The sequence below is a fragment of the Streptomyces sp. Tek67B01 genome, assembly GCF_055231995.1.
The window spans coordinates 1,410,408-1,466,955 of record NZ_JBUYUY010000001.1; the positions used below are offsets into that span (position 1 = coordinate 1,410,408).

Annotated in this window: 47 protein-coding genes, 1 tRNA gene, 2 pseudogenes and 1 riboswitch (1 of these 51 running past the window's edge); of the genes and pseudogenes, 26 read left to right on the forward strand and 24 right to left on the reverse strand. The window is 73.4% G+C overall.

Going from position 1 to position 56,548, the window contains the following annotated elements; genetic code table 11:
• Positions 1-117 precede the first annotated feature (117 nt).
• Positions 118-837, forward strand: a pseudogene (locus tag ACV7NM_RS06530) (IclR family transcriptional regulator domain-containing protein); the annotation flags it as partial.
• Between the two features lie 376 nt (positions 838-1,213).
• On the opposite strand, the gene ACV7NM_RS06535 reads toward ACV7NM_RS06530, so the two are convergent.
• The 3 genes from ACV7NM_RS06535 to ACV7NM_RS06545 form a co-directional block, all read right to left on the reverse strand.
• Positions 1,214-2,938, reverse strand: coding sequence for a serine/threonine-protein kinase (locus ACV7NM_RS06535; protein ID WP_463409378.1), 1,725 nt, complete (start codon positions 2,936-2,938; stop codon positions 1,214-1,216).
• A 111-nt stretch (positions 2,939-3,049) separates the two neighbouring features.
• Positions 3,050-3,137 (reverse strand) — tRNA-Leu (locus ACV7NM_RS06540).
• A gap of 134 nt (positions 3,138-3,271) precedes the next feature.
• Positions 3,272-4,213, reverse strand: coding sequence for a beta-ketoacyl-ACP synthase III (locus tag ACV7NM_RS06545; protein ID WP_463409379.1), 942 nt, complete (start codon positions 4,211-4,213; stop codon positions 3,272-3,274).
• 224 nt (positions 4,214-4,437) lie between these two features.
• Between ACV7NM_RS06545 and fdhD the strand changes: the two genes are divergently transcribed.
• Positions 4,438-5,265, forward strand: a complete 828-nt coding sequence (gene fdhD / locus ACV7NM_RS06550) for a formate dehydrogenase accessory sulfurtransferase FdhD (protein WP_463409380.1) — start codon at positions 4,438-4,440, stop codon at positions 5,263-5,265.
• A gap of 13 nt (positions 5,266-5,278) precedes the next feature.
• Here fdhD and ACV7NM_RS06555 read toward each other — a convergent pair whose 3' ends face one another.
• Together ACV7NM_RS06555 and ACV7NM_RS06560 are read right to left on the reverse strand one after the other, a co-directional pair.
• Complete coding sequence (locus tag ACV7NM_RS06555) at positions 5,279-5,716, reverse strand: (2Fe-2S) ferredoxin domain-containing protein (protein ID WP_463409381.1); 438 nt, start codon at positions 5,714-5,716, stop codon at positions 5,279-5,281.
• A 9-nt stretch (positions 5,717-5,725) separates the two neighbouring features.
• Positions 5,726-6,778, reverse strand: coding sequence for a bile acid:sodium symporter family protein (locus ACV7NM_RS06560; RefSeq protein ID WP_463409382.1), 1,053 nt, complete (start codon positions 6,776-6,778; stop codon positions 5,726-5,728).
• Between the two features lie 147 nt (positions 6,779-6,925).
• Here ACV7NM_RS06560 and ACV7NM_RS06565 point away from each other — a divergent pair, with 147 nt between their 5' ends.
• From ACV7NM_RS06565 to ACV7NM_RS06580, 4 genes are all read left to right on the forward strand, one after another.
• Positions 6,926-7,777 (forward strand): LysR substrate-binding domain-containing protein, encoded by an 852-nt coding sequence (locus ACV7NM_RS06565; protein ID WP_463413854.1) that lies wholly within the window; start codon positions 6,926-6,928, stop codon positions 7,775-7,777.
• 220 nt (positions 7,778-7,997) lie between these two features.
• The gene (locus ACV7NM_RS06570) at positions 7,998-9,821 is read left to right on the forward strand and encodes an AMP-dependent synthetase/ligase (protein WP_463409383.1); all 1,824 of its coding nucleotides are present in this window, start codon (positions 7,998-8,000) and stop codon (positions 9,819-9,821) included.
• A 218-nt stretch (positions 9,822-10,039) separates the two neighbouring features.
• Entirely contained in the window at positions 10,040-10,888 is an 849-nt protein-coding gene (locus ACV7NM_RS06575) for an aldo/keto reductase (RefSeq protein WP_463413855.1), read from the forward strand.
• An 11-nt stretch (positions 10,889-10,899) separates the two neighbouring features.
• Positions 10,900-11,325: an RICIN domain-containing protein gene (locus ACV7NM_RS06580; protein WP_463409384.1), complete on the forward strand. Its 426-nt coding sequence runs from the start codon at positions 10,900-10,902 to the stop codon at positions 11,323-11,325.
• A gap of 48 nt (positions 11,326-11,373) precedes the next feature.
• On the opposite strand, the gene ACV7NM_RS06585 is transcribed toward ACV7NM_RS06580, so the two are convergent.
• Both ACV7NM_RS06585 and ACV7NM_RS06590 read right to left on the reverse strand, forming a co-directional pair.
• Positions 11,374-12,120, reverse strand: a complete 747-nt coding sequence (locus tag ACV7NM_RS06585) for a class I SAM-dependent methyltransferase (protein ID WP_463413856.1) — start codon at positions 12,118-12,120, stop codon at positions 11,374-11,376.
• Positions 12,121-12,143: 23 nt separating this feature from the next.
• A complete protein-coding gene (locus ACV7NM_RS06590; RefSeq protein WP_463409385.1) occupies positions 12,144-12,449 on the reverse strand; it encodes a 4a-hydroxytetrahydrobiopterin dehydratase in 306 nt (101 codons plus the stop codon).
• Between the two features lie 130 nt (positions 12,450-12,579).
• Between ACV7NM_RS06590 and ACV7NM_RS06595 the strand changes: the two genes are divergently transcribed.
• Positions 12,580-13,371, forward strand: coding sequence for a helix-turn-helix domain-containing protein (locus tag ACV7NM_RS06595; protein ID WP_463409386.1), 792 nt, complete (start codon positions 12,580-12,582; stop codon positions 13,369-13,371).
• 1,418 nt (positions 13,372-14,789) lie between these two features.
• On the opposite strand, the gene ACV7NM_RS06600 is transcribed toward ACV7NM_RS06595, so the two are convergent.
• The gene (locus tag ACV7NM_RS06600; RefSeq protein ID WP_463409387.1) at positions 14,790-15,680 is read right to left on the reverse strand and encodes a bifunctional 5,10-methylenetetrahydrofolate dehydrogenase/5,10-methenyltetrahydrofolate cyclohydrolase; all 891 of its coding nucleotides are present in this window, start codon (positions 15,678-15,680) and stop codon (positions 14,790-14,792) included.
• A gap of 26 nt (positions 15,681-15,706) precedes the next feature.
• Positions 15,707-15,800: riboswitch (ZMP/ZTP riboswitch) on the reverse strand.
• A 114-nt stretch (positions 15,801-15,914) separates the two neighbouring features.
• Here ACV7NM_RS06600 and ACV7NM_RS06605 point away from each other — a divergent pair.
• Together ACV7NM_RS06605 and ACV7NM_RS06610 are read left to right on the forward strand one after the other, a co-directional pair.
• A pseudogene (locus ACV7NM_RS06605) lies at positions 15,915-16,675 on the forward strand (methyltransferase domain-containing protein).
• Positions 16,676-16,900: 225 nt separating this feature from the next.
• Entirely contained in the window at positions 16,901-18,490 is a 1,590-nt protein-coding gene (locus ACV7NM_RS06610; RefSeq protein ID WP_463409388.1) for an RNA polymerase sigma factor, read from the forward strand.
• A 69-nt stretch (positions 18,491-18,559) separates the two neighbouring features.
• Here the strand turns inward: ACV7NM_RS06610 and ACV7NM_RS06615 are convergent, their stop codons facing one another.
• From ACV7NM_RS06615 to ACV7NM_RS06625, 3 genes are all read right to left on the reverse strand, one after another.
• Positions 18,560-19,978: an amino acid permease gene (locus ACV7NM_RS06615; RefSeq protein ID WP_463409389.1), complete on the reverse strand. Its 1,419-nt coding sequence runs from the start codon at positions 19,976-19,978 to the stop codon at positions 18,560-18,562.
• A 74-nt stretch (positions 19,979-20,052) separates the two neighbouring features.
• A complete protein-coding gene (locus ACV7NM_RS06620) occupies positions 20,053-22,110 on the reverse strand; it encodes an alkaline phosphatase family protein (RefSeq protein ID WP_463413857.1) in 2,058 nt (685 codons plus the stop codon).
• A gap of 172 nt (positions 22,111-22,282) precedes the next feature.
• Entirely contained in the window at positions 22,283-22,687 is a 405-nt protein-coding gene (locus ACV7NM_RS06625; RefSeq protein WP_463409390.1) for a recombinase family protein, read from the reverse strand.
• A 102-nt stretch (positions 22,688-22,789) separates the two neighbouring features.
• On the opposite strand from ACV7NM_RS06625, the gene ACV7NM_RS06630 reads away from it, so the two are divergent.
• Together ACV7NM_RS06630 and ACV7NM_RS06635 are read left to right on the forward strand one after the other, a co-directional pair.
• A complete protein-coding gene (locus ACV7NM_RS06630) occupies positions 22,790-23,566 on the forward strand; it encodes an MBL fold metallo-hydrolase (protein WP_463409391.1) in 777 nt (258 codons plus the stop codon).
• Complete coding sequence (locus ACV7NM_RS06635) at positions 23,563-24,171, forward strand: DedA family protein (RefSeq protein ID WP_463409392.1); 609 nt, start codon at positions 23,563-23,565, stop codon at positions 24,169-24,171. The genes ACV7NM_RS06630 and ACV7NM_RS06635 overlap by 4 nt, the downstream gene beginning before the upstream one ends.
• Before the next feature lie 111 nt (positions 24,172-24,282).
• On the opposite strand, the gene ACV7NM_RS06640 is transcribed toward ACV7NM_RS06635, so the two are convergent.
• The 3 genes from ACV7NM_RS06640 to ACV7NM_RS06650 form a co-directional block, all read right to left on the reverse strand.
• Positions 24,283-25,323: an MBL fold metallo-hydrolase gene (locus tag ACV7NM_RS06640; RefSeq protein WP_463413858.1), complete on the reverse strand. Its 1,041-nt coding sequence runs from the start codon at positions 25,321-25,323 to the stop codon at positions 24,283-24,285.
• A 133-nt stretch (positions 25,324-25,456) separates the two neighbouring features.
• Positions 25,457-26,695: a pyridoxal phosphate-dependent aminotransferase gene (locus ACV7NM_RS06645; RefSeq protein ID WP_463413859.1), complete on the reverse strand. Its 1,239-nt coding sequence runs from the start codon at positions 26,693-26,695 to the stop codon at positions 25,457-25,459.
• 97 nt (positions 26,696-26,792) lie between these two features.
• Positions 26,793-27,365 (reverse strand): TIGR03086 family metal-binding protein, encoded by a 573-nt coding sequence (locus ACV7NM_RS06650; RefSeq protein ID WP_463409393.1) that lies wholly within the window; start codon positions 27,363-27,365, stop codon positions 26,793-26,795.
• Between the two features lie 190 nt (positions 27,366-27,555).
• On the opposite strand from ACV7NM_RS06650, the gene ACV7NM_RS06655 reads away from it, so the two are divergent.
• Positions 27,556-28,368 (forward strand): methyltransferase domain-containing protein, encoded by an 813-nt coding sequence (locus tag ACV7NM_RS06655; protein WP_463409394.1) that lies wholly within the window; start codon positions 27,556-27,558, stop codon positions 28,366-28,368.
• A 23-nt stretch (positions 28,369-28,391) separates the two neighbouring features.
• Here the strand turns inward: ACV7NM_RS06655 and ACV7NM_RS06660 are convergent, their stop codons facing one another.
• From ACV7NM_RS06660 to ACV7NM_RS06685, 6 genes are all read right to left on the reverse strand, one after another.
• Positions 28,392-30,362: a DUF5107 domain-containing protein gene (locus ACV7NM_RS06660; RefSeq protein ID WP_463409395.1), complete on the reverse strand. Its 1,971-nt coding sequence runs from the start codon at positions 30,360-30,362 to the stop codon at positions 28,392-28,394.
• A gap of 81 nt (positions 30,363-30,443) precedes the next feature.
• Positions 30,444-30,986, reverse strand: coding sequence for a GNAT family N-acetyltransferase (locus ACV7NM_RS06665; protein WP_463409396.1), 543 nt, complete (start codon positions 30,984-30,986; stop codon positions 30,444-30,446).
• A 53-nt stretch (positions 30,987-31,039) separates the two neighbouring features.
• Positions 31,040-33,082 carry a S9 family peptidase gene (locus tag ACV7NM_RS06670; protein ID WP_463409397.1) on the reverse strand — a complete coding sequence of 681 codons (2,043 nt, stop codon included), beginning with the start codon at positions 33,080-33,082 and terminating at the stop codon, positions 31,040-31,042.
• A gap of 13 nt (positions 33,083-33,095) precedes the next feature.
• Complete coding sequence (locus tag ACV7NM_RS06675) at positions 33,096-34,451, reverse strand: M20/M25/M40 family metallo-hydrolase (protein WP_463409398.1); 1,356 nt, start codon at positions 34,449-34,451, stop codon at positions 33,096-33,098.
• A gap of 1 nt (position 34,452) precedes the next feature.
• Complete coding sequence (locus tag ACV7NM_RS06680) at positions 34,453-35,286, reverse strand: M55 family metallopeptidase (RefSeq protein ID WP_463409399.1); 834 nt, start codon at positions 35,284-35,286, stop codon at positions 34,453-34,455.
• Positions 35,287-35,453: 167 nt separating this feature from the next.
• The gene (locus ACV7NM_RS06685) at positions 35,454-35,897 is read right to left on the reverse strand and encodes an SRPBCC family protein (protein WP_136212891.1); all 444 of its coding nucleotides are present in this window, start codon (positions 35,895-35,897) and stop codon (positions 35,454-35,456) included.
• Between the two features lie 203 nt (positions 35,898-36,100).
• On the opposite strand from ACV7NM_RS06685, the gene ACV7NM_RS06690 reads away from it, so the two are divergent.
• Positions 36,101-37,699, forward strand: a complete 1,599-nt coding sequence (locus tag ACV7NM_RS06690; RefSeq protein WP_463409400.1) for an alpha/beta hydrolase — start codon at positions 36,101-36,103, stop codon at positions 37,697-37,699.
• A 464-nt stretch (positions 37,700-38,163) separates the two neighbouring features.
• On the opposite strand, the gene ACV7NM_RS06695 is transcribed toward ACV7NM_RS06690, so the two are convergent.
• Positions 38,164-38,736, reverse strand: a complete 573-nt coding sequence (locus ACV7NM_RS06695; protein ID WP_463409401.1) for a HEAT repeat domain-containing protein — start codon at positions 38,734-38,736, stop codon at positions 38,164-38,166.
• Positions 38,737-39,078: 342 nt separating this feature from the next.
• On the opposite strand from ACV7NM_RS06695, the gene ACV7NM_RS06700 reads away from it, so the two are divergent.
• The 11 genes from ACV7NM_RS06700 to ACV7NM_RS06750 all read left to right on the forward strand — a co-directional run bounded on the left by ACV7NM_RS06700 (position 39,079) and on the right by ACV7NM_RS06750 (position 53,234).
• On the forward strand, positions 39,079-40,881 hold the full coding sequence (locus ACV7NM_RS06700; RefSeq protein WP_463409402.1) for a 3-hydroxyacyl-CoA dehydrogenase family protein: 1,803 nt from the start codon (positions 39,079-39,081) through the stop codon (positions 40,879-40,881).
• A 199-nt stretch (positions 40,882-41,080) separates the two neighbouring features.
• Positions 41,081-41,893 carry a TetR family transcriptional regulator gene (locus ACV7NM_RS06705; RefSeq protein ID WP_206308694.1) on the forward strand — a complete coding sequence of 271 codons (813 nt, stop codon included), beginning with the start codon at positions 41,081-41,083 and terminating at the stop codon, positions 41,891-41,893.
• 382 nt (positions 41,894-42,275) lie between these two features.
• Complete coding sequence (ccrA, locus tag ACV7NM_RS06710; protein ID WP_463409403.1) at positions 42,276-43,613, forward strand: crotonyl-CoA carboxylase/reductase; 1,338 nt, start codon at positions 42,276-42,278, stop codon at positions 43,611-43,613.
• A gap of 43 nt (positions 43,614-43,656) precedes the next feature.
• The gene (locus tag ACV7NM_RS06715) at positions 43,657-45,708 is read left to right on the forward strand and encodes a protein meaA (RefSeq protein ID WP_463409404.1); all 2,052 of its coding nucleotides are present in this window, start codon (positions 43,657-43,659) and stop codon (positions 45,706-45,708) included.
• The gene (locus ACV7NM_RS06720; protein WP_463409405.1) at positions 45,705-46,679 is read left to right on the forward strand and encodes an HpcH/HpaI aldolase/citrate lyase family protein; all 975 of its coding nucleotides are present in this window, start codon (positions 45,705-45,707) and stop codon (positions 46,677-46,679) included. Before ACV7NM_RS06715 ends, ACV7NM_RS06720 begins: the two co-directional genes overlap by 4 nt.
• 4 nt (positions 46,680-46,683) lie before the next feature.
• On the forward strand, positions 46,684-47,196 hold the full coding sequence (locus ACV7NM_RS06725) for a MaoC family dehydratase (RefSeq protein ID WP_362299656.1): 513 nt from the start codon (positions 46,684-46,686) through the stop codon (positions 47,194-47,196).
• Positions 47,197-47,201: 5 nt separating this feature from the next.
• Positions 47,202-48,407, forward strand: coding sequence for an acyl-CoA dehydrogenase family protein (locus tag ACV7NM_RS06730; RefSeq protein ID WP_136212901.1), 1,206 nt, complete (start codon positions 47,202-47,204; stop codon positions 48,405-48,407).
• A gap of 185 nt (positions 48,408-48,592) precedes the next feature.
• The gene (locus ACV7NM_RS06735; protein WP_136212902.1) at positions 48,593-49,249 is read left to right on the forward strand and encodes a phosphatidylserine decarboxylase; all 657 of its coding nucleotides are present in this window, start codon (positions 48,593-48,595) and stop codon (positions 49,247-49,249) included.
• A 25-nt stretch (positions 49,250-49,274) separates the two neighbouring features.
• Entirely contained in the window at positions 49,275-50,096 is an 822-nt protein-coding gene (pssA, locus tag ACV7NM_RS06740; RefSeq protein WP_463413860.1) for a CDP-diacylglycerol--serine O-phosphatidyltransferase, read from the forward strand.
• Positions 50,097-51,209: 1,113 nt separating this feature from the next.
• Entirely contained in the window at positions 51,210-52,691 is a 1,482-nt protein-coding gene (locus ACV7NM_RS06745; RefSeq protein WP_463409406.1) for an AlkA N-terminal domain-containing protein, read from the forward strand.
• 33 nt (positions 52,692-52,724) lie between these two features.
• Positions 52,725-53,234, forward strand: a complete 510-nt coding sequence (locus ACV7NM_RS06750; RefSeq protein WP_463409407.1) for a methylated-DNA--[protein]-cysteine S-methyltransferase — start codon at positions 52,725-52,727, stop codon at positions 53,232-53,234.
• Positions 53,235-53,309: 75 nt separating this feature from the next.
• Here the strand turns inward: ACV7NM_RS06750 and ACV7NM_RS06755 are convergent, their stop codons facing one another.
• Together ACV7NM_RS06755 and ACV7NM_RS06760 are read right to left on the reverse strand one after the other, a co-directional pair.
• Positions 53,310-53,738, reverse strand: a complete 429-nt coding sequence (locus ACV7NM_RS06755) for a hypothetical protein (protein ID WP_136212906.1) — start codon at positions 53,736-53,738, stop codon at positions 53,310-53,312.
• 45 nt (positions 53,739-53,783) lie between these two features.
• The gene (locus tag ACV7NM_RS06760) at positions 53,784-54,284 is read right to left on the reverse strand and encodes an NUDIX domain-containing protein (protein ID WP_463409408.1); all 501 of its coding nucleotides are present in this window, start codon (positions 54,282-54,284) and stop codon (positions 53,784-53,786) included.
• 351 nt (positions 54,285-54,635) lie between these two features.
• Here ACV7NM_RS06760 and ACV7NM_RS06765 point away from each other — a divergent pair, with 351 nt between their 5' ends.
• Together ACV7NM_RS06765 and ACV7NM_RS06770 are read left to right on the forward strand one after the other, a co-directional pair.
• A complete protein-coding gene (locus ACV7NM_RS06765; RefSeq protein WP_463409409.1) occupies positions 54,636-55,784 on the forward strand; it encodes a glycerate kinase in 1,149 nt (382 codons plus the stop codon).
• A gap of 111 nt (positions 55,785-55,895) precedes the next feature.
• Positions 55,896-56,408 (forward strand): GNAT family N-acetyltransferase, encoded by a 513-nt coding sequence (locus tag ACV7NM_RS06770; RefSeq protein WP_463409410.1) that lies wholly within the window; start codon positions 55,896-55,898, stop codon positions 56,406-56,408.
• 6 nt (positions 56,409-56,414) lie between these two features.
• Here the strand turns inward: ACV7NM_RS06770 and ACV7NM_RS06775 are convergent, their stop codons facing one another.
• A protein-coding gene (locus ACV7NM_RS06775; RefSeq protein WP_463409411.1) for a cysteine hydrolase family protein crosses the window boundary here: on the reverse strand, positions 56,415-56,548 show its 3' portion. 469 nt of this gene lie beyond the right edge of the window; the window shows 134 of its 603 coding nt (coding positions 470-603); its start codon lies off the right edge, out of view — the gene reads right to left on this strand; its stop codon occupies positions 56,415-56,417.

Sequence of the window (56,548 nt, forward strand, 5' to 3'; positions counted from 1 at the left end):
TTCCGTCCCCCGGCGGTGCCCGCGGCGCCCACCCGGCTGGGCTCCGGCCCGCTGCGCCACCCGTCCCTGACGGCGGCGGCCCAGGTCAGCGGCTCCGCCGCGGGCCCGGGGGAAGCCCTGGCGGAGGCCCGCCGCGCCCTGGCAGTCGTACGGGTCCTCGAACGGCACCCGCTGGGCGTCCGGGCCGGCCGGCTCGCGCGGGAGGCGGGGCTGGCGGAGGCGGAGCTGCGTCCGCTCCTGACGATGCTGTGCGAGGAGGAGTACGCGTACCGCCCGGGCGCCGGGGTCTACGGCAGGGGGCCGGCCCTGGACCGGCTGGCCGTACCGGGCCGCACCGGCCTGGCGGAACAGTTGCAGCGGACGCTCGCGCTGGCGCGGGACAGCGCGGGCGCCGCGGTCTACCTCAGCCGGTACGCCGAGGGCGAGGTCCGGATCACGCAGATGGCGGACGGGCCCGGGACCCCGCCGGTGCGGGAGTGGGTGGACTTCCGGGCCGCCGCGCACGCCAGCGCCGTCGGCAAGTGCCTGCTGACCCAGCTCGACCACGACCGGCGGGCCGATCACGTGGCCCGGCACCGCCCGGCCCGGCTCACCCGGCAGACCATCACCGACAGCCGGGTCCTGTTCAACGCCCTGGACGCGGTGGCCCCAGGCGCACCCGTCTTCGACCTGCGCGAGTACTCCCCCGGGGTCGTCTGCGCGGCCGTCCCGATCGCGGCCGGCGACGCCGCCGGAAGCCTCGCCCTCTCGCTCCCGGCCACCCACGCGCACCGGCTGAGGCAGGCCACCGGGGCACTGCGCCGCAAGGCCGTCCCGGTGCTCCTCGCGCTGCTCCTGACGGGGGCGATCCCCCCGGACGCCCCGGACGCCCCGGACGTCCCGGACTTCCCCGACTTCCCTGACGGCGGGGCCCCGGCAGTGCCGGTGGGCGGGCGGGTGCCACAGCCGGCGGGTGCGGCGGGGGTCACCCCGGAGGTCTTGCGCCACCTGCGGAACATGTTCCGTACCCCGCTCACCGGTGCGGCGACCGTCGCCGCGCCGGAGGGCCCGCACCTGGTCAGTGACTCGGCCTCGGCTGCCGCGTACCTCTTCGACGCCGCCTCCGGCGGCGGGCAACCGCGCTTGGCCCTGCCGCGCACCTTCGGCCCCCTCAGCCCGGGCAGCCTGTCGACGCCCGGGGGGCTGGTGGTGCTGCGGGCGTGGCAGTGAGGCGTCAGCCGCCCGGGGTGAAGGAGTCCAGCGCGGCGTCGAAGTGACTGCGCGCCTCGGCCCCCCGGCCGACGGGCGCGGAGACCCAGACGTCGTACATGCGGTCGTTCTCGTCCCAGCACAGGTCGAAGGTGTGCCGGGCGCCCTCGGCCGTGGTGAAGCCGTTCCAGGTGAACTCCCAGAGGGCGGCGGGCAGTCCGTTGTGGGTGGTGGCGACGACCGAGGCGTCGCGGTAGCCCGGGTTGGTGTCGGATCCGGCCGCGTCGGAGGCCCGCATGACGGCGAGCGGACCGCCCGGGGACGCCGGCTTCAACTTGACGCCGATGCGGAAGGCGCCGTCCGGGGAGACGTAGAAGACGCGCTCGGAGTCGGTACTGCGCTGGTAGCCCTTGGGCACGGCGATGCTGAAACCCTGCGGGTCGGCCGTGATGCCGTAGCCGGCGGGGGCCCGCTTGGCGGTCGCGGCGGCGGGCCGGGAGGACGGCGACGGGGGCGGTGTCGACACCGCGGGCGCCGAGGGGGTGGAGGTGGGAGCCTGGGCTCGGGGAGAGCCCGGAGCGGCGGTCGCGGGCACCTCGGGGACCACCCTGCCGGCGGTCGGGCCGGGCGCCGCCCGCCCGGCCGGGTCCCCGGTACGGTCCCTGAGCAGCGAGGTCACGGCCAAGGTGGCCACCACCGCCACGACGACCAGAGCGGCCGTCAGCCCGGCCCGCAGCCCCGGCCCCATCGGCCGCGGCGTCACCACGGCTGCGGTCGCGGGCGAGGGCGCGGAAGACGGGGCGGGGGCCGGGGCGGAGGCGGGGGCGGCCACGGGGGCGGGGACGGACGGTGTCGCGGCCGGTACGGCGTCGACGGGCTCGGGGCCCCGGGCCGCCGCAGCCGCCGGCGACGAGGCGGGGCCGGGCAGCGGAACGCGTCCCGTGGTTACGTACGCCGACAGCAGCCGCTCCGCCTCGTCCGCCCCCAACCGGCGTTCGGGATCACGCTCCAGGAGCCCCCGGATGACCGGCCGCAGCGGACCCGCCTGCGCCGGCGGTTCGATCTCGTCGTAGACGACGGCGTGCAGGACCCCGCCGAGCGAATCGCGGTGGAAGGGCGACTCCCCGGTCAGCGCGGCGCACAGCAGGACGCCGAGCGACCACAGGTCGGAGGCCGGCCCGGCAGCCGCGCCCCGCATCCGCTCCGGGGAGGTGTACTCGGGCGAGCCGACGAACGCGCCGGTCTCGCTGATCGTGGTGACCCCGGCGAGGTGGGCGATACCGAAGTCCGTGAGCACCACTCGGCCCGTCCCGGCCTCCATCAGGACGTTCGCCGGTTTGACGTCGCGGTGCAGCACCCCGCGCGCGTGCGCCGCGCCGAGCGCGCCGAGCAGCGCGAGGCCGGTCCGCGCCGTCTCCTCGACGCTCAGGGGATCTCCACCGGAGAGCCGGTCGGCGAGCGAACCGCCGTCGACGAGTTCCATCACGATGTGGGCACTGCCCTCGTGGTCCACGACGTCATGGACCACGACGACGTGCGGATGCCTGACCTGTGCGACGGTCCGGGCCTCGCGCAGTGCGCCGCTGGTCTCGCGGCCGCCGTCGAGGTGGAGCTCCTTGACGGCGACGGAGCGCCCGAGCAGCTCGTCCTCGGCCCGCCATACGGTGCCCATCCCACCCCGGCCCAGCCGCTTGTCCAGGCGGTAACGACCGCCGATCACAACACTGTTGCGTGGCTCGCCCTGCGACACGTTCTCCCCCTAGACCCGTTGATGGCCATGATGCCGCACCAGCGGTCGACCGGGGGGAGCGGACGCGGGGGGCGCAAACGCAAAAGAACCCCACCGAAGTGGGGTTCCTGCTGGTGTCCGAGGGGGGACTTGAACCCCCACGCCCGATAAAGGGCACTAGCACCTCAAGCTAGCGCGTCTGCCATTCCGCCACCCGGACCAGGTGGTCGGCCCCGGTTTCCCGCGGCGACATGGACAACAATAGCAGGGGATGGAGGTGGTTCCGACCAGGTATTCGGTCCGGGGCGCTCCCGGCGCACCGCGCTGACCTGCGAGCATGGCTCGGCCGGCGACTCAAGGACAGTGGATGACCTGTCCCGCGTAGGAGAGGTTGCCGCCGAAGCCGAACAGCAGCACGGGGGCGCCGGAGGGGATCTCGCGGCGCTCGACCAGTTTCGACAGGGCCATCGGGATGCTCGCGGCGGAGGTGTTGCCGGAGTCCACGACGTCCCGGGCGACGATCGCGTTGACGGCGCCGATCTTCGCTGCGAGCGGCTCGATGATGCGCAGGTTGGCCTGGTGCAGGACGACTCCCGCCAGTTCCTCCGGGGTGATCCCGGCCTTCTCGCAGACCTTGCGGGCCAGCGCCGGGAGCCGGCTGGTGGTCCAGCGGTAGACGGCCTGGCCCTCTTGGGCGAAGACCGGGGGCGTGCCCTCGATCCTCACGGCGTGGCCCATCTCCGGCACCGAACCCCACAGCACGGGGCCGATGCCGGGCTCCGCGCAGGCCTCGACGACGGCGGCGCCCGCGCCGTCGCCCGTCAGCACACAGGTGGTGCGGTCCGTCCAGTCGGTGATCTCGGTCATCTTGTCGGCGCCGATGACCAGGGCCCGGGTGGCGGAACCCGCCCGGATCGCGTGGTCGGCGGTGGCCAGGGCGTGCGTGAAGCCCGAGCAGACGACGTTGAGGTCCATGACGGCGGGCCCCGCGCTCATGCCCAGCTTGGCCGCGACCCGGGCGGCCATGTTGGGCGAGCGGTCGATCGCGGTGGAGGTGGCCACCAGGACGAGGTCGATGTCGCCGGGGAGCAGCCCGGCGTTCGCGAGGGCCTTGCCGGCGGCCTGGAAGGCCAACTCGTCGACCGGCTCCTCGGGCCCTGCGATGTGGCGGGTCCTGATGCCGACCCGCGAGCGGATCCACGCGTCGTTGGTGTCGACCATCGCCTCGAGGTCCTCGTTGGTGAGCACTCTCGCGGGCTGGTAGTGCCCTAGCGCCACCACGCGTGAACCGGTCATGGGCGGGATTCCCTCTCGTACGACTGTCAGGTTCACCCAGCTTTGCGTGCTACCGGCGGGTACGAGTGCGTGTGACCCGACAGGATTAAGGGCCCGTAATTTGGAGAATTCAGAGGATCTTCCTGCCGGGGGCACCCGAAACGGCACATCCGCGAGAATGGGCGCGGCAGGTGTGCGACGGACAGGGCGCACGTCAGAGCGACAGAGAACGGTGGACTGATCACATGGGACGGGTCACCGAACGCCGTCGCGTCGTCCGGATCCGCGGCGGTGTGGCCGGGACCCGACCGGACACGCTGGTGGCCGAGGAGCCACTGGAGATCCGACTGAACGGCAAGCCGCTCGCGATCACGATGCGCACGCCGGGCGACGACTTCGCGCTGGCGGTGGGCTTCCTGGTGAGCGAGGGCGTACTCGCGCACGCCTCGGACGTCCAGGCCGTGACCTACTGCGAGGGGGCGACGGAGGAAGGGACGAACACCTACAACGTGGTGAACGTGCACCTAGCGGCCGGGGTTCCGCTGCCGGACATCTCGCTGGAGCGGAACGTCTACACCACCTCCTCCTGCGGCCTGTGCGGCAAGGCCAGCCTGGACGCGGTCCGCACCGCGACCCGCTTCCCCGGGCTCGCCGCCGATCCGGTGCGGGTGAGCGCGGCGGTCCTCGGCGCGCTGCCGGACCGGCTGCGCGCGGCGCAGAAGGTCTTCGACCGCACCGGCGGCCTGCACGCGGCGGCGTTGTTCTCGGCGGAGGGCGAGCTGCTGGACGTACGGGAGGACGTGGGCCGGCACAACGCCGTGGACAAGATCGTCGGCCGGGCGCTGCGGGCCGGGCGGCTCCCGCTGGGCGGCGCGGTGCTGTTGGTGTCGGGCCGTGCGTCCTTCGAGCTGGCGCAGAAGGCGGTGATGGCGGGGATACCGGTGCTGGCCGCCGTGTCGGCCCCGTCCTCCCTGGCCGTGGACCTCGCGCTGGAGTCGGGGCTGACCCTGGTGGGCTTCCTTCGCGGGCAGGACATGAACATCTACGCGGGCGAGGAGCGCGTGACGCTCTGAGGCCCGGCGCGCGTCATCTCTTGGCGCGCCCCCGCCGGCCCTCGCGGCGCTCCGGCCGGGGCGCGGGGGCCGGCGGGTCGATGCGGTGCAGATCCAAGGTCGCGGGGAGGGGACTCGCGCCCGGGCCGCCCGCTTCGGCCCAGGCGATGATCTCGTCGGTCGCGGTGTCGTCCAGGGCCCAACCGAACCAGGCCGCCTTGGCCCCCCGGCGCCGGGCCTCGCCGGCGGGCTGGACGACGATGACGTTGGCCTGTGCGCACGGGCCGAGGCAGTCGCTCGTACGGACCGCCAGGCGCCCGCCGGAAGCGGCGGCGGCCTCGCGCAGCCGGGCCAGTTGGCCGGCGTGGTCGGTGCCGGGGTTCTTGCGGGGGTCCCCGCAACAACAGCCCCGACAGACCACCAGGGTGCACGGGCGTTCGGCGTGGGCGGAGAGCGGGCGTATCCAGGTCACCGACGCACGTTACCGGGCCCGCGCGGTGGGGTGTTGGAGCGCGCGGGAGACCTCCGCCACACGGTGGGCGGGCAGTTCGGCGCGCGCGGCGGGGTCGGGGTCCTGGGCACCGCGGCGGGCCAGCACCGCGCAGACCATCAGCTGCATCTGGTGGAACAGCATCAACGGCAGCGCCGCCAACGCGGCCTGCGGGCCGAACAGCACGCCGGCCATGGGCAGTCCGGCGGCAAGGCTCTTCTTCGACCCCGCGAACTGGATGGCGACGCGGTCCTCGCGGCCGAACCCGAGGCGTCCCGCCCCGTACCAGGTGAGCGACAGCATCACGGCGAGGAGTACGGCCTCCACACCCAGCAGCGCCCCGAGGCGCGGGAGGCTGACCTGGTGCCAGATCCCGGCGGCCATGCCCGCGCTGAACGCCGCGTAGACCACGAGCAGTATGGAGCCCCGGTCCACGTGACCGAGCACCTTCTTGCGGCCGACCAGGAAGCCGCCGACCCACGGACGCAGGGCCTGGCCCAGGAGGAACGGCACCAGCAGGTGGAGCACGATGGCCGCCAGGGAGTCGGTCGAGAAGCCACCGGTCGTCCCGCCCAGCAGCCCGGCGGCGAGCAGGGGCGTGAGGAGGACCCCGACGAGGCTGGAGAACGAGCCGGCGCAGACGGCGGCGGGCACGTTGCCGCGGGCCATCGAGGTGAAGGCGATGGATGACTGGACGGTCGAGGGCACCAGGCACAGGAACAGCAGGCCGTGGTAGAGCTGCGGCGTCAGCACGCCCGGGACGAGCACGCGGGCGGCCAGGCCCAGCAGCGGGAAGACGGCGAAGGTGGCGGTGAGCACGGTGAGGTGGAGCCGCCAGTGGCGCAGGCCGTCCAGGGTCTCGCGGGTGGAGAGCCGGGCCCCATAGAGGAAGAAGAGGAGGGCGACGGCGCAGCTCTGGGCCGCGTCGGCGGCGGTCGCGGCGGCGCCCCGGGCGGGGAGCAGGGCGGCGAGGGCGACCATGGCGAGGAGGGCGATGACGTACGGGTCCAGCGGGAACCGGGCGGGGAGGCGGGGGCGGCGCATACGGGTGCTCTCTTGCGACGGGTGGCGGGTTTCGGTGGCGGGCGGCCGGTTTCCCATGCTCACCCGGTGACGTTCATCGGGAAACCCGTACACCGCACTGACTGTCATCATGTTTCACAATAGGCTGGGGAGGTGAACGGACCCGGCATGTACGACCCCGCCCAGCTCCGCACCTTCCTCACCGTCGCCCAGACGCTCAGCTTCACCCAGGCCGCTGGGCGGCTCGGGGTGCGCCAGTCCACCGTCAGCCAGCACGTGCGGCGACTGGAGGAGGCGACCGGTCGGCCCTTGTTCGCCCGTGACACCCACAGCGTCGAGTTGACCGAGGACGGCGAGGCCCTGCTCGGCTTCGCCCGGACCATCCTGGAGGCGCACGAGCGGGCCGCGGCCTTCTTCACCGGCACCCGGCTGCGCGGCCGGCTGCGCTTCGGGGCGTCGGAGGACTTCGTACTGACCCGACTGCCCGAGATCCTCAAGACCTTCCGCCAGGAACACCCGGAGGTCGATCTGGAGCTGTCCGTCGAGCTGTCGGGCACCTTGCACGAGCGGCTGGACGCGGGACGTCTGGACCTGGTGCTGGCCAAGCGGCGCGGACCGCAGGACGAGCGCGGCCGGCTCGTGTGGCGGGACCGGATGGTGTGGATCGGGGCGCCGGAGCTGCGGGTCGACCCGGAGCGGCCCGTACCGCTGATCGTCTTCCCGCCGCCGGGCATCACCCGGGCGCGGGCCTTGGAGGTGCTGGAGCGGGACGGGAGGGCCTGGCGGATCGCTTGTACGAGCGGCAGCCTGAGCGGGCTGATCGCGGCGGCCCGCGCGGGGCTTGGCGTGATGGCGCACACCCGGGGCCTGGTCCCGCCGGGCCTGGTCCGGGTCGGCGGGCTGCCGGAATTGGGGCCGGTGGAGTTCGCGCTGCTCCAGGGGCGGCGTCCGACCCCGGCCTCGGACGCCCTGGCGGCCGCCGTCCTCACCGGCGGCGACCGGCTGAGCCGACCGGCCTGAGCCGGGCGACCGCGACCGGGGGGCGTGGACCGGGGGGCGTGGACCGGGCAGCCGGACCGGGCGGTCCCGAGCGTCCCGCAGGCGGCCCGCCCGGTCGCCCCCGCGCAGGTCACACGCGCCCCGAACGCTGCGGGGGGATCTTGTGGAGGTTTCCCGGGGGGTGCCGGTCCGCCGGGTACGTGGGATAACGTCGCGGCGCCACACGGAGAGGAGCGGGTCGTTGCGCGAGTTCACCGTCCCACCCGTGGTCGCGGGCACGCCGTCCGGCGGCCTGGCCGACATCGTGTTCCAGCATGCCCGGGAGGACCCGGACCGGGTGGTGCTCGGCCGCAAGACGGACGGGGTCTGGGGCGACGTGACCTCCGGCGAGCTGGCCGGGGAGGTGCTGGCGCTCGCGAAGGGGCTGCTGGCCCAGGGCATCGGCTTCGGCGACCGGGTCGCGGTGATGTCGCGGACCCGGTACGAGTGGACCCTGTTCGACTTCGCGCTGTGGGCCATCGGCGCCCAGCCGGTGCCCGTGTACCCGACGTCCTCCGCCGAGCAGGTGCACTGGATCCTCTACGACTCCGCCTGCACGGGCTGCGTCGTCGAGAACGAGGACCAGGCCATGACGGTCGGCTCGGTCATCGAGCGGCTCCCCGCCCTGCGCACGCTGTGGCAGCTCGACGCGGGGGCCGTGGCGGAGATCGTCGCGGACGGGGACGCCGTGGCTCCCGACGTGGTGCACCGGCACCGCAGGGCCGTCACGCCGGACGCGGTCGCCACCGTGATCTACACCTCCGGCACCACCGGCCGCCCCAAGGGCTGTGTCCTCACGCACGCGAACTTCATGTTCGAGGCCGACACGATGGTGACGCGCTGGGAGTCGGTCTTCCAGGCCGGCACCGGCGAACAACCGTCCACCCTGCTCTTCCTGCCGCTGGCGCACGTCTTCGGGCGGATGGTGGAAGTGGCGGCCGTCCGCGCCCGGGTCAAGCTCGGCCACCAGCCGGTGCTGGCGGCGGCCGAGCTGCTGCCCGACCTCGTCGCGTTCCGGCCCACCTTCGTGCTGGGCGTCCCGTACGTCTTCGAGAAGGTGTTCGCCGCGGCCCGCCGCAAGGCGGAGGCCGAGGGGCGCACCGGCGCATTCGACCGGGCGGTGGAAACGGCCGTGCGGTACGCGCAGGCGCGCGAGCAAAAAGCCTTCGGCACCGGCCCGGGCCCGTCCGCGGGGCTGCGCATGGAGCACCAGCTCTTCGAGAAGCTGGTGTACGGGAAGGTCCGCGAGGCGATGGGCGGCCGGGTGCGCCACGCGATGTCGGGCGGCTCGGCGATGTCGCGCCGGTTGGGGCTGTTCTTCGACGGGGCGGGCATCACGGTGTACGAGGGCTACGGCCTGACGGAGTCGTCCGCGGCGGCCACGGCGAACCCGCCGGGGGCCACGAAGTACGGGACGGTGGGCCCTCCCATCCCGGGCGGGACGGTGCACATCGCGGACGACGGGGAGGTCTGGCTGCACGGCGCCCATGTCTTCTCCGGGTACCTGAACGACCCGCGCGGCACGGAGGAGGTGCTGCGCGGCGGCTGGCTGGCCACCGGGGACCTGGGCCGGCTGGACGAGGACGGCTACCTGACGATCACCGGGCGCAAGAAGGAGATCCTGGTGACCTCCAACGGCAAGAGCGTCTCGCCGACGGCCCTGGAGGAACGGGTGCGTTCGCACCCCCTGGTGTCGCAGTGCGTCCTGGTCGGCAACGACCGGCCGTACATCGCGGCGCTGCTGACCCTGGACGTGGAGGGCGTCGCCCACTGGTTGTCGATGCGCGGCCTGCCGCAGCGGGCGGCGGCGGAGCTGGTGCACGACAAGGAGCTGACGGCGGAGGTGCGGCGGGCCGTGGTCGCCGCGAACACCCTGGTCTCGCAGGCGGAGGCGATCCGCACGTTCCGGGTGCTGGCCGGGCAGTTCACCGAGGAGGGCGGCCTGCTGACCCCCTCGTTGAAGCTGAAGCGGAGGGCGATCGAGAAGGCCTACGCGGCGGAGGTCGCCGCCATGTACGAACGCTGACGGCGGCTGCGGGAGGCGTTCGTGGCGCGCCGGACACGCCGCGGCGGTCTCGCAGAAGGAGCCGTGGTCGGCGGATGACCACCCGGATGGCGGGAATACGCCGCTGGTACGGCCGGTTGTGGCCCGACGACGCGCGCCGCGGGCGCACGGTCACGACTGTCGTCGGACCCGCCGCCGGCGCGACCCCCACCCGTCCCGATCGCGAGGTACGACCCGACGTGAACCAGGTCCCCGGCATCAAGCTCAACAACGGCGCCCTCATGCCCCAACTCGGCTACGGCGTCTGGCAGGTCCCGGACCACGAGGCGGAGCGGGCGGTGGGCACGGCGCTGGAGGCGGGCTACCGCAGCGTCGACACGGCCGCGATCTACGGCAACGAGAAGGGCACCGGCAAGGCGCTCGCCGCGTCCGGCCTGCCGCGCGAGGAACTGTTCGTCACCACGAAGCTGTGGAACGGCCCGTCGCGGCGCTGGGGGCGGGACGAGGTGCTGCGCGCGTTCGACGACTCGCTGGCCAAGCTGGCGCTCGATCACGTCGACCTCTACCTGATCCACTGGCCGCGTCCGATGCGCGACGACTTCCTCACCATCTGGAAGACCTTCGAGGAGATCACCGCGAGCGGCCGCGCGAAGGCGGTCGGTGTGTCGAACTTCCGCCCGGCGGACCTGGAGCGGCTCGGCGAGTCCTGCGACCTGGTCCCGGCGGTGAACCAGATCGAGTTGCACCCGCTCTTCCCGCAGACGGAACTGCGCGCCCTGCACTCCCGGCTGGGCATCACCACCGAGGCGTGGTCGCCGCTGGGGCAGGGCAAGGAACTGCTGACGCTGCCGGCGGTCGCCTCGGTCGCCGCCAAGCACGGACGCAGCGCCGCGCAGGTGGTGCTGCGCTGGCACCTCCAGTCGGGGCACGTGGTGATCCCCAAGTCCGTCACCCCGGCGCGCATCCGGGAGAACCTGGACGTCTTCGGGTTCGAGCTCGACGCCGAGGACACGGCCGCGCTGGACGCGCTGGGCTCGGGCCCCGCCGCCCGCAGGATCGGCCCCGACCCGGCCGTCTTCGACGTCTGAGGGGCGCGGCCATGAGCGTTCCTCGGGGGGTCTACCGCATCCGCAACGTGGGCGGTGGTCTGCTGCTGCGGGTGGAGAGCGGGAACCGGGTCGCGGTGGCCCCGGAGGGAGCGGAGGGTCCCGCCGCCGCGTGGGAGTGGGAGATCGCGCCGGTCCACAGCGGTGGCGGGATCGTGTACATCGTGAGCGTTCGGGCCGAGCGCCGCCTCGACGTGGCGAACGCGTCGACGGAGAGCGGCGCCCGGGTGCAGGTGTGGAAGCCGAACGCGTTCGGCGCGCAGGAGTGGGTCGTCGAGGAGCACCTCGACGATCCGGGCGTGGTCTCGCTGATCGCCTGTGTCAGCGGGCTGTCGCTGGAGGTGGACGAGCAGGGCCGGGCCCGCCAGGGCGAGGACGCGGACTCGCCGGCGCAGTGGTGGCGGCTGGAGCCCGTCTGAGCTCAGCGGGACCCGGACGGGAGGCGGTCGGGCGCTCGCGGCCTGCCGTCAGCCGCCGGAAAAGCCGCTGACGAAGCCCTGGAGGCGGTACGTCGGCTCCGCGCGCGGGGTGTCCTGGCCGGGCAGCAGCCCCAGCCGGTCCGCCAGTTCCCGCGCGGTGGCGCCGCGGGGGCTGATCCGGGAGGCGTAGCGCCCGGCCAACAGGGCTCCGGCCGCGCCGCGCGGGGTGCGGCCCTGCCCGTGGCCGGCGAAGAGGGCGTCCCCGTAAGGCCGCAGTCCCACCTCGGCCGCGTGGGCGGTGACCCGCTCCGCGGCGTCCGCGGGCGCGTGCGTCAGGTGAGGGGCGAACACCTCGTCGATGTCGCTGCCCACGTCGTGCGCGGCGTCCTTGTCGACGGTGGTCAGGAAGACCCCGCCGGGGCGCAGCACTCGCGCGACCTCGGCGACCACGGCCGCCACGGCGCCCGGTTCCCGCAGCAGGTGCAGCAGCCACACCGCGCTGACCGCGTCCAGTGAGGCCGCCGGGAAGGGGAGCCGGGCCGCGCCGGCCAGTACGACCGGGACCCCGCGCCGCGCGGCCGTCGCGGCCATCCCGGCAGAGGCGTCGGCGCCCAGGACCCGCAGGCCGGGGCGGGTCAGCCGGGCCGTGACGATGCCGGTGCCGCAGCCCAGGTCCAGGAGGGTGCCCGCGGTGGGCGGGAGGAGGCCGAGGACCGCGGCGGCGGCCGCCTCGGCGCGCGGGGCGCCGCCGCGGGTGGCGTCGTAGAGCTCGGCCTCGGCGTCGTAGTCGAGCAGCGGCGCCGACCCCGGGCCGGGCATCAACGGGCGCCGTGGGCGGGGGCCAGCGCCTCCACGCGTTCGGCGAGGGCGAAGTCGGTCTCGGTGACCGCGTCGCCCGCGCTGTGGGTGTTCACCGACATCCGGACCGAGTCATAGCCGAGCGTGAGGTCCGAGTGGTGGTTCAACTCGTCCTGCACGACGGCGATGTGGGCGACGAGCGCGCTCGCCGCGAGGTGGCTGCCCAGCCGGTACGTGCGCCGGATGCGGTCGTCTTCGAAGGCCCAGCCCGGAAGTTCCCGCAGCCGGTCCTCGATCTCCTTCTGGGAAAGCGGTTCGCCCGACATCCTCACGCTCCTTCACGACCGGTCGGCCCGACTGCCTGACGTGGTGTCAAGGTTCCCACACCACGCGCCATGAGGGAGGCCCCGCGCACGGCCACGATCCCCGGCGGCCCGGGTGGGCTAACGTCGGGCCATGACCTCTGCGAGTGTGGGCGCGCTGCTGCGTACGTGGCGGGAGCGGCGCGGGATCAGTCAGCTGGAACTGGCGGGGCGCGCCGATTCCTCGTCCCGGCACATCAGCTTCGTGGAGAACGGCCGGTCCCGGCCGAGCGAGGAGATGGTGCTGCGGCTCGCGGAGCACCTCGACGTACCGATGCGGGAACGCAACGTCCTGCTGGTGGCGGCCGGTTTCGCGCCCCGGTACGCGTGCACCCCGCTGGACGCGCCGGAGCTGGAGGTCCTGCGCGAGGGGCTGGAGCGCCTGCTGACCGGGTACGAGCCCTATCCGGCGCTGGTGGTGGACGCGACGTACCGGGTGGTGGCGGCGAACAGGGGCATCACGATGCTGCTGGAGGGAGTGCCGGAGCACCTGCTGGCGCCGCCGCTGAACGCGATGAGGCTCACCCTGCACCCGGAGGGGCTCGCCCCGCGCATCCGCAACCTGCGCGAGTGGCGGGGGCACCTGCTGGCGCAGATGGAACGGCAGATCGCGCTCGCCCGCTCGGAGCCGCTGCGCGCGCTGTACGAGGAGGTGTCGGCGTACCCGGTGGCGGAGCGGCGGCCCGGTGACGGCGAGTGGGGGGAAGCGGTCCCGTCCATCGCGCTCCCGCTGGTGATCGAGCACGAGGGGCACGTCCTGTCCTTCGTGTCGTCCATCTCCACCTTCAACACGCCCATGGACGTGACCGTCGCCGAGTTGGCCATCGAGACTTTCCTGCCGGCCGACCCGGCGACGGCGAAGTACCTGCGGGCACTGGGGCCCTGAACCGTCCGGGCCGCGCGGGCGGGCCGCTGGAGCGCGGCGAGGCAGGCCACGACGGCGGCTTGGGCGGGGATCCAGACGGCGCCGGCGGTGGTCGGGGCGGACCACACGAAGAGGGCGCCTCGACGACGAACCTCACGCGGCCGGCCGGGGGCCGCCGGCGCGAGGCCGGTGCGCCGATGCCGAGGAGCCGCCCGAGCGGGGCGCCGAAGGCGGCGTACGCGAAGCCGTTGGCGGTGGTGACGACGGCGTCGAGGGCGAGCACCCGGCGCAGGGCGGCGTGCGGGGCGGTGGCGCGGGCGATGGTGCCGAGCAGGGTCGCGGACATGGCGGATCAGCCTCGTCGGTGGTCGAACGGCGCGGGCACGGGACGAGGGGCGGGAGCCGGGCCCCGGAGCCGAGTGCGCGACCCCGGAACCCGATGCCCCCACTCTGCCGAGCGTTCCCCGGCCGGGTCGATTACCTCCGGGGTCATACGGGGCCGTCCCCGGCTGCGGAGACGGGACCGGGCCTGACCGCCCGCGCCGCTCCCCCGAGGGTGCGTCCGGCGGCGCCTGGCACGACCGAGACGGCCGCACACCGCCGCCCGGCACGCCCCGCCGCGGGCGCGGCACCCCAGCGGGCCCGCCCGGGGGTGCGGCCGTCCTGCCGCCCGCCCCAACCGGCGAGGTCGACACCCCGGGCGGCTCGCCGTCGAGGACGCGCGGTCCGGAGGACGTCCGAAGCTCCGACGAGGCGCCACCGCCGACCACCCCGACACGGGGCGGAGGCCGAAGCCACCCACCCGGTCAAGGCCGGCCCCACCCGGGGCGCCAAGGCCCACCCCCACCCCCGCCCGGGGCCGCCGGCCTCAACCGGCGCGGGGCGAAGCCACCGGGGCCACCAACGCGGCAACGGACCGGGCGCGGGGCCGCCCCCCGGTCCGGCCGCGGCGTCCTCCCGGGTGACACCTTCGGGGGCCGGCATGACGCCGGCCCACCGGCCCGGTTACGGGGCGGCGCCGGTGACGGCCCTCGGGCCTGGGCGCGTGGGCGGCGGCCGCACTTCCCACCCTGGGCTCGCCCGAGGGCATGGGCGAAGCCACCGGCCGGCCGGGCCACGGACTCCGCAGACGGCGAAGCCGTCGACACGTTCCGGACGCCGCCGTCGCCGGCCCCGGGCCCGCCTGGCGGCAGATCCGAGGACGCGGCCCAACCGGCGAAGCCGACACACCCCCCGCGCCGCCGGATCACCGTCGCGCCGTCTACGGGCTGACGCCGCGGCCACGTGGCACGGCGCGTCGCCGGCCTCGACCGGGCCCGCGGCGAACCAGGGGCCCCGTCAGGAATCGCGACCGTCGACCGGCCGGGGGTCGGGGCATCGGCAGGCCGCACGGCGGGCGTGGGCTCAGGGGGCGTGGGCGCCGCCCGGACGGTGGGGGGTCAGAGCGACGCGAGGTCGAGGCCGGCCTGGGTGGCGGCGGCCTGGACGGTCTGTTCCAGCAGGACGGCGATGGTCATCGGGCCGACACCGCCCGGAACCGGGGTGATCAGCGAGGCGCGGGCGGCGGCCGACTCGAAGTGGACGTCGCCGACGTTGCCCTCGTTGTACCCGGCGTCCAGCACGACCGCGCCCGGCTTGATGTCCTCGCCCCGGATGAACTCCGCCTTGCCGACGGCGGCGACCAGCACATCGGCCTGGCGCACGATCGAGGGCAGGTCGCGGGTTCGGGAGTGACAGTAGGTGACGGTGGCGTTGCGCTCCAGCAGCAGCATCCCGGCGGGCTTGCCCAGGATCGCGCTGCGGCCCACGACCACGGCGTGCTTGCCGGTGAGGTCCACGTCGTAGGCCTCCAGCAGCCGCATGATGCCGCCGGGCGTGCAGGAGACGAAGCCGGGCAGGCCGAAGCCCATGGCGGCGAAGGAGTGCGTGGTGACGCCGTCGACGTCCTTGCCCGGGGCGATGGCCTCGAAGGCGGCGCGCTCGTCGATGTGGTGCGGCACGGGGTGCTGGAGCAGGATGCCGCTGATCTCCGGGTCCTCGGAGAGCTCGGTGAGCTTGGCGACGAGTTCCTCGGTGGTGGTCGCGGCCGGCAGCTCGACGTGGCGGGAGGTGATCCCGGCCTTGGCGCAACGGTTCTGCTTCATCCGGACGTAGGTGACGGACGCGGGGTCCTCACCGACCAGCACGGTCGCCAGGCAGGGCGCGGTGCCGGTGCGCTCGGTGAGCGAGGCGGCGTACGCGGCGGTCCGCTCCGAGATGCGGCGGGCGAGGGCGGTGCCGTCCATCAGTCGGGCGGTACGGTCCGGGGTGTCGGTCTGGGCAGTCGTCATGGGGTCTCCTGGCGTCGCTGCGGATCGCGGTTCGCCCAGGCGCGCGGCAGTCGACGTACGGGAGTACGCCGGGCCGCTCCCCGGTGGTGATCCACCCGAACGCCAGTCACGGCCCGCCGCCCACTGTAGTCGACCCGGCGGACAGGCCCCAGCGGACAGGCCCCTGCCGCCGGGCCTCGACGGGCCGCGCGACAACCGGTGGATCACCGGGACGGGAGCTGGGAGGATTCCGACATGACGCGCACTTTCGACGATCTCGTCGCCGAGGCGGATTCGGTGTCCGTGGACGGCTGGGACTTCTCCTGGCTCGACGGCAGGGCCACCGAGCAAAGGCCCTCCTGGGGGTACCAGAAGCTGTTGGGCGAGCGTCTGACCGGCGTCCGCTCGGTCCTGGACATCCAGACCGGTGGCGGGGAGGTGCTCGCGGGCGCCGGGCCGTTGCCCCGGCTGACGGCGGCCACCGAGTCATGGCCGGCGAACGTGGCCAAGGCCACTCGGCTGCTGCACCCGCTCGGCGCGGTCGTGGTCGCGGACGCCGACGAGCCGCCGCTGCCGTTCGGCGACGAGGCCTTCGAGCTGGTCGCCGGCCGGCACCCGGTGACCGTCTGGTGGGAGGAGATCGCCCGCGTGCTCACCCCGGGGGCGCCTACCTCTCGCAGCAGGTCGGTCCCGCCAGCGTCTTCGAGCTCGTGGAGTACTTCCTCGGGCCGCAACCGCCGCAGGTGCGGCGGGCCCGGCACCCCGATGACGCCGTCGCCGGGGCGACGTCCGCGGGCCTGGAAATCGTCGATCTGCGCTCCGAGCGGCTGCGTACGGAGTTCCACGACATCGGAGCCGTGATCTACTTTCTGAGGAAGGTGATCTGGATGGTGCCGGGCTTCACGGTCGGGCACTACCGCGACCGGCTGCGCGAGCTGCACGAACGGATCGAGCGTGAAGGCCCGTTCGTCGCCCACACCGCCCGTTTCCTCGTCGAGACCCGCAAAGCGGGCTGAGGAGAAGGCGGGAGGAGGGCGGACGGATCAAGGCCGGATCGGGTTGCGCGGACACAGCGTGGCGCAGGTCACTCAATTCAGCGCGTAACGAATCGACTCGGGCGTGCGATGAACCGACAGGTGTCCTCGCGCGGCCCGGAATACAGAGCCCCCTGGGGTCTGTTTCCCGAGTTCGCGCGATGATGTCCCGCCCACCCCTTAATTGTTCGCAACGAGAGGCTCCTTGTGTCGCTCAGCCCGTCCCGTACGTTCCCTCCGGAGATCGCCGAATCGGAGGCCCTCGTCGCGCTCGTCGAGCGCGGCCGCGAGCAGGGTCACATCAACGGTGACGATGTGCGTCAGGCCTTCGAGGCCGGCCGCATCCCGGTGGACCAGTGGAAGCGGGTCCTGCGCAGCCTGAACCAGGTCCTGGACGAGGAGGGTGTCGCACTGCACGTCAGCGCGGCCCCCGCCACGAAGGCCGCCGTGAAGAAGCCCCGCAAGGCGGCGGCCGCGCCGGCCCGCACCGTGACCAAGAAGGCGACCGCCGCGCCGCGCCCCATCGGCGCGCGCAAGGCCTCGGCCGGCGCGACCCCTGCCACCGCTGCGGCGATATCCGCTTCGCCGACCACCGCCGCCGAGGACGAGGTGACGGCCGAGGCCGCCGCCGAGCCCAAGAAGCGCGTGGTCAAGAAGACCGCCGCCAAGAAGGCCACGGCCACGAAGAAGACGGCCGCGGCGAAGAAGACCGGCGCCAAGGACTCCGACGAGGCCGAGACCCCGGCCGTCGAGGGTGAGGACTGGGCGGTCGAGGACCTCGCCGACGAGGCCGAGGAAGAGACCCCCAAGGCCGGCGGCACCCAGGGCTTCGTCCTGTCCGACGACGACGAGGACGACGCCCCGGCGCAGACGGTCATGGTGGCCGGTGCCACCGCCGACCCCGTCAAGGACTACCTCAAGCTCATCGGCAAGGTGCCGCTCCTCAACGCCGAGCAGGAGGTCGAGCTCGCCAAGCGCATCGAGGCCGGTCTGTTCTCCGAGTACAAGCTCGAAGAGGAGGACGACCACAAGCCCGCGTTCAAGCGCGAGCTGGAGATCCTCGTCGAGGACGGTCGCCGCGCCAAGAACCACCTGCTGGAGGCCAACCTCCGTCTCGTGGTCTCGCTCGCCAAGCGCTACACGGGCCGAGGCATGCTCTTCCTGGACCTGATCCAGGAGGGCAACGTCGGTCTGATCCGCGCCGTGGAGAAGTTCGACTACACCAAGGGCTTCAAGTTCTCCACGTACGCGACCTGGTGGATCCGGCAGGCGATCACCCGCGCGATGGCGGACCAGTCGCGCACCATCCGCATCCCCGTGCACATGGTCGAGATCATCAACAAGCTGGCCCGGGTCCAGCGCCAGATGCTCCAGGACCTCGGCCGGGAGCCCACTCCGGAGGAGCTGGGCAAGGAGCTCGACATGACCCCGGAGAAGGTCATCGAGGTCCAGAAGTACGGTCGCGAGCCGATCTCCCTGCACACCCCGCTGGGCGAGGAGGGCGACAGCGAGTTCGGTGACCTCATCGAGGACTCCGAGGCCGTGGTCCCGGCCGACGCGGTGTCGTTCACCTTCCTCCAGGAACAGCTCCAGTCGATCCTGGGCACGCTCTCCGAGCGTGAGGCGGGCGTCGTCTCCATGCGGTACGGCCTCAACGACGGCCAGCCGAAGACGCTGGACGAGATCGGCCGTGTGTACGGGGTCACCCGTGAGCGCATCCGCCAGATCGAGTCCAAGACCATGTCGAAGCTGCGCCACCCGTCGCGTTCCCAGGTGCTGCGCGACTACCTGGACTGAGCGGGCCGGAACAGGAACCGGCCCGGCCCCCGTACCGTGCGTACGGGGGCCGGGCCGGTTTCTCGTGTGTCAGGACGCCGGCCGCCGGTGTCGTCGTGCCGCCATCACGGCGTAGCAAAAGACGCCCGCGAAGAGGAACAGGACGCCCTGGTAGACGGCCGCGTACCCGGAGCCCGCCACCAGCCACAGGGAGAACGCGAAGGCGAGGCAGGCCAGGGCGGCGTCGCGGACCAGCCGGCCGCGCCGGACCCGGCCGCGCTGCCCGGAGGCCAGGAAGTAGATCTGCGCGGCGGTGGACAGCAGGTAGGGGACGGTCGCGGTGAAGGTGGTGACCAGCACCAGGACCTCGAAGACGCCGTCGCCGCCGGCGGTGTAGTTGTAGACGGTCAGCGCGGAGGCCAGGACGGCGGTCACGAGGACGCCGGCCACCGGGACCCCGCGCCGCTTGGTCTCGAAGACCTTCGGGAAGAGCCCGTCCCGGGCGGCCGCGTACGGGGTCTGCGCGCTGAGCAGGGTCCAGCCGTTGAGGGCGCCGACCATCGAGATGACCGCGGCGCAGGCGACGAGGGTGCCGCCCCAGGTGCCGCCGAACATGGCGTCGACGGCGTCGGAGAAGGGGGCCTGGGAGGTGACGAGCTTGTCGTGTGCGACCAGTCCGAAGACGGCGAGGGTGCCCAGCAGGTACACGGCGGCGGCGCCCGTGGTGCCGAGGACGGTGGCCCGACCGACGTTGCGGGCCGGGTCGCGGACCTCGCCGGCGCTGACGGCGGCGGACTCGACACCGAGGTAGCTGAACAACAGGATCGCGGCGGAGGCGGAGACCGCGCCGACGGGGCTTTGACCGGTCGCCTGGAAGGGGCCGAGGTTCGCCGGGTCGAAGGAGAACAGGCCGCCGACGGCCACCAGCAGGAGCGGGGCGAACTTGAGGACCGTCGAGACGAGTTGGACGGCGCCCACGTACCGGGTGCCGGCCAGGTTGGCGAGCGCCGGCAGCCATTGCACGGCGAGGGCGCCCAGGCACATGGACCAGGTGTGCTCGCCCAGTGCCGGGAAGAGCACGCGGAGGTAGCCGACGGCGGCCACGGCGAGGGCCGCGTTCGAGACCCAGGTGGTGATCCAGTAGCTCCAGGCGGCGAGGAAGCCGGCGAAGTCGCCGAACGCGGCGCGGGCGTAGACGTACGGGCCGCCTGTCTGCGGAAGCCGCTCCGCGAGGCGGCCGAAGACGAGCGCGAGGGCGATCGCGCCGAGGGTGAGCACGCCGAAGGCGACGAGGCTGATCGTGCCGAAGGGGGCCACGGAGGCGGGCAACAGGAAGATGCCTCCGCCGATGATGTTGCCCATCACCAGGCAGGTCGCGATCGGCAGACCGAAGCGACGGGCGTGCGGGCCGCTCCCGGCCTCGGCGGGGGCGGCTGCCGGGGCGGTGGCCGGGGCGGGGTCCGGCGTGGTGGCCGGGGCGGGGTCCGGGGCGTGCAGGGTGGTGCTCACGGGTGGTGCGCCTCAGGTGTTTCATATGCTGGACGGGTCGACATATCGTCGTGCACACCAAAAGCCGCACCAAATCAGCGGATTTCGTCCTGCACGTTCACCCCCGCGGACGGAAGGATTCCGCTCGGCGTGGCCTCCGACCGTGAATCCTCCGCCCGCGCCTCCGCCCCCGCTTCCACCGGCGCCTCCACCGGTACCTGCGGCCCGTCCGCCTCCCGCAGCCAGCGGCGCAGGACGTGGTGCACGGCCTCCGCGCCCACCAGCCCGCGTCCCGGATCGGACAGCTCCGGCGGCCACATCAGGAACGGGTGCCCCTGCTCACCGCCCAGACCGCCGTGCGAGCCGATCTGCTCCTCGAAGGCGTGCACGACACCGGTCCGCGGGTCGTACGCCGAGTTCACCATGATGTCCGCCACGTGCGGGAAGGAGTCGGTCCGGCGGACGGACTCGGCCGCGCCGGGGCCGAAGCCCGCCAGCAGCGCCTCCGCCTCGCCGGGCCGGTCCAGCCGGGCCACGGCGCCGCCCGGGCCCAGCACCTCCCCGTCCACGAGGAGGAAGCCGACGCCCGGATGGTTGGCCAGGGTGGGCAGGAGGGCCGGGTGGGCGCGCTCGATCCAGGCCCGGTCCGCCCTCCCCGGCACGTCCGGGAAGGAGATCAGCCCGAGGTTGCCCGACCCCAGGACCACCGGGTCCGAACCGGTCGCCGGGTGCGCCACCTCCCCCTCCTCCACCGGCCGGTGGAGGGCGGCGAGCACCGCCGCCCGCGCCTCGGCGCCGCTGCGGGTGCGTCGGGCCCGGCGCGGGACCGGCAGCCCGCAACCCGCCCGGACCAGATCCTTCAAGGTGAGCCCGTACCGGCCGAGGAAGGTCTCCCCCGGGCTCTGGCCGTGGTCCGAGAGCAGCACGACGCGGTAGGAGCGGGGGGCGTGCTCGGCGACCCGGGTGATCAGCGCGAGGCTGCGGTCGAGGCGGGCCAGCACCTGGTCGGTGTCCGGGCCGTGCGGTCCGCAGTGGTGCGCGACCTCGTCGTAGGCCACCAGGTCCGCGTAGACGGCGGCGCGGCCCGCGAGCATGTCGCCGATCACCGCGGCCACGACCACGTCCCGCTCGACGACGGTCGCGAAGGCCCGGATCAGCGGGTACAGGCCGCCGCGGCCGACGCGCGGGCTCTGCCGGCGCGCCCGTGCCCGCAGGGACTGGCCGATCTCCCGGCCCACCTCGGCGACGAAGGAGACGGCGGTGCGGACGGCGTTGGCCGGGTCCGAGAAGTACGCGAAGTAGCCCGCGCGGGAGCGGTTGTCGCGACCGCGCCGGGCGGAGAGGGAGAGCACCAGCGCGAGCTGGTCGGCGCCCCCGCTGAACAGGTTGCCGCGGCTGGCCCCGTCGAGGGTGAGCAGCCCCCCGTCGCCGGTGCGGGCGATGGCACGCCGCTGCAGTTCGGCGGCGCCCGCCGGGCGGTTGCAGACCATCACCTCGCCGGTGTCCTTCTCGTACCAGCGGAAGGCCGGGACGTCGAAGGTGGAGCCGTGCAGGATGCCGAGCTGGCTGGCGCCGGTCTGGCTGGACCAGTCCGTACGCCAGGACACGACGCGGTGCCCCCGCTCCAGCAGGCCGGCGGCCGTCGGCATCAGACCGCGGTCCAGCGCGCGGCGCAGTTCCTCGTGCCCGACCCCGTCCAATTGGAGGAAGACCAGGCCGGGCGCCGCCCGGGCGGGGCCGCGCGCCCGGGTCCCGCGTCCGCGTCGGCGGCGCCGGTCGGCGAGCCGGTAGAGCCTTCGGCGGTACGCCTCGTCGTCGCGTACGGCGAGGGCGGTGGAGGTCGCGGATGCCACGGCCGACATCGCCGCGGCGACGACGACCGCCGTCTCGGGGGCTACTTCGCCGTGGCCGTCGGGGATCAGGCCGATCGCGATCAGCAGCAGCGAGCCGTTGAGGAAGAACACGAGCAGGCCGAGGACCAGCGCGGGCACCAGCAGCAGGGCCCGGACGACCAGCGGCCGCACCAGCGCGCTCAGCAGACCGAAGGCACCCGCGCCCCAGGCGGCCGTCAGGCCGATCCGGGTGGGGCTGTCGCCGCCGGGCCCCTCCGCCTGGAGGCGGAAGTCCGGCAGGACGCCCGCGAGCGCGAGCATGGTGAGCGTCGACACCGCCCACACGAGGACCACCCGCACCAGCGCACTGCACGCCGTGCGCCACCACCGTCGTCGCCCCACGCCGTACCCCCGCTCCCGGTCTCTCCCGCCCAGCGTCGCACGGGTCGGGTCGTCCGGGAGGGCGCGCGGAAGGGTCGCGCGGAAGGGGCCGCTAGGTGCCGTCGTAGCCGGCGGTCGGCATGGAGAGCCTGCGGTGCACCTCCGCCTTCATGGCCGAGGTGTAGGCGGGTTCGTCCTGCCCCACGGTCTCCAGTCGTACGCCGCGCCGCTCGCATTCGGCGGTGAACTCCTCGACGGAGCGCAGTGCGCGGGCCAGGACCCGGCGGTTGGCGGCGACGAACAGGTCGACCTGTCCGGCGTCGATGTCCCGCCAGAGCCCGCAGTGGTCGGCGCGCAGGCCGTAGACCAGCAGGTGCCGTGTGACGACGTACCCGTGTTCGGCGGCCCAACGCGCGCACATGGCGTGCTGGCCGCGGGTGTCCACGGCGAAGGGGTCGACGTCGAGTTCCTCGAGCGGGGCCAGGCTGGCGATCGCGGCCACGCGCAGCTCATCCATGGCGCGAGACCCTACTCCGATCCCCGTCCTGGGAGGAGGGGGCGATCGGTCACGGTTGTGCGCGCTTCGGCCTACCCTCGGGGGACGAGGAGGGAGAGCCGCGTGGCAGTGGAGATCACCTGGTGGGGGCATGCCACCTGCACGGTGGAGGACTCCGGGGTGCGGGTGCTGACGGACCCGTTGTTCGCCCGGCGACTCGCGCACCTGCGGCGACGGCGCGGGGCGATGCCGCCCGCGGAGGCGGCCGACGCGGACGTGGTGCTGGTGTCACACCTGCACGCCGACCATCTGCACCTGCCGTCGCTGGGGCGACTCGCCCCCGGCACCGTGCTGTTGGTGCCGCGCGGGGCGATGGGGGCCGTGTCGGGCCTGGCGCGGGTCGCGGCCGCGGGTGGGCTCGCGCTGACCGAGGTCGCGCCGGGTGAGGAGCTCACCGTGCGCGGGGGGTTGCGCGTGCGGGCGGTCAGCGCGAGGCACGACGGGCGGCGGCTGCCGTTCGGCCCGCACCGGGCTCCCGCGCTCGGGTACGTGGTGTGCGGCTCGGCGCGGACGTACTTCGCTGGGGACACCGGCCTGTTCGACACGATGGCCGCGGAGGTCGGGCCGGTGGACGTGGCGCTGTTGCCGGTGGGCGGCTGGGGGCCGTACCTGGGCCCGGGGCACTTGGACGCGGGCCGTGCGGCGCGGGCGCTCGCGGAGCTGGCTCCGGCGGCGGCGGTGCCGGTGCACTACGGGACCTACTGGCCGATCGGGATGGACGCCGTTCGGCCGCACGAGTTCCACGCCCCGGGCGAGGAGTTCGTGCGTCTCGCGGCCCGGCTGGCGCCGAAGGTGACGGTACGGGCCCTCGCGCACGGTGAGCGGGTGCGGCTCCCGTGACGCTGTGGCTGGAGGCCACGCAGGGCACCCGACAGGCAGTGGGCTACCCGGCGTTGTTCGTGCTGGTGGCACTGGGCGCGCTGGTTCCGGTGATCCCGACGGGGGCGCTGGTGAGTTCGGCCGCGGTGGTGGCCTTCCATCAGCCGACCCCGGCGTTTGACCTGTTGCTCGTGTTCGGGGTGTCCGCGCTCGCGGCGTTCCTCGGGGACATGGCGCTGTACTGGCTCGGGCGCAGCGGAGTGCGCTCGCGGGGCGGCTCGCGCCGGCTGGAGCGACTGCGGGGCCGGGCCACGCCGGAGCGGCTGGAGCGGGCGCAGCACGGGCTCGCCGAGCACGGGGTGCTGGTCCTGGTGGTCTCGCGACTGGTTCCGGCGGGGCGGATACCGGTGATGCTGGCGTGCCTGCTGTCGGGACTGCCGCTGCGGCGGTTCGCGCGGGGCGACGGGCCGGCGTGCCTGGCGTGGGCGGGGACGTACGGGTTGATCGGCATCCTGGGCGGGTCGCTGTTCTCGCGGCCCTGGGAGGGGGTGGCCGTGGCGGTGGGGGTGACCCTGCTGATCAGCGCGGTCCCGGCGCTGTGGCGGCGGCTGCGCCCGTCGCCCTGAGCGCGCCGGGGTCACGAGAGCCGCGATCACAAAGGCCGGGAGCCCGAAGGATCACGAGGGCCGGGATCACGAGGGCCGGGATCACAAGAGCCGGGGTCACAAGAGCCGGGGTCACAAGGCGCGCGAGGCTCCGATGGGCAGGTCCCACAGGGAGTCGCGCGGCAGTCCGGTACGGGACCACGCGGCGCGCACCCGGTGCAGGGGTTCCATCACGGGCTCCGCCGACAGGACGAAGGTGGCCCAGTGCATCGGGGCCATCCGGCGGGCCCCGAGGTCGACGCAGGCCCGGACCGCTTCCTCGGGGTCGGCGTGGACGTCGCGCAGCCACCAGCGCGGGGCGTAGGCCCCGATCGGCAGGAGGGCGAGGTCGATGCCGGGGTGGCGGCGGCCGATCTCCCCGAACCAGTGGCCGTAGCCGGTGTCCCCCGCGAAGTAGACCTTCTTGCCCGTGGTCGTGTCCGTCAGCACCCAGCCGCCCCACAGCGTCCGGCAGGTGTCCAGCAGGGACCGCTTCGACCAGTGGTGGGCCGGGACGAAGTCGAAGCGCACCCCGTCCAGTTCGGCCGCCTCCCACCAGTCGAGTTCGGTGACCCGGCCAAAGCCCCTGCGACGGAACCAGCGGGCCAGGCCGGCCGGGACGAACACGGCGGTGTGCCGGGGCAGCCGCTTGAGGGTGGGCGCGTCGAGGTGGTCGTAGTGGTTGTGGCTGATCACCACCGCGTCCACGGGGGGAAGTTGCGCCCATGGCACACCGACGGGGGTCATCCGGGCCGGGGTCCCGAGGATGCGCCGGGACCAGACGGGGTCGGTCAGCACGGTCAGCCCGCCGGTCCGCAGCACCCAACTGGCGTGCCCCGCCCAGGTGACGCACACCGTCCCCGGGATCGACGGGGGCAGCGGGGCCGGCCGGTACGGGAGGTCCGGGATGCCGCCGAGTCCTTCGGTGTCGGGCCGGAAGGCGCCTTCGCGGGCGAGCCGGGCGAAGGCCCGTACGCCGGGCAGCGGGGTGGTCAGCCGGTCCGCGAACGAACGGGGCCAGGAGCGGAGTTCCCCGAGCGGCCGGGGTGTGGTCAGGGCTGGGGCTGGGGCGGTGCCGGAGGCGGTGTCGCTGCCGGGGGCGGAGTCGGGGGCCGGTTCGCCGTGGACGGGCAGGGGCCGCGCCACGCCCTCGCGTACGGCCCGGCCCGTCCTGTCGGGTCCGACGGCGTCCCTCTGGTCCGTCACGAGAAGTCTCCGTTCGGCTGCGCGGTGGGTCGGGTCGGGTCGGCGGGGCTCGGCGCCCGGTTCAGTCGGCCAGGTCCGCCAGCAGCGACCGGAGCCGGTCCAGCGAGGCCCGTACGTGCGGCAGCTCCAGGGGCTCCCGGGCGGTGAGGGAGGCGAGCCGCTCCCGGGGGCCCGCCCCCAGCAGCGGCCCCGTCGACAGGCGTACCCGCAGCGCGTCGGGCGAGTCGGCGAACCGCTGGGCGCCGGGGGTCGGCGCCCCGAGCCGGGCGCCGAGCCAGTCCTCCAGTTCCATCGCGTCGCCCACCCCGTGCCGGGCCAGCCCGGTGCGCAGCGGCGTCAGGTCGGCGTACAAGTGGCGTCCGGCCTGCGGCGGCCGGGCGAACGCCCCTGCGGCGAGCAGCTCGCGGTGCGCCGCGGCGGCCACCGCCCCGTGCAGGGCGGCGGCCGTGTACGCGCGTTCGCAGACGGCGTCGGGTTCGCCGAGCGCGTACGCGGCGGCCCCGGCGACCGGGCCCGCGACGAGCGCTCCGGTGGCGGTGAGGACGTCGAGCGTGCGGGCCCGCAGTCGGGTGCCGCGCGCGGTGCCGGGGAAGCGGACCACCGCCGCGGGCCAGCCCGCCGGCAGCAGCGCCCCGGACAGGTCGACCAGTACGGCGGCCTGGTCGGGGAGCATCTCGGCGGGACTCAGCACCAGCGTCTCGTGCGGGCGGTGCACGGTGTCGCGCCAGCTCTCGTCGCCGACCACGAACAGTCCGGCGGTTTCGGCGGCCTCGCACGCCTCGCGCAGCATCTCGGGCGGTGGCACGGTCGCGGTGGGGTCGTCGGCGACGGACAGCAACAGGACGCGCGGATCGCCGCCTTCGGCCCGCACCCGGTGGACGGTTTCCAGCAGGGCGTAGGGGTCCGGTACGCCACCGCATTCGGCGGGGGTCGGGACGTGGTAGGCCCGCCGTCCCAGGAGCCGGACCTGCGGTGTCCACCAGGCGGGACAGGGCCGGGGCAGCATCACATCGCCCCCGTACGCGCCGAGCAGCGCGAGCAGCAGGCCCGGTGCGCCGGGGCCGGCGGCGACCGTCTCCGGCCGGGTGGGCAGACCGCGCCGGGCCCAGTACCCGCAGGCGGCTGTCCGTACCGCCTCGCCGCCGCCGGGGGGCTCGGGGGCGGCGCGCCCCGCGGCCCGGGCGAGGACCGCGGTGAGTTCGGGCAGGACCGGGAGGCCGGGTTGGGGGGCGGGGGGCCCGTAGCGGACGTAGCCGCGCTCCTCCGCCGTGGTGCGCCCCGGCCCCGCCTTCCCCGACATCGCGCCGCCGCCTTCCGGTCGTTCCGTCCCCGGGTCGCCCTCTCGCCGGGTCATGCCCTTTATACGGTTATTTACCCGCTATCGCCGCCCGTGGGTGTCAGGCCCGTCTACCGAGCAGGGCCAGCAGCCGGGTCTGCGCGTCCGCGCCGGGCGGCGCCTCCAACGGCGGCGCGAACATCCCGGACGAGGCGAGCGCGTCGGCGTACGGCATGACCTCCTTGAGGGAGAACTCGACGAGGCCGTCCGGCAGCCGGTCGTCGGCGCCGATGGCGCGCGAGAGGTCCCAGGCGTGGACGACGCAGTCGGCGGTCAGTTCCGAGCAGTAGGCCGACCCGAGCGCGGGCCCGTACGAGAGCCTCACCGTCCTGCCGAGCGCCCCGGGCGCGGCGAACGCGGAGTGCGCGGCGACGGACGCCCGGTCCCAGGCGACGACCGGGTCCTCGCCGAGGAGGTCGCCGGAGAGCGCGTCGCCGACCTCGTCGACCGTGCATCCCTCGGTGACCAGCCGCGGCACCCACGCCTGCTCGCCGACGACGTGGTTGACCAGGTCCCTCACGTTCCACTCGGTGCACGGCGTCGGGGCGCCCCACTGCCCGTCCGCGATGAGACGCACGCGCTCACCGAACAGTCGCAGCGCCTCGGCGTGCTGTCGCAGCAGGGTGTCGGGCATGGGGACTCACCGCCCTCCGCGTGGTCGATCCCCCATGGGCCCACTGTCCTCGCACCCGATTGAGGCTGCCACCTGCCAGCCGTGTTCCCCTGTCCGGGCGGAGCCTTGTCCATATGTCAAAACGCATATCTCAAATGTCGAGCTAATCGCTTACGGTGATCACACGCTTCGACGAGGAGGAGTCACCGCGATGAAGGAGACCGCCGTCTACACGCACGGCCACCACGAGTCGGTCCTGCGTTCCCACCGCTGGCGCACCGCCGAGAACTCGGCCGCGTACCTGATCGGCGAACTGCGGCCCGGCATGTCGGTCCTGGACGTGGGCTGCGGACCCGGCACCATCACCGCGGACCTGGCGGAACTGGTGGCTCCCGGCGGCCGGGTCACGGCGGTCGACGCGGCGGCCGACGTCCTGGAACAGGCCCGGGCGTACGTGGCGCGGCGCGCGCCCGGCGCACCCGTCGAGTTCGCCACCGCGGACGTGCACGCGCTGGACTTCCCGGACGACTCCTTCGACGTGGTCCACGCCCACCAGGTGCTCCAGCACGTCGGGGACCCGGTGCGGGCGCTGCGCGAGATGCGCCGGGTGTGCCGGCCGGGCGGGATCGTGGCGGCGCGCGACGCCGACTACGCGGCGATGACCTGGTTCCCGCCGACGCCCGGGCTGGAGGAGTGGCAGAGCCTGTACCGGCGGGTGGCCCGGGCCAACGGCGGCGAACCGGACGCGGGGCGACGACTGCTGTCGTGGGCCCGCGCGGCCGGGTTCACCGAGGTGGCGTCCTCGGCGACGGCCTGGTGCTTCGCCACGCCGGAGGAGGTCGCCTGGTGGTCCTCCCTGTGGGCGGACCGCACGACGGCCTCGGCGTACGCGTCGATCGCGACCTCCGGCCACCACGCCACACCGGCGGCGCTGACCGCGATCGCCGAGGCCTGGCGCGCCTGGGGCGCCGCCCCGGACGCCTGGTTCTCGGTCTTGAACGGAGAGATCCTGGCCCGGGCGTGAAGCGGGCCGGGACGCGGTGGGGCTCAGGGCGTCTTGGGGCGCATGCGGAAGTCGTAGGCCGGTGGGAGGGGGCGGTCCGTGAGGGTGGACCAGATGTGCTCCAGGATCTCCTCGCCCTCGCGGAGGTCCGGCACTTCGAAACCGTCCTCGAAGACCCGCCGGGCCGCGCCAAGATGGCCCTCCGCCGACAGCAGCCGCGCCGCGAGGAGTCGGAAGCGGCCGTGTTCGCGCAGGGTGGGCCGCAGCCGGTCCCAGACCGAGCGCGCCGCCGTGAGCCGGCCGGCCGCCAGGAGGGCCGTCAGCGCCTCCCTCCCCAGCGCGGATTCCGCCGCGAGCCACGGCGGGCCGCCCCGGCTCTCCTGCGCCAGGTCCTCGAAGGCCTCCGTGTACCGGTCGGCGGCCCGCTCGGTGTCGCCGGCCAGCGCGTCGGCCACCGCCAGACACCTCAGCAGCGGCCATCGCGAGGGCGCGAGCGCCAGGCCGCGCTCCCAGCTGCGTACCGCTTGGGCCACGTCGCCGGCGTGCCACTGGGCGACGCCCAGGTGGTACTCGGTCAGCGGGTCGGCGGGGGCCGTCTCCAGCATGTCCCGCCAATGCGGGGCCACCAGGGTGTCCCCCGGCGGGGCCACCCGGCGCGGCGCGGGGAAGACGCCGGTTCGCCACAGTTCCAGCCAGGGCGCCTGGGCCTCCCCCAACGTCGACTCCGGGAACGGGGTGCCGGGCAGCTTGAAACCGCCGCGGAGCACCTCCAGCGCGCCCCAACCCGAGCCCGTCGCCAGCCGCTCCCCGGGGTGCTCGTCGGCCGCCGCGCGCCACGCCGCGTACGCCGCCTCCAGCCGCTCGGCGGGCAGCGCCGCGTCCAGCGCCGTCGAGGCCGCGCCCCGCGCCGCCGCCCAGTCGGGGCCGTGCACGGCGGCGGGCTCGGCGCTCAGCGGCCCGTACGCCTCCAGCCAGGCGAACTCCGCCCCCGCCTCCAGCCGTACGTGCTCCAGCTGGGTCCGGGCCAGTCCGGCCTGGATCTCCGCGTAGCCTCCCGTGCCCGGCTCGGTCAGCCACTCCTGCCACCGCCGGCCGCCGGCGCCCGAGCCCCACGTGAACAGCTTGCGCCCGCGCAGCGGCCCGGTGGAGGTCTGCACCAGCCCGCGACCCTCGGCGTCGAGGGAGGCGATCCACGGCCGGGCGCCTTCCGGGACCTCGTAGAAGAAGTCGGCGGGGTGCTCGCACCGCGGCGGGTAGGTGCGGTCCGCGCCCTCCCACTCCGGGACGGGGACGCGCCGCAGCGAGCGTTCGTAGCCGAAGTGCCAGGCCTCGTCCGCCGGGGCCAGCACCCGGGTGCCGGGGTCCTCGGGGACGGCGATGTTGGACCACCAGTAGACGGGTGCGGGCCGCTCGTGCGGGTTGCGCACGCGCACGCCCGCGTACAGGAACTCCGAGTCCCCCGGCAGCCACAGGTCCACCTGGAACGGCAGGTCGCGCAGCCGCTCCCACTCCCAGAGCCGGACCATCACGCCGCCGTCCGGCGCCGGGGCGAGCGCGGCGTGCAGCGGGGCGCAGGACAAGGTGCCGTGCCCGGTGGCGCCGATGTTCCATTCCACGCCGCCTGAGAACCAGGCGCCGTTGAGGGCGAAGTTCGCGGGCTGGAACACCGGGTTGCGGTACAGGAGTTCCCGGCCGGTCGGCAGGTGGAGGAGCGAATGGATCCGGCCGCCGAGCCCGGGCAGCACCGTGACGCGCAGGTGGGCGTTCTCGATGACGATCGCTTCGAAGTCACGCTTGTGCCGGGTGCGTTCGTATCCGTCGCGCAGGCGTACGGGCAGCAGGGAACGCAGCGGTTCGTAGCCGATCTGGCGGGCCATCTCGCGCGGCAGCCCCTGCCGCGCCCGCTCGTCCAGTACGTGCGCCTCGGCGGGCGCGCGCAGGGCGGGCAGCGGGTTCTCGGGGCCGATCGGAGCGGCGGGGAGGGTCAGCAGAGCACGTCGGACGGTGGTGGCCATGAAGGAATGGAACACGCCGCACCGGCCGGTGCACAGGGGTTCCGCGGATCACCACCGGTCAGGATTACGCAAAGCGGTGGCCTACGCCGCGGTCACCGCCCAGCGTTCGTGGTCCCGCCAGGCGCCGTCGACGTACAGGAAGTCGGGGGAGAGTCCCTCCAGCCGGAAGCCGTGCCGGCGGACGAGCGCGATGGAGGCGGCGTTGCCGGGCTGGATGTTGGCCTCCAGCCGGTGCAGGCCGAGGCCGCCCTCGGAGGTCGGGGCGAACGCGTGCTCCAGGACGAGGCCGAACGCCTCGCCGAGCAGTCCGCGCCCCGCCGCGTGGGCGAAGGCGCCGTAGCCGAGGGCGCCGCACTGGAACGCGCCGCGCACGATGTTGTTGATGTTGACGAACCCGGCCAGTGCGCCGGTGGCGCGTTCGCAGACGAGGTACCCGGCGCGCTCGCCACCGTCGAGCCGGGCCGCGTAGGGCTCGTAGGCCTCCAGGGTGTCGGGCGGGGACAGCCAGGGCCGGTGCAGGTCCCGGCTCTCGCGCACCCGGGCGGTGAACTCGGGCCCGTCGGCGGCGCGGTAGCCGCGGATGCCGACACGGGGTCCTTCGCTCAGGTAGTGGAGTTCGACCATGCGCCCAGCATATGCACGCGACCGGACGCCGACATGTCACCGTCCGGGCCACGTCAGGATTCGAGCGCCGACCGTGGCACGTCCGTCCGATCGAGCCCGAACACCTGTACGTAAAGGGAGAGTTCGGCCTCCAATGCCCGGACCATCGTCTCCGCGCGCCGAAAGCCGTGGCCCTCGCCCGCGAAGGTGATGTACGCGTGCGGCACCGGGCGGCCGCGCAGCGCGGCCAGGAAGCGCTCCGCCTGCGCCGGCGGGCAGACGGGGTCGTCGAGGCCCTGCAGCAGGACGAACGGGGCGGTGATCCGGTCGGCGCGGGCCACCGGGGAGCGTTCGCGGCAGCGCACCGCCAGGGTCTGCGGCGGTCCGGCCAGGCCGTCGACGTAGTGGGACTCCAGGTCGTGGGTCTCCTGCGCGAATCCCCTCAGGTCGAGCACGGGGTAGATGATCGCCGCGCAGGCGTACAGGTCGGTCGCGGCGAGGGAGGCGGCCGCCGTCCAACCGCCCGCGCTGGCGCCGCGGATCGCGAGCCGGTCCGGGTCGGCGGTGCCCTCGGCGGCCAGGGCCCGGGCGACGGCCGCGCAGTCCTCCACGTCGACCACGCCCCACTGCTCGCGCAGCCGTTCGCGGTAGGCGCGGCCGTAGCCGGAGGAGCCGCCGTAGTTGACCTCGACCACGCCGATGCCCCGCGAGGTGAAGTAGGCGATGTGCAGGTCCAGCACGGGCGGTACGTGGTCGGTCGGGCCGCCGTGCGCCCACACCACGTACGGTGGCAGTTCGTCGGCGGGCGCCGGCCGATCGGGGTGGTGCGGCGGGTAGACGTGGGCGTGGATCTCCCGACCGCCCGGGCCGAGGAAGGTCCGGCTCTGCGGTTCCGGGTAGTAGGCGGGGTCCACGGGGGCGGCGGCGCGGGCGCCGACGACCCGGGCGTGGCCGGAGGCCGTGTCCAGTTCGACCACCTCGTAGCCGCTGCGCGGGCTGGCGGCCACCCCGTACACCCGCGTTCCGTGGACGGCGAGGGTGGGCTGCCAGGCCGTCCACGGCCCGGCCGCGTCGACCAGGTCGCCGGTGTCGGGGTCGAGCACGCCGAGCACCGAGGAGCCCTGGCCGTGCAGGACCGCGAGGAGCCGGTCCGGCAGCGGGGCGATCCAGGCGAGACCGGGCTTCCACAACGGGCCGCCGAACTCCTCCTCGCGCGGGCACAGGTTGACGGCCTCGCCGGTGTCCGGATCGACGCGGTACGGGTTCCACCATCCGCCGCGGTCGCTCACCGCCAGCAGGGTCCCGTCGGCGGCCCACTCCACCTGGGCCACGGCCTCGTCGGGTCCGCCGAGCACGGTACGGGGCTCGCCCAGGACGCTACGGGGCTCGGCGAGGACGTCGGACCCGGACCCGGACCCGGACCCGCCGGACCCGACGACCTCGGAGAGCAGCAGTTCCGTGCCGTCCCAGGGCATCCGGGGGTGGTCCCACACCAGCCGGGCCGCGAACCGCCCGTCCGGCGAGATCCGGGGGCCGGTGGTGAACCGGTGCCGGTCGTCGGTCAGTTCCCGGACCAGCGACCGGTCGTCGGCGGCCGACCCGTCCAGCGGTACGGCCGCCACCACGCGGCGTACGTCGGTGGGCCCGGGCCCGGTGAACTCCTCCAGTACGCACCACACCTCGCCGCCGCGCAGCACCGGGTCGGCCCAGCGCAGCCCGCCGCCCGCCCGGAGCGGGGAGAGGGGGGTGAGCGGCCGGGGCGGCGGGGCGCCTGGCGCGTCCGGTTCGTACGCGTACAGCCGCTGGTCACCATGGTGGACGAACACCACGAGCGGCCCGCCGGTGGCGCGTGCGGTACCGGTCCAGGGGCGGCCCCCGTACTCGGTGAGCCGGCTGCGGACGTTCCAGGGCGCGTCCAACACCGACCGCTCGGGGCCCCCGTCGGCGGGCCGGCGGACCAGGGTGCGACGGCCGCCCTCGGCGGGCCGGGGCTCGGTCCACCACACCTCGGGGCCGACGGTGCCCACGTATTCGGGCCGCCCGTCGAGCGAGGCGGCCAGCGCGGCGTCGATGGGCGAGGGCCAGCTCCCGTAGGGTCCGGCGGGGGGTGTCGTCATCGCACTGCCCCCGTCACAGGGCGCGCAGCGCGCGGTCGAGTACCCGGACCCCGAAGTGCAGCGCGTCCACCGGTACCCGCTCGTCCACGCCGTGGAAGAGGGACCAGTAGTCGTAGCCGGGCGGCAACTTGAGCGGGGAGAAGCCGTAGCCGGTGATGCCGAGCCGGGAGAACTGCTTGGCGTCGGTCCCGCCGGCCATGCAGAAGGGCACCGCGCGCCCCTCGGGGTCGAAGTGCTCGACGCTCTCGCGCAGGATGCCGTAGGTCCGTCCGGTGACGGGGGCTTCGAGTGCCACTTCCCGGTGGTGGAACTCCCAGCGCACGTCGGGGCCGGTGAGTTCGTCGAGGGTGGCGATGAACTCCGCCTCCCCGCCCGGCACTATCCGTCCGTCGACGTACGCGGTGGCGTGCTCCGGGATGACGTTCAGCTTGTAACCGGCGCTGAACATGGTGGGGTTGGCGCTGTTGCGTAGCGTGGCCTCGACCAGTCCGGCGGCCGGACCGAGCTTGCCGAGGAGCGCGTCGAGGTCGACGTGGCGGGCGCGCGGGTTCACGGACAGGCCCTGGATCGCGGCGAGTTCGGTGAGGCAGGCGGTGACGGTGTCGGTGAGCCGCACGGGCCATTCGTGGGCGCCGATCCGGGCGACGGCCGCGGCGAGGCGGCTGACGGCGTTGGCGCGGTTGGGTTTGGAGCCGTGGCCGGCGGTGCCGTGCGCCGTCAGCTTCAGCCAGGCGGTGCCGCGTTCCCCGGCGGCGATCGGGTAGAGGGGCCGGCCAGGGCCGGCGTGCAGGGTGAAGGCGCCGGATTCGCCGATGCCCTCCGTACAGCCCTCGAACAGGTCGGGGTGGTGGTCGGCGAGGAAACCCGAGCCGTCGATCGCGCTGTCCTCCTCGTCGGCCGTGAAGGCGAGCACGATGTCCCGGCGGGGCTTGGCCCCGGCCCGCGCCCAGGCCCTTACGACGGCCAGCACCATCGCGTCCGTGTTCTTCATGTCGACGGCCCCGCGGCCCCAGACCACGCCGTCGCGGACCTCGCCGCAGAAGGGGTCGACGCTCCAGTCGGCGGCCTCGGCGGGGACCACGTCGAGGTGACCGTGGACGAGGAGGGCGTCGGCGGACGGGTCGCCGCCCTCGATCCGGGCGACCACATTGGTCCGGCCCGGGGTCCGCTCCAGCAGGACCGGCTCCAGCCCGGCGGCGGCGAGCCGCTCGGCGACGTACTCGGCGGCGGGTCGCTCCCGGCAGTCGCCGCCACCGCGGTTGGTGGTGTCGATGCGGATGAGGTCGGAGGTGAACCCGACCGCTTCGTCGAGCGCCACCGGGTCCACGGTCTCGTCCGTGGGGCCGTCGGTCGAACGAATGGGCCGCATGTCAGCCATACTGCTCCTCCACGGCCGCCGAGACGACCGTTGTGACCGCCTTGAAGGTACGGATGCCCTCGAACATGGTCTCGCTGGTGTACGCGATCTTGCGCTCGCCCGAACGGGCGACGCCGGGGATCACCGTGGCGGCGGCCGGCAGGTGCTCGGCGTCGAACTCCACCTCGACGGTGAAGGGGCCGCGCGCGTGGGGTTCGTGGCGGACGGCCAGGCGGGTCGCGCGCTCGGCGGCGGCTCGGATGTCGGCGGCGGTGCGGGCGGGGGTGCGGCACACCGCCGCGTAGCGCGAGACGTGGTCCTTGACGGCGACGCTCTCCGCGCCGGGCGCGTAACCGGCGGCGTCGGCGCAGGTCAGGTCGTCTCCGGTGACGAGGATGACGGGGACGCCGTACTCGGCGACGACATGGGCGTTCAGCCGGCCCTCGCTCGCGCGGACCCCGTTGAGCCAGACGCCGGTGATGGTGTTGGCGAGGTAGGTGTGGGCGAGGACGCCCTCGGAGCCGGCGCCCGTGTGGTAGCCGACGAACGCGACGCCGTCGACGTCGCCGTGCTGGACGCCCTCGACCATGGAGAGGGACTTGTGCCGGCCGGTGAGCATCTCGGTGCGCTCGTCGAGCCGCTCCAGCAGCAGGTTGCGCATGGTCCAGTGCGCCTCGTTGACGAGGACCTCGTCGGCGCCGCCGTCGAAGAAGCCGAGGACGGCCGCGTTCACGTCGGAGGTGAACAGGGACCGGCAGCGTTCCCACTGCGGGGTTCCGGGCAGCACGTCTGCGGGCCAGGTGACGCCGGTGGCGCCTTCCATGTCGGCGGAGATGAGGATCTTCATCGGTCCCCCGGTGGGTCGGGTCGCGGACGATCCACCCTAGCGGCCGGGGGCGCCACGGACCCGGGGCCACGCCCGGGCCCGGGCGTGGCCCCGGGCGCGCCCACCGGGGTCGGGAATTCCACCCGAACCGGTGAGCCGCCGGGCGGCATCGCGGGCAACTACCTTGCTCAGCCCTCGACTTCGGCCGCCAGGTTGGCGAGCACGGTGTCGTAGATGCGGCCGAGGCCCTTGGGTGCGAAGGTGCGCTCGAAGAAGCCGCCGATGCCTCCGGCGCCGTTCCACACGGTGGAGACGACGACCTTGGACTTGCCCTCGCCGGCCGGGGTCACGGTCCAGGTGGTGACCATGGAGGAGTTGCGGTCCTTCTCCACGAGCTGTCCGTCCGTCGGCTCGCCGACCTCCAGCAGGCAGTCCCGTACGCGCTTGCTGGTGGCCTGGAGCTTCCAGTGGACGAGGGTGCCCTCGCCGTCGCCGCCCTCGCGCACCTCGTACTCGCTGAAGTGCTCGGGCAGCAGCTTGCCCCGGGTCCCGGTGTAGTCCGCCAGCGCGTCGAACACGGTCTCCGCGTCGGCCGCGATGATCCGCTCCGTGGTGGCCTCGACCTGCGCCATAGCTGTTCCTCCAGCAGTTGTGTCCGCTCGTCGCGGCAAGCCAACCACCTCGGGGGCGGGCGCCCAAATCGGCCCCGCCCGCCTCCGTGCGCCCCGTACGGCCCCTGAACGCTCATCACATCGGGCCAATGGGCGGCTCAATCCGGGCTTCGGGGCGTGGTTTCCGGGACGATTCCGCCCAGAACCCTCGGCTGGGAGGCCCCATGCTCGACCCCTTGAAGACGCGCGGCTCCATGAAGGTCAAGAACCGCGCCGCCGTCCTGCTCTCGATCGCGACCGTCGTCGCCGCCGTCGCCACGCCGGTCACGGCCGCCCCGGTGGCCCCGGCGGGCTCGACCGGCCCGGCGGCGGCGACGCTGCGCTGGACCGGCTGCGCGACCACCCGTTACCCCTCGTTGCAGTGCGCCTCCCTCAAGGTCCCGCTCGACCACGGCAACCCCCGGGGGCGGCAGATCGCCCTGGCTCTGACCCGCGTCCCGCACACCGCGGCGAAGTCGCAGGGCCCGCTGCTGGTGAACCCGGGCGGGCCGGGCGGCAGCGGTCGGGCGCTGGCCGGCTTCGTCGCCTCCGCACTGCCGAAGGACGTGGCCGCCGCGTACGACGTGATCGGGTTCGACCCCCGGGGCGTCGGCAAGAGCGAGCCGACCCTGGACTGCGCCGCCGGTTACTTCGCCCCGGTACGGCCGGACTCCGTCCCCACCGACGGGCGCTCCGAGCAGGCCAACCTCGACCGCGTCAGGTCCTTCGCCGAGTCCTGCCAGAGCAAGCACGCGGACGTGCTCCCGTACATCGACACCGTCTCGGCGGCCCGCGACATGGAGTCGCTGCGCACGGCCCTGGGGGCGGCGAAGCTCAGTTACTTCGGCTACTCCTACGGGACCTACCTCGGCGCGGTGTACGCCAAGCTGCACCCGGACCGGGTGCACCGCCTGGTCCTGGACTCCGTCGTCGACCCGGGCGGGGTCTGGTACGAGGACAACCTCGCCCAGGACCGGGCCTTCGACGCCCGCCACAAGGCGTTCCTGGCGTGGGTGGCCCGGTACGACGAGAAGTACCGGCTCGGCGGCGATCCGGCGGAGGTCGAGCGGCGCTGGTACGAGATGCGCGAGGCGCTGCGGGAGGCGCCGGCGGGCGGCAAGGTCGGCGCGTCCGAGCTGGAGGACACCTTCATGCCGGGCGGCTACTACAACGGCTACTGGCCCATCCTGGCCGAGGCCTTCTCCGCGTACTCCGTGGGCAAGGACGAGAAGCCGCTGGTGGCGGCGTACGAACGGTTCGGCGCGGTCGAGCCCGCGGCGGGCAACGGGTACAGCGTGTACACGGCCGTGCAGTGCCGCGACTCGGCCTGGCCGAAGGACTGGGACACCTGGCGGGCCGACATGTGGCGCACGCATTCCGAGGCGCCTTTCATGACCTGGAACAACGCCTGGTACAACGCGCCGTGCGCGTTCTGGAAGACGGAGCCCCTGGCCGCCCCGGACGTGACGAACACGGGCCTCTCGTCGGCGTTGCTCTTCCAGGCGACGGAGGACGCGGCGACGCCGTTCGGGGGCGCGCTGAGCATGCGGGACAAGCTCAAGGGGGCGGCCCTGGTGGTCGAGGAGGGCGGCGGGAACCACGGGATCGCGCTGAGCGGCAACAAGTGCCTGGACGACAAGCTGGCCTCCTACCTGCGGACGGGCAAGGCGGCGGACGCCACCTGCCCGGCCGGGCCGGCCCCGACGCCGGCCTCGGCCACCCGCGCGCTCCCGCACTCGGCGGGCGGCGCGGCCCTGCACGGGCTGCTGGGCTTCCGGGGCTGACCGCCGGGCAAGATCCTGCCCGGGACCGCGTCGGGCACCGGCCACCTCCTCGCCCGGATCGCCGCTCCCGAGGGCGTCGCCCCCGGCCCCCGGTACGGCCACGTCGTCCGGGGGACGGGGACCTTCGTCGCCGTCTGCGGGCAGTGCGCGTGCGACGAGAAGAGCGGGGTGGTGGGCGTGGCGGGCCCGGGCGACGCCGCCGCCCGGGCCCGGCGGGTGTTCGAGAACTCCGCCGCTGCCCGGAGGCGGCCGGGGCCGGCTTCGAGGACGTGGTGAAGCCGACCTGCTTCGTCACGGACCCGGCCCACTGCCGGCCCTGCGCGAAGCCCGCGCCGCCGCGATCCCGGTGGACCGACTGCCCGCCTCCTCGGCGTCCCGGATCACGGCCCTGCTCCACCCGGAACCCCCGCTGGAGGTCGAGGCCTTCGCGATCGTCCCGGCGGACCGCCGATCCCGTCCGGGGGTCAGCCGGCCGCCCCGTCCGGGGCGGGCAGCCGGCGCAGAGACGCCGTCGCCGCCTGCGCGAGGCGGGGGTGGGATTGGGCGCGGGTCAGGACCTCGCGGGCGCGGGGGTCTCGGAGGGCGCCCAGTCCCTCCACGCAGGCGAGGGCGACGCGCCAGTAGGGGTCGTGCGGCGCGAGGAGCCGCGAGAGGGTCCGGATCAGCGCGGGCGCCGACTCGGGGGCCCGCAGCGCGGTGAGCAGCCGAACCGGGTGCAGGGCGTAGGCGGTGCGGAGTTCGTTCGTCGCCAGGGCGGCCGCCGCGCGGGCCGTGCGGGGGTCGTCGAGGACGGCCAGCGCCTGGGCGGCGGCCTCGCACCGGGGCGGGTCCCGGTGGTTGAGCAGCAGCACCAGCGCCTCGAAGGCCCGCCGGTCCCCCGCCATCCCCAGCCGGTACGCGGCCAGTTCACGCGCCCACAGCGGCCGCCCGGGCGAAGTCAGCGCGGCCGCGAGCCCGTCGGGACCGGCCGCGAGCAACGCCTCGTACTCCGCCGTCTCTCCCGCTTCGCCCCGTAGGCGCTCCAGTGCGTCGTTCACCCTGCCACCCTAGGTCCGCGGCGGTGTACGTCACATCCATTCCCCGTTCCCGTGCTCTGGCCAACGGGTTACCGAGGAGTTACGCTCCCCTCAAGACGTACGGGACCGGCCTGGTGACGCAGCCGCCCCGCACGAGTCGGTCCGGTACCCCAGGTACCGCGAGCCCCGTACCGCGGTTCCGGGTACGGCGCTTCACGTATGAGCCCCACGCACGGCGTGGCCCCGGGACAGGGTCCGCCGTTCTCCCGCCCCCCGGGCATCTCCATGCGCGATCCCCGGCCGCGTGCCGTGCGCCGCGCGCCGCGCCCTCAAGTCGTCACCCTCTTCCACTGGAGTCCCGCGATGGACCGTCCGTCCACGTCCAGTCAATCCACCCTCCAGACCATCGCCGTCGTCGGTCTCGGCACCATGGGCACCGGCATCGCCGAGGTCCTCGCCCGGGCCGGCCGCGAGGTCATCGGCATCGACGTCAGCGAAGGCGCCGGCCGCCGGGCCACCGCCGCGCTCGCCGCCTCGACGGCCCGTTCCGTCGCCCGGGAGCGGCTCACCGGGCCCGAGCGCGACAGCGTGCTCTCCCGGTTCCGCACCTTCACCGAGCTGAGCGCCGCAGCCGAAGCCGACCTGGTCATCGAGGTCGTCCCCGAGGACTACGCGATCAAGCAGCGGCTCTTTCGCGAACTCGACGCGGTCGTCCGCCCGGACACCATCTTGGCCACCGGCACCAACGCCCTGTCGGTGACCCGGATGGCCGCCGAGTCCCAGCGCCCCGAGCGGGTCCTGGGCCTGCACTTCTTCAACCCGGCGCCGGCCATGAAGCTGGTCGAGGTCGTCTCCTGCGTGCTGACTTCCCCGCCGGCCGTCCAGGCGGTCACCGAGCTGGCCCGCGAGCTCGGGAAGGAGCCCGTCGCGGTCGGCGACCGTCCCGGTTTCGTCGCGGACGGCCTGCTCTTCGGCTACCTGAACCAGGCCGCGGCCATGTACGAGTCGAAGTACGCCTCCCGCGAGGACATCGACGCGGCGATGCGGCTCGGTTGCGGCCTGCCGATGGGCCCGCTCGCCTTGCTGGACCTGATCGGCGTCGACACCGCCCGTACCGTCCTGGAGGCCATGTACGCCTCCTCCGGCGACCGGCTGCACGCCCCGGCCCCGATCCTCGGGCACCTCGCGGAGGCGGGCCTGACGGGGCAGAAGGCGGGCCGCGGTTTCTACACGTACGAGGCCCCGGGCAGCCCGGTGATCGTGCGGGACCTGCAGACCCCGCTGGACGGGTCGCTGCTCGGCGCGGGCCGCGCGGTCGCCTCGGTCGGCGTGGCCGGCTCCGGCACCATGGCGAGCGGCATCGCGCAGGTCTTCGCGCAGGCCGGCTACCCGGTGGTGCTGGCCGCCCGCAGCCAGGAGAAGGCGGAGGCCGCGAAGGCCGCGATCGGCAAGTCCTTGGGCCGTGCGGTGTCCAAGGGCCGGCTGACCGAGGACGGCGCGGCGAAGACCCTGGCCCTGATCACCCCGGCGGGCTCGTTGGACGCCTTCGCCGAGGTGGACCTGGCCGTGGAGGCGGTCGCCGAGGACCTGGCGGTCAAGCAGGAGCTGTTCGCGGGCCTGGACAAGGTCTGCAAGCCGGGCGCGGTGCTGGCCACGACCACCTCCTCGCTCCCGGTGATCGCCGTGGCACGCGCGACCTCGCGTCCGCAGGACGTGATCGGCATGCACTTCTTCAACCCGGCGCCGGCGATGAAGCTGGTCGAGGTGGTCCGTACCGTCCTGACCTCCGACGACGTGCACGCCACGGTCCGCGAGGTCTGCGGGAAGGTCCGCAAGCACGCGGTCGACTGCGGGGACCGGGCCGGTTTCATCGTGAACGCGCTGCTGTTCCCGTACCTGAACAACGCGATCAAGATGGTCGAGCAGCACTACGCGGGCATCGACGACATCGACGCCGCGATGAAGCTGGGCGGCGGCTACCCGATGGGGCCGTTCGAGCTCCTGGACGTGGTCGGCCTGGACGTGTCCCTGGCCATCGAGAAGGTCCTCCACCAGGAGTTCCGTGACCCGGGCCTGGCGCCCTCGCCGCTGCTGGAGCACCTGGTCGCGGCGGGCTGCCTGGGCCGGAAGACCGGCCGCGGATTCCGTGAGTACGCCCGTCGGTGATCCGCCGCCCGGGCGTCGCGACGACGCCCGGGCCCGCGAGCCGGATGCGTGGGGAGGGCTCCTCGGGTCCGCCGGACCCTCACGGCGGACGAACCCTCCCGACGAGCACTGTGTGCCCAGTGCCGGCCCTCCCCCGCATCCACCCACGTCCCACCACCCTCAGGCGCGCTCCCCCGCGCGAATGAAGTACTTTCGCTCTATGTCCCAGCCCGCCAAGACCTCGCCCCGCGCCGCCACGGCCTCCGACGCCCCGGAGAGCGCGGCCGGCACCAAGGCGGCCGCTCAGCGGCTCAAGATGCGCCGCGAGCTGGCGGCGGCCGCCATGGAGCTGTTCGCGACGAAGGGGTACGAGGCCACGACGGTCGACGAGATCGCCGCGACCGCCGGGGTGGCCCGCCGGACCTTCTTCCGTCACTTCCGGTCCAAGGAAGAGGCGATCTTCCCGGACCACGACGACACCCTGACCCGAGCCGAGGCCGTCCTCGACGTGGCACCGGCGCACGAGCACCCGCTCGACACCGTGTGCCGGGGGATCAAGGAAGTCATGAAGATGTACGCCGCCTCGCCGGCGGTGTCGGTGGAGCGCTACCGGCTCACGCGTGAGGTGCCGGCGCTGCGGGAGCGGGAGATCGCCTCCGTGGCCCGGTACGAGCGGCTCTTCACGCGCTACCTGCTCGCCCACTTCGACGAGCAGGACCACGCCGACGGCAACGACGACCCGCTGCTGGCGGAAGTCGCCGCCTCGGCCGTGGTGACGGCCCACAACCACGTGCTGCGGCGCTGGCTCCGCGCGGGCGGCCAGGGGGACGTCGAGGCGCAGCTGGACCACGCCTTCTCGATCGTGCGCAAGACCTTCGGTTCGGGGATCGGCGCGGGCCGCACCCTGACGGGCCCGCCGGCCGCGCCGGCGGCGGTGCGCACGGAGGGCGAGGTGCTGGTGGCGGTGGCCCGTACGGACGCCCCGCTCGACGAGGTCATGCGGACCATCGAAGAGGCACTCAAGAACAAGTAGCGACTCTCGTCACACGGGCCGCCTCCCATTGCGGGGGGCGGCCCTTCCGTTTGTCCGACTTGCCCCTACTCACCGGTAACTCTGATCGATCATCGCTCATCTGCGCAGGTCAAATGGCAAATGAGACAAAGTTTTGGCACGCGGTGCCTTGCTGAGTGACACGGGGTGCCATACGTTGAAGTGGTCCGGATGTCCCCGCGGTCCACGTCCACCCGGCACGGATCGCGCCCCGGATGCCTGCGTCACCAGGCCCCGTACGCCCCACCACAGGCGTCGCCGCACCACCGCTTTCGCCGGACCGACGGCACCAGACCACACCCGTACCGCGCAGCCGCGTATCCCCTCAGCGCACCCTCATCAGCGCTTAGCCGGAGGCAACACCGTGAAGGACATCCTCGACGCGATCCAGTCGCAGGCCGCGACTGCCGCCGACTACGCGGCCCTGCCGCTCCCCGACTCGTACCGCGCGATCACCGTGCACAAGGACGAGGCGGAGATGTTCGCCGGGCTCACCACCCGCGAGAAGGACCCGCGCAAGTCCCTGCACCTCGACCAGGTCCCGGTCCCCGAACTCGGCCCGGGCGAAGCCCTGGTGGCCGTCATGGCCTCCTCGGTCAACTACAACTCCGTGTGGACCTCGATCTTCGAGCCCGTGTCCACCTTCAGCTTCCTGGAGCGTTACGGGCGCCTGTCGGAGCTCACCAAGCGCCACGACCTCCCCTACCACGTCATCGGCTCCGACCTCGCGGGTGTCGTGCTGCGCACCGGCCCCGGAGTCAACGCCTGGAAGCCCGGCGACGAGGTCGTCGCGCACTGTCTGTCGGTGGAGTTGGAGTCCTCCGACGGCCACAACGACACGATGCTCGACCCCGAGCAGCGGATCTGGGGCTTCGAGACGAACTTCGGCGGTCTCGCGGAGATCGCACTGGTCAAGTCGAACCAGCTGATGCCCAAGCCCGAACACCTCAGCTGGGAGGAGGCCGCCTCCCCCGGCCTGGTCAACTCCACCGCCTACCGCCAACTGGTCTCCCGCAACGGCGCCGGCATGAAGCAGGGCGACAACGTCCTGATCTGGGGCGCCAGCGGCGGCCTCGGCTCCTACGCCACCCAGTTCGCCCTCGCCGGCGGCGCCAACCCCATCTGCGTCGTCTCCTCCCCCGAGAAGGCCGACATCTGCCGGGCCATGGGCGCCGAGGCCGTCATCGACCGCAACGCCGAGGGCTACAAGTTCTGGAAGGACGAACACACCCAGGACCCCAAGGAGTGGAAGCGCTTCGGCAAGCGCATCCGCGAACTGACCGGCGGCGAGGACATCGACATCGTCTTCGAACACCCCGGCCGCGAGACCTTCGGCGCGTCCGTCTACGTCACCCGCAAGGGCGGCACCATCACCACCTGCGCCTCCACCTCCGGCTACATGCACGAGTACGACAACCGCTACCTGTGGATGTCCCTCAAGCGCATCATCGGCTCCCACTTCGCCAACTACCGCGAAGCCTGGGAAGCCAACCGCCTCATCGCCAAGGGCAAGATCCACCCCACCCTCTCCAAGGTCTACACCCTGGAGGAAACCGGCCAGGCCGCCTACGACGTCCACCGCAACCTCCACCAAGGCAAGGTCGGCGTCCTGGCGCTGGCCCCCGAGGAGGGCCTGGGCGTGCGCGACCACGAGATGCGCGCGACGCACCTCGACGCGATCAACCGCTTCCGCAACGTCTGACAGCCGACGTCCGATCGTTCAAGGGCCAAAGGGACAGCCTGAGATGACAGAGCGCCAGAAAGACCGACCGTGGCTCATGCGGACGTACGCCGGCCACTCCACGGCCGAGGCGTCCAACGAGCTGTACCGCCGCAACCTCGCCAAGGGCCAGACCGGCCTGTCGGTCGCGTTCGACCTTCCGACGCAGACCGGCTACGACCCCGACCACATCCTCGCCCGCGGCGAGGTGGGCCGGGTCGGGGTCCCGGTCTCCCACCTGGGCGACATGCGGCGGCTGTTCCAGGACATCCCCCTGGAGCAGATGAACACCTCGATGACGATCAACGCCACGGCCATGTGGCTGCTGGCGCTCTATCAGGTGGCCGCCGAGGAGCAGGGCGCGGACATCTCCCAGCTCCAGGGGACGACCCAGAACGACATCGTCAAGGAGTACCTCTCGCGCGGGACGCACGTCTTCCCGCCGGGACCCTCGCTCCGCCTGACGACGGACATGATCGCGTACACGGTCAACCACATCCCGAAGTGGAACCCGATCAACATCTGCTCGTACCACCTCCAGGAGGCGGGGGCGACCCCGGTCCAGGAGATCTCGTACGCGATGTCGACCGCGATCGCCGTGCTGGACTCGGTGCGCGATTCCGGGCAGGTCCCGGAGGAACGTTTCGGTGAGGTCGTCGCCCGTATCTCCTTCTTCGTGAACGCGGGCGTCCGCTTCATCGAGGAGATGTGCAAGATGCGCGCCTTCGGACGGATCTGGGACAAGGTCACCCGGGAGCGCTACGGCATCGAGGACGCCAAGCAGCGACGCTTCCGGTACGGCGTCCAGGTCAACTCCCTCGGACTGACCGAGGCGCAGCCGGAGAACAACGTCCAGCGCATCGTGCTGGAGATGCTGGCGGTCACCCTCTCCAAGGACGCCCGCGCCCGCGCGGTGCAGCTGCCGGCCTGGAACGAGGCGCTGGGCCTGCCCCGGCCCTGGGACCAGCAGTGGTCACTGCGCATCCAGCAGGTCCTCGCGCACGAGAGCGACCTGCTGGAGTACGAGGACATCTTCGCCGGCTCCCACGTCATCGAGGCCAAGGTCGAGTCCCTGGTGGCGGAGTGCCTGGAGGAGATCGACCGGATCCAGGAGATGGGCGGCGCGATGGCCGCCGTCGAGTCCGGCTACCTCAAGTCCCGGCTCGTCTCCTCGCACGCCGAGCGACGGGCCCGGATCGAGGCCGGCGAGGACAAGATCGTCGGCGTCAACTGCTTCCAGCAGACGGAGGAGAACCCGCTCACCGCCGACCTGGACGGCGCCATCATGACGGTGGACGGGGCGGTGGAGGCACAGATCGTCGAGCGCATCGGCCGCTGGCGCGCCGAGCGCGAGGAGTCCTCGAACCGCCAGGGCGGGGGCGACCCCTTCGTCTTCCCCACCACCCGGCAGGCGCTGGAGCGCCTCAAGGAGGCGGCGGCCGGCACCGAGAACCTGATGGAGGCCACCTTGGAGTGTGCCCGCGCCGGTGTCACGACCGGCGAGTGGGCGAGCGCGCTGCGGGAGGTCTTCGGCGAGTTCCGCGCCCCGACCGGGGTCTCCTCGGCCCCGGTGGCCGTCACCGCCGAGGAGGGCACCCCGATGGCCCTCGTCCGCGAGAAGGTCGCCCGGACGGCCGAGGAGCTCGGCTCCGGCCGGCTGCGCCTGCTGGTCGGCAAGCCGGGTCTGGACGGGCACTCCAACGGCGCCGAGCAGATCGCGGTGCGCGCCCGTGACGCGGGCTTCGAGGTGGTCTACCAGGGCATCCGGCTGACGCCCGAGGAGATCTCCTCCGCCGCGCTGGCCGAGGACGTGCACTGCGTGGGACTGTCCATCCTGTCCGGCTCGCACTGCGCGCTCGTCCCCGACGTGCTGGAACGGCTGCGCCTGGCGGGGGCGGGCGACATACCCGTCATCGTGGGCGGCATCATCCCGAACGCCGACGCGGTGACACTGAAGGCGGCCGGAGTCGCCGCCGTGTTCACACCCAAGGACTTCGGCATCACGGAGATCATCGGCCGTATCGTCGACGAGATCCGCAAAGCGAACAAGCTCGACCCCATGGAGGTTCCCGCATGACCACGCCCGCTTCCCCGGTGAACCGGCTGCGGCCGCGCCGCTCCTGCCTCGCGGTGCCCGGTTCGAACCCGCGTTTCCTGGAGAAGGCCCAGGGCCTGCCGGCCGACCAGGTCTTCCTCGACCTGGAGGACGCCTGCGCCCCCCTCGCCAAGGAGGGCGCGCGCCACACGATCGTGGACGCGCTGAACAACGGCGACTGGACCGGCAAGACCCGTGTGGTGCGCGTCAACGACTGGACCACGCACTGGACGTACCGCGACGTCATCACGGTCGTCGAGGGCGCCGGCCAGAACCTCGACTGCATCATGCTGCCGAAGGTGCAGGACGCCCAGCAGGTCGTGGCGCTCGACCTGCTGCTGACGCAGATCGAGAAGACCATGGGCTTCGAGGTCGGCAAGATCGGCATCGAGGCGCAGATCGAGAACGCCAAGGGCCTGGTGAACGTCGACGCGATCGCCGCCGCCTCGCCGCGCCTGGAGACCATCATCTTCGGCCCGGCCGACTTCATGGCCTCCATCAACATGAAGTCCCTGGTCGTGGGCATGCAGCCGCCCGGCTACCCGGCGGACGCCTACCACTACATCCTGATGCGCATCCTGATGGCGGCCCGTACGCACGACCTCCAGGCGATCGACGGTCCCTTCCTCCAGATCCGCGACGTGGACGCGTACCGCGAGGTCGCCGGGCGGGCCGCGGCCCTCGGTTTCGACGGCAAGTGGGTGCTGCACCCCGGACAGGTCGACGCGGCGAACGAGGTCTTCTCCCCCTCGCAGGAGGACTACGACCACGCCGAGCTGATCCTCGACGCGTACGACTGGTGCACCTCCGAGGCCGGCGGCAAGAAGGGCTCGGCCATGCTCGGCGACGAGATGATCGACGAGGCCAGCCGCAAGATGGCCCTGGTCATCGCCGGCAAGGGCCGGGCGGCGGGCATGCAGCGCACCAGCAAGTTCCAGATCCCGGAGGCGTAGGACCATGCAGTTCGGACGCACGTACGAGGAGTTCGAGGTCGGGGCCGTCTACAAGCACTGGCCCGGGAAGACGGTCACGGAGTACGACGACCACCTCTTCTGTCTGCTGACCATGAACCACCACCCGCTCCACATGGACAGCAACTACGCCGAGAACACCACCGACTTCGGCAAGAACGTGGTCGTCGGCAACTACATCTACTCGCTGCTGCTCGGCATGTCGGTCCCCGACGTCTCGGGGAAGGCCATCGCCAACCTGGAGATCGAGTCCCTGCGGCACGTGGCGCCGACCTTCCACGGCGACACCGTCTACGGCGAGACCACGGTCCTCGACAAGACCCCCTCGAAGTCGAAGAACGACCGCGGGATCGTCTATGTGGAGACCAAGGGCTACAAGCAGGACGGCACCCTCGTCTGCGTCTTCCGCCGCAAGGTGATGGTCCCGACCGAGACGTACATCAAGGAGCGCGGCGGCGAGCAGCCCGGGCGCCCGCAGCTCAAGGAACAGGGGAAGTAAGAGCCATGACCCGACTTGCCCAGACCGCCGGCCTCAACGAGGTCCAGCGCGAGATCCTCAAGACGGTCCGCGAGTTCGTCGACAAGGAGATCATCCCGGTCGCGACCGAGCTGGAGCACCGCGACGAGTACCCGCAGCAGATCGTCGACGGCCTCAAGGAGCTCGGCCTGTTCGGGCTGATGATCCCGGAGGAGTACGGCGGTCTGGGTGAGTCGCTGCTCACCTACGCGCTGTGCGTCGAGGAGATAGCGCGCGGCTGGATGTCCGTCTCGGGCATCATCAACACCCACTTCATCGTGGCGTACATGCTCAAGCAGCACGGCACGCAGGAGCAGAAGGACCACTTCCTCCCGCGCATGGCGCTGGGCGAGGTGCGCGGCGCGTTCTCGATGTCCGAGCCGGGCCTGGGCTCGGACGTGTCGGCCATCACCTCGAAGGCGGTGAAGGACGGCGACGAGTACGTCCTGAACGGCCAGAAGATGTGGCTGACCAACGGAGGCACCTCCACGCTGGTGGCCGTCCTCGTCCGGAGTGACGAAGGACACCCTGAGGGCACCGCGCCCCACAAGTCGATGACGACCTTCCTGGTCGAGAAGGAGCCCGGCTTCGGTGAGGTCCGTCCGGGCCTGACCATCCCGGGCAAGATCGACAAGATGGGCTACAAGGGCGTCGACACGACCGAGCTCATCATGGACGGACTACGCATTCCGGCCAATCGCGTCCTCGGCGGCCAGACGGGCCGAGGGTTTTACCAAATGATGGACGGCGTCGAGGTCGGTCGCGTCAACGTGGCGGCGCGTGGCTGCGGCGTCGCTCAGCGTGCGTTCGAGCTGGGTGTCTCGTATGCCCAGCAACGTCACACTTTCGGCAAGGCGATCGCCGAGCACCAGGCCATCCAGTTCAAGCTGGCCGAGATGGCTACCAAGGTCGAAGCCGCCCATGCGATGATGGTCAACGCAGCACGCAAAAAGGACTCCGGGGAACGAAACGACCTCGAAGCAGGGATGGCGAAGTACCTCGCCTCCGAGTACTGCAAGGAGGTGGTGGAAGACGCCTTCCGCATCCACGGCGGCTACGGGTTCTCGAAGGAGTACGAGATCGAGCGCCTCTACCGGGAAGCCCCGATGCTGCTGATCGGTGAAGGTACCGCCGAGATCCAGAAAATGATCATCGGGCGACGCCTGCTCGAGGAGTACCGACTCCAGGGCTGAAAGTACCTTTTGCGGTGAATCGCTCGACGATTTTCCGCAGAAGGATCACTGGCAGTCACTGGCCGACGGCCATCGACTCGGCTTCTGGCTTGCCCAGTTGTTGCGCGCAACCGATAGCATTCCAGTAAAGCCGCCGTCCCGTCCCCCCGTTTGCGGCGCGGCATCACCCGCTACGAAGGTCATCCATGCCCCACAGCCAAACCTCTGCACCTCGCGTCGGCCTCCTCGGTGGACGCCTCGCGCGCGGAGCATCGCCGTGGCTCCTGCCGACCGTCGCCACCGCGGCGCTCAGTCTCACCCGGGCCCGCAAGTCCGGACGCTGGGCCGCGGCGGCCGTGCCCGCCACCGCTCTCGCGGCGGGCATGCTGTGGTTCTTCCGCGACCCCGAGCGCGAAATCGCCCAGGGCCGCGTCATCTCGCCCGCCGACGGCGTGGTGCAGAGCATCATGCCGTGGAAGGACGGGCGCACTCGCGTCGCGATCTTCATGAGCCCCCTGAACGTCCACGTCAACCGTGCGCCCCTGGCCGGCACGGTGACGTCCGTGGAGCACATCCCCGGCGGGTTCGTCCCGGCGTTCAACAAGGAGAGCGAGAACAACGAGCGCGTCGTCTGGCACTTCGACACCGAGCTCGGCGACATCGAGATGGTGCAGATCGCCGGTGCCGTGGCGCGTCGCATCGTCCCCTACCTGCCGGCCGGCACCAAGGTGGAGCAGGGCGAACGCATCGGTCTGATCCGCTTCGGCTCGCGCGTCGACATCTACCTCCCCGAGGGCGTCGAGGTCGCGGTCGAGGTCGGTCAGGCCACCACCGCGGGGGTGACCCGAATTGACCGTGACTGACCCTGAGACCCCTGCCACAGGCTGGGTGCCCGAGGCCAAGGACGAGGACGCGGACGCGGAAGACATGCCGCTCTCCCTGCGGCTTTCGATAGCGGACACCCTCACCCTCGGCAACGCGACATGCGGATTCATGGCGGTGTACTTCACCACCACCGGAATCCTCATCCCGCACCTCACCGGAAGCGGCGAGTCGGGCATGGCCCGGCACAGCGCGGCGACGGCGGTGATACTGATGCTGCTCGCGGCGGTCTTCGACCTCTTCGACGGCATCGTGGCCCGCAAGCTGCGCAGCTCGCCCATGGGCGCCGAGCTGGACAACCTGTCGGACCTGATCAGCTTCGGCCTCGCGCCGGCGTACTTCGTGCTCGTGTACGGCATGGTCGCGGACGACGCGCACCAGAAGATGTCGGCACTGGCGGCGATCGTGGTCCTACTCGCCGTCGTCCTGCGCCTGGCGAGATTCAGCTGCGTGACGATGAAGGACGGCATGTTCCAGGGCATGCCGAGCCCCTTCGGGGCCCTGACGGTCGTGTCCGTCGTGCTGCTGGGGCTGCCCTTCATCCCGACGCTCCTGGCGATCATCGGGGTGGCGTGGCTGATGGTGAGCCGCGTCGAGTACCCCAAGCCGCGGGGAGTCCTCGCGGTGGCGATGCTGAGCTGGATCGTCGGAGCGATGGGGCTGCTGGCGGCCTGGGCGTTCGACGCGCCGGGCGGTCAGCTGCTGCTCCAGACGGGCTGCGCCCTGCAGATCGCCCTGGCGGCGACGATCCCGCTGTTCGCGACGACCCGTCGCGCGAACACGTTCCGCCACAACCGGCGGGAGGCGCGGGCGGCGCAGCTGCCGTAGCGCTGTCCGCTGTTTTCGTAGGGCGAGGGCCCCCGACCGCCTCCGGCGACCGGGGGCCCTCCCACATCCCGCCCCGTCGCGGGCCCCTCCAACCCGGCGGCCGACCGCACCGGGCTGTGGCCGAGCCCCTCCCCCGCCCGGCAGATCCAGCCCACCGGCGGCAACCGCCCGCTACGCCCCCGGTGCGACAGGTCCGGCCTCGGCGGCGCTCGAGCCCCGGTTTTTCGGCGCAGCCCCGGGCACGCCCCGCCTCGCCCGACGCGCTTGCACCCCACCGACCCCGATGCGCAGATCGGCCCCGCCGGCGATGAGGCGCGGCCCCGGGGCGAAGTCCCGGGGTACGGGCGCAGCCCAGGCCGTACGGCGCCGCCGGCCACCTCCGGCCCCGCCGGGGGGCAGACTCAGCCTCGCCGGCGATTGCGGTGCAGGCCCCGGGGGCACAGCCCCGGCCGTACAGGCCGGCCCCCCTGGGGCAGATCCGGCCACCGCCGCGACCCCCAAGCCCCCGGCGATTGACGCGCGGCTCCCTGGGGAGCCGACGGAGCCCAGGCCGTACCGCGCCGCCCGGCCACCTCCGGCCCCGCGGGGGGGGCAGACTCAGCGTCGCCGGCGATTGAGGCGCAGGGCCCGGGGGCGAAGCCCCCGGGCCGGGCACAGCCCGGGCTGTACGGCGTGCCGCCCGACCGCCGCCCGGCCCCGCCGGGGGCAGATGCAGCCTCGCCGGCGATTGAGGGGCGGCCCCGGGGCGGAGCTCCGAGGTCCGGGCGCGGCCCTCGCCGCACGGGCCGGCCCTCGTGGGGCGGCTTGAGCCCCGGGGCACGCGCGGGGCCCCGGGCGCATCCGGCCCGCTTGCACACCACCGACCCCACCGGGACACCCTGCCAGGCCGCCTGCCCCCGGCAGATTTAGCCCCGCCGGCGATTGAGGCACGGCTCCGGGGCGGAGTCCCGGGGTGCGGGCGCTGCCCCGGCCGTACGGGCCGCCCCGCTGGGGCAGATCCGGCCTCGCCGGCGACCCCTCAAGCCCCGCCGGGGCCGGGCGGCGGCGGGGAGGGCTACGCTTGATGTCGGAAAACCGCCAGCCCCGCACGGGACCGGCCGGGATGCTGGAGCCATGTACACCGACACCGACCGCTGCGTCAGGGCCGTGCAGTCGAAGGACGCCCGCTTCGACGGCTGGTTCTTCACCGCCGTCCGGACCACTGGGATCTACTGCCGGCCGAGCTGTCCCGCCGTGCCGCCCAAGGTCGAGAACATGACCTTCCTGCCCAGCGCCGCCGCCTGCCAGCAGGCCGGGTTCCGGGCCTGCAAGCGGTGTCGGCCCGACACCAGCCCCGGCTCCCCCGAGTGGAACGCCCGCGCCGACGCCGTCGCCCGCGCCATGCGGCTCATCCAGGACGGCGTTGTCGACCGCGAGGGCGTACCCGGGCTGGCCGCCCGGCTCGGTTACTCCACGCGCCAGGTCGAGCGGCAGCTCAACGCCGAGCTCGGCGCCGGCCCCCTCGCCCTCGCCCGGGCGCAGCGCGCCCAGACCGCCCGGCTGCTCATCGAGACCTCCGCCCTCCCCATGGGAGACGTCGCCTTCGCCGCCGGGTTCGCCTCCATCCGGGCCTTCAACGACACCGTCCGCGAGGTCTTCGCCATCTCCCCGAGCGAGCTGCGCACCCGCTCCGCCAAGGCCCACCGCGATCAGCCGCGCATCCCCGGCACGATCAGCCTGCGGCTCCCCTTCCGGGCGCCCCTCAACCCCGACAACCTCTTCGGCCACCTCGCCGCGACCGCGGTCCCCGGCGTCGAGGAGTGGCGCGGCGGCGCGTACCGGCGGACGCTGCGGCTCCCGTACGGCACCGGCGTCGTCGCGCTCGCCCCGCGACCCGACCACATCGCCTGTCAGCTCGCCCTGACGGACCTGCGGGACCTCACGATCGCCATCAGCCGTTGTCGTTGGATGCTGGACCTCGACGCCGACCCCGAGGCCGTCGACGAGCAGCTCCGCTCGGACCCCCTGTTGGCCCCGCTCGTCGACAAGGCGCCGGGGCGCCGGGTTCCCCGTACCGTCGACGCGGCCGAGTTCGCCGTACGGGCCGTGCTCGGCCAGCAGGTGTCCACCGCCGCGGCGCGTACCCACGCGGCCCGGTTGGTCACCGCGCACGGCGAGTCGGTCGCGGACCCCGACCCCGAGGGCGGGCTGACCCACCTGTTCCCGTCCCCGCGGTCCTTGGCCGCGCTGGACCCGGAGTCGCTCGCCCTGCCGCGCAGCCGTCGCGCGACCCTCGCCGCCCTGGTCTCGGGCCTCGTGGACGGCTCGCTCCCCCTGGGTGTCGACAGCGACTGGGAGGCGGCCCGCGCGCGGCTGGGCGCGCTGCCCGGCTTCGGTCCGTGGACGACCGAGGTCATCGCGATGCGGGCCCTCGGCGACCCGGACGCGTTCCTGCCCTCCGACCTGGGGGTACGTCGCGCCGCGGCCGGGCTGGGGCTGCCCTCCACTCCCGCCGCGCTCACGGCTCGGGCGGCAGGCTGGCGGCCCTGGCGCGCGTACGCCGTCCAGTACTTGTGGGCCACCGACAGCCACCCGATCAACCACTTGCCCGTCTGAGCCCGTTGAGCCCATCCAAGGAGACGACCCGCCATGAACAGCAGCAGCAAGCAGCACACCGTCGTCGACAGCCCCTACGGTCCCCTCACCCTCGTCGCCACGGACGGCGTCCTCAGCGGCCTCTACATGGTCGGCCAGCGGCACCGCCCGCCGGAGGAGTCCTTCGGCGAACGGGTCTCGGGGGCGGAGGAACCCTTCCCCGATGTGGTGCGGCAGTTGATCGCGTACTTCGCCGGCGAGCTCACCGACTTCACCGTCCCGGTCCGGCTGGAGGGCACGGCCTTCCAGCGCAGCGTGTGGGAGCAGCTCGTACGCATCCCCTACGGGCGGACCTGGTCGTACGGGGAACTCGCCGCGAGGCTCGGCAAGCCCGGGGCCTCACGGGCCGTGGGCCTGGCCAACGGCAAGAACCCGGTCGGCATCATCGTGCCCTGCCACCGGGTGATCGGCGCCTCGGGCGCCATGACCGGCTACGGCGGCGGCCTGGACCGCAAGGTCCGGCTGCTGGCCTTCGAAGCCGGCGAGCGGTCGCTGCCGGTCTGACGCCCGCGGCCGGGCCCCGGCCGCTCGGGCGCGCGGGTGCGGTCCGGCGCGCGGGTGCGGTCCGGCGCCGCGTTCCTAGACGACGGCGAGCGGGACGAGCAGGGCGAAGCCGGCGCCCGCCTCGACCGCGTAGCCGTACAGGGAGGGGTGCTGGACGGGCGCGGCGAGCAGGACCACGCTCCGCTGCTCGGCCGCCGCCGCGACCCACTGCGCGTCGGCGCCGAGCTTGCCCTGGTACCAGCCCTCGCAGCTGCCGGGGCCGGTGACGGCGAGCAGGTCGTCCTCGCGGCGGTAGAAGGCCTGCCAGTCGGTGGCCGGAACCGACCAGGCCTCGAAGTCGGCGAACTCCGCCCAGCCGCCGTCGCGTATCGCGCCGTCGAACAGCCAGACGGGCGCGCCCTCGGGCGTGACCTCGCCGCCGGCCTGCTCGTCGGTGGTGAAGTGGACCATGGGGAGGGCGTCCGGTCCGTCGGCCGTGCTCGGCCAGGCATACATCGTGATCATGGGCTGCATTCTGTCCTGGTCGAAGTAGGCCTCGTATAACGGGTGTTACGCCTCCGCCGGACGACGGCCGTTCTCCAGCTCGACGGCGCTCGCCCCCGTCTCCAGCACCCGGTAGCCCTCTTGGACCCGGCGGGCGAGCGACGCGAGGAGGTACGTCGGCAGTTCCGCGGGCGCGACCATCTTCCAGGAGAGCAGTTCCTCTTCCTGGAGCTTGACGGAGGCGAGCTGTTCGGCGTCGAGCACACCGCCGTCGTAGAGGTACGCGACCAGAGGGGGGCGGCCCACGCCCACGCTCCAGTCGACGGCCAGGAGCCGGCCGAGCGGCTTGTCGATGCCGATCTCCTCGGCGCTCTCGCGCCGGGCGGCGGTCCGCGGCGACTCGTTCCGGTCGGACTCGACGGTGCCGCCCGGCAGGGCCCAGCCCTCGCGGTAGTTGGGCTCGACGAGGAGCACCCGCCCCTCGGCGTCCCGGAAGAGGGCGGCCGCACCGGCCAGCACCCGGGGCAGGCTCGCGATGTAGGTGGCGTAGTCATCCGTGGTCGTCACGTCCGCCACCCTACCCAGGCCGTCCCGCGCGGGTCGTGCCCGGTCAAGCCCCCGGTCCGCGGATCACCCCTGCGGCTACGCCGGCGCCGTCGTACCCCCCGTCGTACCCCGTCGGCCGTGTCCGCGGTGGTCGCCGGAGCGCCGGCTTTGCGTATTCGGGGGGCCGGTCCCGGTACGGACGTGTCCCTTCCGGTGAATCCGCGCTCACGCGGCCACACTATGCAGGGTTATGACCCCTTTTGGCAGTACGGGCGCCGCCTGTGTCCCAGGCCACCCATGGGCATAGGAGGATCCTCCGGATAGGCTCATGGGGGCGCGACTGCACTGTTCGATAGCAAGGGATCAGCAAAGGTGACGGACGGAGCAGTAACTGAGGCCGCGCGCGTACTCATCGCCGCGGACAAATTCAAGGGCTCGCTCACGGCCGTACAGGTCGCGGAGCGGGTGACGGCCGGCCTTCGCAAGGCCGTACCGGGCGTGGAGATCGAGACCCTCCCCGTCGCGGACGGCGGCGACGGTACGGTCGCGGCCGCCGTCGCGGCCGGTTTCGAACGCCGTGAGGTACGGGTCACCGGACCCCTCGGCGACCAGGTCACGGCCGCTTTCGCGCTGCGCGACGGAACCGCGGTGGTCGAGATGGCGGAGGCCTCCGGGCTCCAGCTGCTCCCCCAGGGCGTCTTCGCCCCGCTGACGGCGACCACGTACGGCTCGGGCGAGCTGCTCAAGGCCGCCCTGGACGCGGGCGCGCGCTCGATCGTCTTCGGCGTGGGCGGCAGCGCCACCACGGACGGCGGCGCGGGCATGCTCGCCGCCCTCGGTGCGGTGTTCCTGGACGCGAACGGCGAACCGGTCGGCCCGGGCGGCGGGGCACTCGCCTCCCTGGCCTCGGCGGACCTGTCCGGCATCGACCCCCGCTTCGCGGACGTGGACTTCGTGCTGGCGAGCGACGTGGACAACCCGCTGACGGGCCCGAAGGGCGCGCCGGCGGTGTACGGCCCGCAGAAGGGCGCCTCCCCCGAGGACGTGGCGACGCTGGACGCGGCGCTGGCGCACTTCGCGGTGGTGCTGGAGAAGGCGATCGGCGCGAAGGCCGCCGAGTGCGCGGTGCTCCCGGGTGCCGGTGGCGCGGGCGGCATCGGCTACGGGGCACTGCTGCTCGGGGCGACGTTCCGTCCCGGTATCGAGCTGATGCTGGAGGTGCTGGGCTTCGCCCCGGCGCTGGAGCGCGCCACGCTGGTGATCACCGGTGAGGGTTCGCTGGACGAGCAGACCCTGCACGGCAAGGCTCCGGCCGGTGTCGCCGCCGCGGCGCGGGCGGCGGGCAAGGAGGTCGTGGCGGTGTGCGGGCGGCTGCTGCTGGAGCAGGAGGCGCTGAGCGCCGCCGGCATCCGGCGGGCGTACCCGCTGACGGAGATCGAGCCGGACCCCGCCAAGTGCATCGCCAACGCCGGTCCGCTGCTGGAGCAGGTGGCGGCCAACATCGCGGCCGAGGTGCTCTGACCCCGTCCGAACGCACGAGAGGGCCGGTTCCCGGTGGGAGCCGGCCCTCTCGTGTCCGGGGCGAGGGAAATCCGGGCGCGCCGGGGCGCTTGTCACTGGTAAGCACGGCTCGTGGAGGAACCGAGCACCGACCCGATCCCGACCCCCCGTCTGCTGCTGAGCCCCCTCGACCGGGCCGGGGCCGGGCGTATCCTCACCGGCCGGCCCGGCCCGGCTGACCGCTGGGGGCCCGGGTATCCGGACGCCGGGGACCGGGCGGGCGCCGAGAGGTTCCTGCGGGTGTGGTCCGAACACGGCGATCCGGGGCCGTTCGGGGCCTACGAGATCCGGCTCCGCGCCGACGGACGGACCATCGGCGGGGCCGGCTTCCACGGGCCCGCGGACGCCCGCGGCCGGGTCACCGTCGGCTACGGCCTCATACCCGCCGCGCGGGGCATGGGCTACGCCGCGGAAGCCCTGCGCGGGCTGCTGGAGCACGCCCGGCGACACGGGGCGCGCGGCGTGGACGGTGACACCGACCTGACGAACACCGCCTCCCAGCGGGTCATGACCGCCGCGGGGATGCGGTGCGTGCGCCAGGACGGACGACTGCGGTACTACGCGGTGAGTTGGACAACGCGGTGAGCCGGACTATGCGGTGGGCCGGTCCCGGGCCCCTGCGAGGACCTGCGCGGTGGTGACGACGCGGGCGAAGCGGCCACCGTGGAGGTTGACGGCGGTGGCGATCGCGAGCTCGTCGGCGCTCAGGCGGGCGCCGTCCGGTC

Excerpts from the sequence above, each read along its gene's own strand:
- ACV7NM_RS06645 (WP_463413859.1), bottom strand. The coding sequence starts at position 26,695 with ATGTCGGGGAAGGCGGGGCCGGGGCGCACCACGGCGGAGGAGCGCGGC.
- ACV7NM_RS06755 (WP_136212906.1), bottom strand. The coding sequence starts at position 53,738 with ATGATCACGATGTATGCCTGGCCGAGCACGGCCGACGGACCGGACGCC.
- ACV7NM_RS06600 (WP_463409387.1), bottom strand. The coding sequence starts at position 15,680 with ATGACGACTGCCCAGACCGACACCCCGGACCGTACCGCCCGACTGATG.
- ACV7NM_RS06660 (WP_463409395.1), bottom strand. The coding sequence starts at position 30,362 with ATGGCCACCACCGTCCGACGTGCTCTGCTGACCCTCCCCGCCGCTCCG.
- ACV7NM_RS06750 (WP_463409407.1), top strand. The coding sequence starts at position 52,725 with ATGAACAGCAGCAGCAAGCAGCACACCGTCGTCGACAGCCCCTACGGT.
- ACV7NM_RS06670 (WP_463409397.1), bottom strand. The coding sequence starts at position 33,082 with ATGACGACACCCCCCGCCGGACCCTACGGGAGCTGGCCCTCGCCCATC.
- ACV7NM_RS06595 (WP_463409386.1), top strand. The coding sequence starts at position 12,580 with ATGACCTCTGCGAGTGTGGGCGCGCTGCTGCGTACGTGGCGGGAGCGG.
- ACV7NM_RS06625 (WP_463409390.1), bottom strand. The coding sequence starts at position 22,687 with ATGGATGAGCTGCGCGTGGCCGCGATCGCCAGCCTGGCCCCGCTCGAG.
- ACV7NM_RS06730 (WP_136212901.1), top strand. The coding sequence starts at position 47,202 with ATGACCCGACTTGCCCAGACCGCCGGCCTCAACGAGGTCCAGCGCGAG.
- ACV7NM_RS06735 (WP_136212902.1), top strand. The coding sequence starts at position 48,593 with ATGCCCCACAGCCAAACCTCTGCACCTCGCGTCGGCCTCCTCGGTGGA.
- ACV7NM_RS06720 (WP_463409405.1), top strand. The coding sequence starts at position 45,705 with ATGACCACGCCCGCTTCCCCGGTGAACCGGCTGCGGCCGCGCCGCTCC.
- ACV7NM_RS06715 (WP_463409404.1), top strand. The coding sequence starts at position 43,657 with ATGACAGAGCGCCAGAAAGACCGACCGTGGCTCATGCGGACGTACGCC.
- ACV7NM_RS06700 (WP_463409402.1), top strand. The coding sequence starts at position 39,079 with ATGGACCGTCCGTCCACGTCCAGTCAATCCACCCTCCAGACCATCGCC.
- ACV7NM_RS06590 (WP_463409385.1), bottom strand. The coding sequence starts at position 12,449 with ATGTCGGGCGAACCGCTTTCCCAGAAGGAGATCGAGGACCGGCTGCGG.
- ACV7NM_RS06705 (WP_206308694.1), top strand. The coding sequence starts at position 41,081 with ATGTCCCAGCCCGCCAAGACCTCGCCCCGCGCCGCCACGGCCTCCGAC.
- ACV7NM_RS06620 (WP_463413857.1), bottom strand. The coding sequence starts at position 22,110 with ATGCTCGCGCTCGCGGGCGTCCTGCCGGACTTCCGCCTCCAGGCGGAG.
- ACV7NM_RS06680 (WP_463409399.1), bottom strand. The coding sequence starts at position 35,286 with ATGAAGATCCTCATCTCCGCCGACATGGAAGGCGCCACCGGCGTCACC.
- ACV7NM_RS06675 (WP_463409398.1), bottom strand. The coding sequence starts at position 34,451 with ATGCGGCCCATTCGTTCGACCGACGGCCCCACGGACGAGACCGTGGAC.
- ACV7NM_RS06545 (WP_463409379.1), bottom strand. The coding sequence starts at position 4,213 with ATGACCGGTTCACGCGTGGTGGCGCTAGGGCACTACCAGCCCGCGAGA.
- ACV7NM_RS06690 (WP_463409400.1), top strand. The coding sequence starts at position 36,101 with ATGCTCGACCCCTTGAAGACGCGCGGCTCCATGAAGGTCAAGAACCGC.
- ACV7NM_RS06580 (WP_463409384.1), top strand. The coding sequence starts at position 10,900 with ATGAGCGTTCCTCGGGGGGTCTACCGCATCCGCAACGTGGGCGGTGGT.
- ACV7NM_RS06685 (WP_136212891.1), bottom strand. The coding sequence starts at position 35,897 with ATGGCGCAGGTCGAGGCCACCACGGAGCGGATCATCGCGGCCGACGCG.
- ACV7NM_RS06655 (WP_463409394.1), top strand. The coding sequence starts at position 27,556 with ATGAAGGAGACCGCCGTCTACACGCACGGCCACCACGAGTCGGTCCTG.
- ACV7NM_RS06725 (WP_362299656.1), top strand. The coding sequence starts at position 46,684 with ATGCAGTTCGGACGCACGTACGAGGAGTTCGAGGTCGGGGCCGTCTAC.
- ACV7NM_RS06565 (WP_463413854.1), top strand. The coding sequence starts at position 6,926 with ATGTACGACCCCGCCCAGCTCCGCACCTTCCTCACCGTCGCCCAGACG.
- ACV7NM_RS06745 (WP_463409406.1), top strand. The coding sequence starts at position 51,210 with ATGTACACCGACACCGACCGCTGCGTCAGGGCCGTGCAGTCGAAGGAC.
- ACV7NM_RS06560 (WP_463409382.1), bottom strand. The coding sequence starts at position 6,778 with ATGCGCCGCCCCCGCCTCCCCGCCCGGTTCCCGCTGGACCCGTACGTC.
- ACV7NM_RS06665 (WP_463409396.1), bottom strand. The coding sequence starts at position 30,986 with ATGGTCGAACTCCACTACCTGAGCGAAGGACCCCGTGTCGGCATCCGC.
- ACV7NM_RS06650 (WP_463409393.1), bottom strand. The coding sequence starts at position 27,365 with ATGCCCGACACCCTGCTGCGACAGCACGCCGAGGCGCTGCGACTGTTC.
- fdhD (WP_463409380.1), top strand. The coding sequence starts at position 4,438 with ATGGGACGGGTCACCGAACGCCGTCGCGTCGTCCGGATCCGCGGCGGT.